This is a genomic window from Streptomyces sp. NPDC026500 (assembly GCF_055567635.1).
In genome coordinates, this window is the sequence record NZ_JBVHQB010000012.1 from 171839 (window position 1) to 228080 (window position 56242).

The following is a 56242-nucleotide window of genomic DNA, read 5'->3' on the forward strand; positions in this document are numbered from 1 at the left end:
AGCGCCCAGCTTCTCCAGGAGCGGATGGGCGGCGTCCGGGTGCGCGACCTTGAGGCCGAGGCGGGCGAGCGTGTCGGGGGCCACCAGGGACCCCTCTGCGGTGGGCAGCAGGATCTGGCGGGGCCCGATCGTCGTGCGGCCGTCGGCCAGCGGCACCGGCAGTCCGGACAGCCGGTCCGGGTCGACCCCGGCCAGGCTGTCGTACAGGCGGTGCCACCACGCCGGGTCCTTCTCCAGACCGGCCAGCCGGTCCACGGCCTCGGTGAGCGGAACCCGGGCGACGCCCAGCGTGCGCAGTTCCACCCGCCGTTCGAGCCCGGCGGGCAGCAGGCTGGGCAGCACCTCGGCGAGCACCCGGACGGTCTCGGCGCCCGCGCCCTCCACCACCTCGGCGTCGCGCGGCCGCAGGACGGTGGGGTTCTCCGCGGGGCTGCTCTCGGGCCAGTCGTCCGGGGTGTCGGCGGCCGGCATCCGGTCCGGCGGGGCCGCGGGCGGCAGGAACGCGGTGCGCGGCAGCCGGTCCAGGATCGCCTGGCGCAGCGCGCCGTCCAGCTCGCCCTTGCCGAGCGGGCCGGGCACCAGGTCGATGATCCCGGTGTCCACCGGCCGCCAGGAGGCGAGGAGTTCGGCGTAGGCGTCCGCCGCGCGCTGCACCAGGAAGTCGGTCAGCGGGCCGGGGGCGGCGTGGCGCCGGGTGGTGTCGAGCGGGAGGGAGGCGATGAGGAGCGCGGGTACGCCGAGCGCTTCGTCGCTCGGCGTCGGCGCGTGCACGACGGGGCTGGTCCGCGGGCGGGCCGGGGCTCCCTCGTCGTCGACCGGGACGGCCCAGGTGACGGACCAGTACGGGCGCAGCCGCTCCTCGACCGGGCGGTCGGCGAGCAGGGCGGGGTCGAGGGGGCCGTTGCGGTCGACGGTGCGGTAGCGGGTCGTGCCGTCGCGGGAGTCGTCGATGACGGCCCCGTGCTCGGCGGCGGCGCGGCGCAGGGTGCGGACCTCCGCGTCGCCGATCTCCACGACCACTTCCTCCAGGCCGGGCAGGGCGAGCAGGAGGGCGTCGTCGATGTTCCGCAGGAGACGCTCGGCGAGGTCCTCGGCGGCGGTGTCGCGCAGCGGCAGGATCACGGCGGTGTCGTACGGGTCCGGGGCGGTGCCCTCGGCCGCGAACGGCAGCCGCAGCAGCGGCACATGGCCGTCCCGGCGGCGGATCTCGTCACCGAGGCCGGGGCTGTTCCCGGCGGTGCCGGCGGCGAGATCGCGGGCCTCGGCGAGCGCCCAGCGGACACCGCCGTGCCGCCCGACGACGGCGGGCTCGTCGGTGACGGCGAGGACCGCGGCGAAGCCGACACCGAAACGGCCCACGGCCGTGTCGTGCGCGTCCCGCTTCGCGGAGGCGCGGAGGGTGGCGAGCGACTCGACGCCGGCCGCGTCGAGGGGGGCGCCGGTGTTGGCCGCCACCAGGACGCCGTCGCGGAGGGTGAGGCGCAGACGGCCCGGGGCGCCGGCGCGGGCCGACGCGTCGGCGGCGTTCTGGGCGAGCTCCACGACGAGCCGGTCGCGGTACCCGCCGAGGACGAGGTCCTCCTCGGCGTTGGCGTCCTCGCGGAACCGGGCCGGGCTGGTCGCCCAGGCGTCCAGCACACCGCGGCGCAGACGCGCCGTGCCGAACGGGTCCGCACCCTCGGCAGCCGGCCGCACGAACTTACTCACGGGTTCACTCTCCCTCTCGCCTGGCGCGACCGCGAATGCTGCGCCGGGTCGCGGCATGAAGGTACCGCGCGCTCTCCCTGGCTTCTGCCGCCGCGTGCCGCCCCTCGGCCGTGGGGGCAGGATTCAGCCCCTCCGACAAGATTCAGCCCCTCCGGCGTTCGAGGAGCGGGGTCCGGGGCGGAGCCCCAGGGACGGGTAGGGGCGGAGGGGGCGAAAGAAGCCCGTGGCTGTGCCGGGGCCAGGCGGGGTGCGGCCCCGGGAGGAAAAAAGCCGAGGGAGGGAAGGCCACCAGGCAGGGAGGGCCGCCGCCGCGGAGGCTACGAGTGGCCGAGTTCCTCTGTGGACTCGTCGGAGGTCGCGGGTACGGACCCCGAGTCGGGGGACGGACGCAGCGGGAACGGGTCCACCTGGGTCTCGTCGATCACCGGAAGCGGCGGCCGCGGAGGCTTCGGCATGACCGCGGCCTCGGAGTGCCCACCGCACCCGTAAGCGAGGGACACCACACGCCCGTCGGCCGGCGAGAACTCATTCGCACAGACACCGAACGCCTGTCCGAGCGAGCCCCCGATGCGATTCAGGAAGCCACAGCTGACGCACGACGCGGGCGCGGCCTGCGCCATCGCCGTCTTGGGTCCGTACGACTCCTCCCAGCGGTCGGCCGCGACATGCAGCCCGTACCGGGAGAGCACCCGGGCCCGGCGGAGCCCCAATTCCTCGGCCACGGACGCGATCGAGCCCCGGCGCGGGGCCATCGGCAGGTTCGCGGGCGTACCCGCGGTCACCTCCGCGTCCTCCGCCTCCACCAGCTCGGCCATGTCCTCGGAGACCGCGGAGTTCGGCGCGGGCTCGTCCTCGCCGGAGTAGCCCGGTTCCAGGCGGAGGTCCTCGGCGTCCGTGGGCAGCAGGTCCCCGGGGCCCATGTCGCCGGGGCGGAGCCGCTCGCTCCACGGCACCCACTCCGGGGCCAGCAGCGCGTCCGTGCCGGGCAGCAGCACCGTCTCGTCGAGGGTGACGTTCTTCGCCCGGGAGGCGCGGGCCACGGTCGACGCCCAGCGCCAGCCGCGGTACCCGGGTTCCTTGCACTCGAAGTAGTGCGTGACAACGCGGTCCCCCTCGGAGACCAGTCCGAGGTGCTCGCCGACGATGCCTGGGTGGGCGGCCTCCTCGGCTGCCGCGCGGGCGAGGTCGACCGCCTCGGCGCACAGACGGTCCGGGGTGCGGCTTCGCGTTGTCGCTGCGCTCACAGGTATCGCTTCTCTCCTACGCCGTCTCACGGGTGCGCCATTCCTCCGGCGGGGGTGCGGACGGAGCGGACCGGTGGGCCGCGTCGACGTCCGCGCCCGATCGCACTCGGGCGCACCTACGCCATCCATTCTGCGGGATGGCCGAGAGGCGCGCGGCCGAGAACAATCGCCGCAGGCGCGTTACGCACGCTACCTTCTCCTGGCCCCTGGGCCCACACCGGCGGGCGTCTTCGGCGCTCCGCGCCGGGATCTTTGCCGCTCCGCGGCATCCGGAGCCGGCCGCTCCGCAGCCCGTTCTCCGCCGCTCCGCGGCGATATCCCCGGCGCTCCGCGCCAAAAGTTTCCCACCCTCACCCCCCGCCTCGCTCCGCCGAAAAGTCATCCACCCCAGGCGCAGCCCGTCCCGCTCCGCCGAAAAGTCATCCACCCCGGGCTCAGCCCGTCTCTCCTCGCCGAAAAGTCATCCACCCCGGGCGCAGCCCGTCTCGCCTCGCCTCTCCTCGCCTCTCCTCGCCTCTCCTCGCCTCTCCTCGTCGAAAATGATCCACCTCGCGCAGCCCCCTTTCGATTCGGCGGAAAAGTGGCCCGCGAGAGTGGTCCGCCAGGGGCCGGTCCGGCTTGCTTCGTCGAAAAGGGGTCCGGCGGGGGACCCGATCGTCCCCACACGCCCCCCCACTCGGCCCCCATACGCGCGGTAACCGCACTACGCACCCCGAACTCGGGGCACTATGACGGAGTGGCATCCGCAAGGTCGCCCCAGGGAGCAACCGGTATCGGTGGCGCCAAGGGGAGTAACCGGAATGGCGGATCGGGCCGGGTGACCGGGTCCGTCCGCGCGGTGGGACGTGCCCTGCACTTCCCGGTGACGCGGACGGCGCGCGGCATCCGCAAGGCGACCCACGCGCACGGAGCGGGCGAGTCGGGCCTCGGAAAACTGATCGAACTGCACGCGGTGAACGGCGCGGGCGACGTCATGATCACGGTGGCGCTGGCGTCCACCGTGTTCTTCTCCGTGCCGACCGACGAGGCCCGCGGCAGGGTCGCCCTCTACCTCGGCATCACAATGGCGCCCTTCGCCCTCCTCGCCCCCGTGATCGGCCCGCTGCTGGACCGTCTGCCGCACGGCCGACGGGCCGCGATGGCGGGCTCGATGCTCGCGAGGGCGATGCTCGCGCTGATGCTGGCGGGGGCGGTCGTCAGCGGCACCTTCGAGCTGTATCCCGCCGCGCTCGGCGTACTCGTCGCCTCCAAGGCGTACGGCGTGGTCCGCAGTGCCGTCGTACCCCGGCTCCTGCCACCCACGTTCTCCCTGGTCAAAGCCAATTCCCGGGTCACTCTGGGCGGGCTCCTGGCCACCGGTGTGGCCGGGCCGATCGCCGCCGTGCTCCAGTCGCTGGGGGCCCGCTATCCGCTCTACGGCGCCTTCACGATCTTCATCGGGGGCACGTTCCTGTCGTTCTCGCTGCCTCCCAAGGTCGACTCCGCCAAGGGCGAGGACAAGGCGCTGCTCGCCGCCGACGCGGAGCATCTGCACGGCCCGCACCTGAAGAAACCCCCGCGCCCCGGACTGCGGACCGTGGGGACGGCCGTCACCCACGCGCTCGGCGCCAACTCCTCGCTGCGCTGTCTGTCCGGCTTCCTGATCTTCTTCCTCGCCTTCCTGCTGCGCGAGCACCCGCTCAGCGGCAAGAGCGCGGCGGTCTCGCTGGGCCTGGTGGTCGTCTCGGCGGGTGTGGGCAACGCGCTCGGAACGGCCGTCGGAGCCTGGCTGAAACAGCGCGCCCCGGAGATCATCATCGTGACGGTGGTGGCGTTCGTGCTGGCCGCCGCGATCTTGGCGGCGCTCTTCTTCGGCACCGTGATGGTGGCGTGCCTCGCCGCGATCGCCGGGTTCGGGCAGGCCCTCGCCAAGCTGTCCCTGGACGCCCTGATCCAGCGCGACGTCCCCGAACTTGTCCGGAGCTCGGCCTTCGCCCGCTCCGAGACACTGCTCCAGATGGCCTGGGTGCTCGGCGGAGCCATCGGCATCGCGATGCCGCTCAACGGCCCGCTCGGCCTCTCCGTGGCCGCCGGGATCGTCGCCGTCGGCTGGCTGACGACCGTACGGGGCCTGCTCTCCGTGGCCCGGCGCGGCGGATCGGCCCGGCAGCGGGTCTCCTGAGCCGCGCGGGGGCCACACACGGCACGCCGCACCCCACGTGGGGGCACGGGTGGGCGCGCCCGATAACCTTCGGCCATGACCTCCCTGCCCCGCGGCAGAGCCGCTAATGGACAACGCGCTGCGCGCCGTCGCCGCGCCGTCGCCACGGTCGGCGCCGTTTCCGCCGGACTCCTCGCCCTGTCCGCCTGTGACAAGCCGACACCCATGGCCACCGTCACGGTCGGCACGAACTCGGTGAGCTCCGAGGCCGACTGCTACAACGACGGCGATGCCGTGAAGACCGCGGACCTGACGAGCTGCCTGCGGTCCAAGGACATCAAGTCCATCGACGTCGACCCCGACGCGACCGTCCGGTTCGGCGTGGACCCGAAGATCGCCGACAACGGCTGGACGATCCTGATGAACGGGCAGCAGCTCCTGCCCGAAAGCACCAAGAAGACGTACCTGACCATTCCGGGCAGCGTGTTCTTCAACCAGCAGTACGGCGCCACGGGCAGCTCGACGCTCGTCTCCATCAAGGAGGGCGACAAGACCGTCACCGGCCTGTGGTCGTTCAAGTTCAAGAAGGACTCGGACAACTGATCGCCGCCGCCGGGCCGAAGGTGCTCGTGGCCACCGCCGTCTCCGCGGAGAGGGAAGCGGTGGCCGCGGCGTCGTCCGGCACGGCGCGCGAGATACGGCTTCCGGGGGCGACGCTCCACCGGCTCGGTGGGTGCGATCTGCTCGCCGCCGGTGTCGGCCCCGCACTGGCCGCCGCCTCCGTCTCCGCCGCACTGGCCGCCGCCGCCCTCGAAGGCGCGCCCTACGGCCTCGTCGTCTGCGCGGGCATCGCCGGCGGCTTCCAGCCCGGCGCGCCCGTGGGATCGCTCGTGGTCGCCGACGACATCGTCGCGGCGGACCTCGGCGCGGAGGCTCCGGAGGGGTTCCTGCCGGTCACCGAGCTCGGCTTCGGGACCGTCTGCCATCGGCCACCGGAATCACTCGTACGAGAGGTCGCGGCCGCCATCGGTGGACGCGTCGGAACGGTCCTCACGGTGTCGACCGTGACCGGCAGCGCGACCCGCGCCGCCGAACTGCGCGCCCGGCATCCACGGGCCCTCGCCGAGGCGATGGAAGGGTTCGGGGTCGCCGAGGCGGCCGGCGCACACGGGGTGCCGGTACTGGAGATCCGCGCGGTGTCCAATCCCGTCGGACCGCGTGACCGCGCCGCGTGGCGCGTCGGCGACGCCCTCGCGGCCCTCACCGAGGCCTTCGGGAAGCTGGGGCCCCTCCTGGAGAGTTGGAACCCGCATGAGCGCACCCACTGAATCCGCCGAAGCCCTGCGGATCGCCTACTCACCCTGCCCCAACGACACCTTCGTCTTCGACGCCTGGGCGCACGGCCGCGTCCCGGACGCACCCGCGCTGGACGTGACCTTCGCGGACATCGACATCACCAACGGCATGGCCGAGCGCGGCGAGTTCGACGTGCTGAAGGTGTCGTACGCCGTGCTGCCGTACGTCCTCGACAGCTACGCGCTGCTGCCGTGCGGCGGCGCGCTGGGCCGGGGCTGCGGTCCGCTCGTGCTGACGAGGGAGGCGGGGGACGGGGGCACCTCCCTGCTCGAGCGAAGCCGAGAGCTTGGGGGGCGCACCGTCGCCGTGCCGAGTGAGCGCTCGACGGCGTACCTGCTGTTCCGGCTGTGGGCTGCCGAGACGGTCCCCGGCGGGGTCGGCGAGATCGTGGTCATGCCGTTCCACGAGATCATGCCGGCCGTCCGGGACGGAAAGGTCGACGCGGGGCTCGTCATCCACGAGGCGCGTTTCACGTACCAGAACTACGGGCTGCACAAGCTCGCCGACCTGGGCGAGCACTGGGAGCAGACCACCGGGCTGCCGATCCCGCTGGGCGCGATCATCGCCAAACGGTCGCTGGGCGCGGAGCGGCTACGGACGCTCGCCGACGCCGCCCGCGCCTCGGTCCGTGCCGCCTGGGACGACCCCGAGGCCTCCCGCGGCTACGTACTGGAACACGCCCAGGAAATGGACCCGAGCGTCGCGGACCAGCACATCGGCCTGTACGTCAACGAGTTCACGGCCGATCTGGGCGACGACGGATACGCGGCGGTCCGCGGACTCCTCACGCGCGCTGCGGCCGAGGGGCTGGTGCCGCCCCTCGGCCCGAACGCGCTGGACTTCCCCTGATTTCCCTCCGGACCTTTCCGAGTTCTCCTCAGCCCCCGGCCGGGGGCCGCTGACGGACGGTCATACGTCGAGCTGGTCGGCGACCGCGCGCAGCAGGCCCGCGATCTTCTTGCCGGAGGCCTTGTCGGGGTAGCGGCCCTTCTCCAGGGAAGGCGTGATGTTCTCCAGGAGGGTCGTCAGGTCCTGGACGATGGAGGCCAGTTCGTCCGGCTTGCGGCGCTGGGCCGCCGCGACCGAGGGGGCCGGCTCCAGAAGGGTCACCGAGAGCGCCTGATCGCCGCGCTGACCGGCGACGACGCCGAACTCGACACGCTGGCCGGGCTTGAGGGCGTCTACTCCGGCGGGCAGGACCGAGGAATGGACGAAGACGTCGCCGCCGTCGTCACGGGAGAGAAAGCCGAAGCCCTTCTCAGTATTGAACCACTTGACTTTGCCGGTGGGCACGTCTGTCCTCGTCCTCGTACTCGTCGGAAACTTCTCTGGGAACGACACGGGTGGTTGCAGGGGCAACTTCCCGTAAAACGCCTCTGGATAGCACTACAGCGGGTCAGCCGACCCGCCGGTACCAAGGCTAATGGTCCGTCGGCTCGTGACAAGACGTCGCTGGATTGTTCCTTCGCGCAGGGAACTACCCTGGTCGGGTGCGTGACAAAACCCAAGCGAATTCCCCCGAAGCCGGTGACCGGCTGATCCGTGCCGGTGCCATCGTGTTCTTCATCGGAGCGTTGGCCACACTGGTCACCGTGGCACCGCTGTTGCTCGGTACGAAACCTTTTCCGTTCTACATGTTCGGCCTGAGCATGCTCATGGGCGTCGGCTTCCTGCTGGCCGCGGCGGGCGTGCTCCAGTCCGCCGCGCAGGGACGCCGCCGGGCGCGCGCCGCCCGTTCCTGACGGCGGCCGTTCCGGGCCCGTTCCCGACAACGGCCGTTCCAGCGGACCGGGGCCGGCTCCGCTGTGCCCTCAGCGCCCTCAGCGGTAGTTCTCCAGCCATGCCGGGAACTCCGTGAGATCGCCGAGGACGACATCCGCGCCCGCCGCGCGCAGTTCCTCGGCGTCGCACGGCCCGGTCGCCACGGCCACGGCGTACGCCCGCGCCGTGTGCGCGCCGCGTACGTCGCCGGTGTGGTCGCCGACGTACACGCTCGCGCCGTGCTCGCGCAGCGCCACCGCCTTCTGCTCGGCCCACAGGTTGCCGACGAGTTCGTCCGCGTCGATGTCCAGGTGGTCCAGGTGCAGCCTGGCGTTGGGCTCCCACTTCGCGGTGACGACGACCGTGCGCCCGCCCGCCGCCCGCACCGCCGCGACGGCTTCGCGCGCGCCGGGCATCGCGAGCGTGCCGGTGATCGCGTAGGTGGGGTACATCCCGCGGTAGAGGTCGGCCACCGCCCGGACCTCCTCGGCCGGGAACCAGTTGACGAGTTCCTCCTCCAGCGGCGGACCGAGCCGCGTGACCACGAGATCCGAGTCGATGTACGTCCCGGTCCGTGCGGATATCGCCTCGTAGCAGGCGTGGATCCCGGGACGGGAGTCGATCAGGGTCATGTCGAGGTCGAAGCCGACGGTCAGCGCGGGAGACGTCATATGGGCCATTCTGCCCAGGTCGCCGGGTGCCCGGTCCAGGCATTTTCGGCGCGCCGGTCCTGCCCCTTCTCCGGCCAGGCGGCGGCAGCGCCGGGCGTCAGCGGCCTCGCTGGGAGCGCCAGACCAGGTACAGGGCCGAGGTGACCGCCGCGCCGCGGACGATCCACGGCCAGGTCTGGGTCATCGCGTCGCTCATGTGGCCCTGGGCGACGGGGGTGCCCCAGCGGCCGTTCGTACGGCCCCAGAGCCAGACGATGCCGGCCGTGACGGACAGGCCCGGCAGGACGAGGACGGCCCACTTCGATTCCGCGGGGGTCAGCCGGCGCGAGCCGTAGGCGATCAGCCAGCCGAGGGCGAGCGCGAACCAGTTGCCGAGGACGGCCCCGGCGACGAGGAGGGCGGCGGCGAGCAGGAGCAGCGGGTTGGTGTAGCCGCTCAGGCGTGGGAGGCGGCGCGGGAAGCGGCGCGCGACGGTGGCCTCGGCCGCCGGCTCGTCCTCCGGGCCCGGTGCCGCTGTCTCCTTGGCCGGGTTCGCCTCTTCCTCGGCTTCGCGGTCCTTCTCCCCCGGGGGCGGCCTGAAAAGGTCGGGGATCTCCACGCCGCCGACGAACCCCGGAACGCTGTCGTCGAGCCCGAAGGGGCTGTTGTTCGCGCGCCACCAGTCGGGCCGGGTCGCGCTGTCGCCCAGTTCGTGGGCGCTCGCCAGGTGGGGCGGGGACGGTGTGTCGGCGCCGGCGCTCTCGGCGGGCCGCTCCTGCGCGGGACGGGGGCGGGGGACGACGCGGCGCAGTCCCTTGGGGCGCTCCTCCGGTTCGGTGGCGGCGCGCTGGGCGGGCACGGCGGCCCAGGTCCGCGTGCCGGCCGCGGTGCCGCCGGTGCCCTGTCCGGCCGCCGCGACGATCTCGTCGGGGGTGCCGAGGCGGTCGAGGATGCGGCGGACGGCGGCGGGACTGTCGACGGTGGTCTTCGCCCGGCGGCGGTCGATCTCGCCCCGCAGCTCCGTGACCAGGCGCATCCGGGTGGCCGACGGCAACTGCCGCTGCTGGGCCAGGTCGCCGACCCGGCTCAGATAGTCGAAGACCAGCTGGTCGCTCTCGATCCCCACGAAGTCCCCTCCGGGGCGGGTGCGTTGGATACCCCGTGGTGACGAAGGTACCGGTTTTTCCGTGTGCGGGAGCGCCCCGCCCGGGGCTCGGGCAGCCGTACGACCGTCGTCGGCCGCCCCGGCCGCGCGGCCCGGAGAACGTTCCACGGGCCGGGGGCCGGGCCCGGGGAGCCCGCCACCCGCTACCGTTGACAGGATGAGCCCCGAGACGACCGCCCCGCGGTCCCTGGCGGAAGCCCTCCGCGCGCGGGACGACGCCTCGCTGTCCGCCCTTCTGCGGTCCCGGCCGGACCTGATCACCCCCGTCCCCACGGATCTCACCCAACTGGCCACCCGGGCGGGCACGCGAGCGTCGGTCGTCCGCGCCCTGGAGCGTCTGGACCGTTTCACGCTGCAGACGGCGGAGGCGCTGGCGGTGGCGCGGGAACCGGCGACGTACGACGAACTGCTCGGGCTGCTGGCGGGCGACGACGGCGACCCCACGGTCACGGCGGCCTTCCCGCACGCGCTCGGGACGCTGCGCGAGCAGGCGCTCCTGTGGGGTGGCGACGACCGCCTGCGGCTCGTACGGACGGCACGTGAGCTGCTCGCGCCGTCGCCGCAGCACCCGTCCCCGACGGGTCTCGGGCCGACGGTCGGCGAGGCCACGGCGGGCATGTCGCCGGGGCGCATCCAGGAGATCGTGGCCGCGGCGGGACTGGCGTCCACCCATGACTCCGTGTCGGCGGTGGCCTCGCTGAGTGCCCTGTTCAGCGACCGGAACCGGATGTCGTCGCTGCTCGACGAGGCGCCCGCCGAGGCGGTGGAGGTGCTGTCCCGGCTGGTGTGGGGGCCGCCGTACGGGCAGGTGACGGCCGAACCCGCGGCACATCTGCGCTGGCTGATCGGGCGGGGGCTGCTGCTGCCGACCGGTCCTGGCACGGTCGTTCTGCCCAGGGAGGTCGCCCTGCATCTGCGGGCGGGCCGCGCGCACCGGGTCACCGAGCCGGTGGCGCCCGCGGTCGAGGCCGCGACACCCCACCGTCCACAGGTTGTGGACGCCGCCGCGGCCGGCCAGGCGTACACGACGCTGGCGACCGTCGAGGAGCTGCTGAAGGACTGGCACGAGGGCGGCCCCGCGGTGCTCCGCGCGGGCGGGCTGAGCGTGCGGGACCTGAAGCGGACGGCGGTGGCGCTCGACGTCTCCGAGCCGATCGCCGCGTTCTGGGTGGAACTCGCCTACGCGGCGGGCCTGCTGGCGTCGGACGGCGAGGCGGAGGAACGGTACGCGGCGACGCCGGCCTACGACGCGTGGCTGGAGCTGCCCGCCGCGGAGCGCTGGGCGCGGCTCGCCTCGGCGTGGCTCGAGGCGACCCGCACGGCGGGTCTGGTCGGCGGACGGGACGCGAAGGACCGTACGCTCTCGGCGCTCGGCCCCGGCCTCGACCGTTCCGCGGCGCCGGAGGTCCGCCACCGCGTCCTCGCCCTGCTCGCCGAGCTTCCCGAGGGCACCTCGCCCGCCACGGACTCCCTCCTCGCCCGGCTGTACTGGGAACGGCCCTCGCGCGGTGCCCGGCCCGCGCCGGACGACCTGCGCGCCCGGCTGGCCCGCTGGACGCTGTCCGAGTCGGAGCTGCTCGGGGTGACCGGCCGGGGCGCGCTGTCCGCGCAGGGGCGGGCCCTGCTGGGTCTGCCGGCGGCGGCGGGCGCGCAGGGGGCGGAGCCGTCCGGCCCGGGTGACAAGCTGCCCGCCCACAAGCGGCACCACCCCGTGACCGTCCCCGTGCCGCACTCCCCCGCCGAGCGGGCCGCGGCGACGGCCCGGGCCGCCGGACTCCTCGCCCCGCTGCTGCCCGAACCGCTCGACCACGTCCTGCTGCAGGCGGACCTGACCGCGGTCGCGCCCGGCCCCCTGGAGCGTCCGCTGGCCGACACGCTCGGGGTGCTCGCGGACGTCGAGTCCAAGGGCGGGGCGACGGTCTACCGCTTCACTCCGGGCTCGGTGCGCCGGGCGCTCGACGCGGGCCGTTCGGCGTCCGACCTGCACGCCTTCCTCGCCGCCCACTCCCGTACACCGGTCCCGCAGCCGCTCGCCTATCTGATCGACGACATGGCGCGGCGGCACGGCCATCTGCGGATCGGGGCGGCGTCGGCGTACGTCCGCTGCGACGACGAGGCGGTGCTCAACGAGATCCTCGCCGACAAGCGTTCGCAGGAGTTCGGGCTGCGGCGGATCGCGCCGACGGTGCTGGCCGCGCAGAGCGACCCGGCGGGCCTCCTCACCGGCCTCAGGTCGATGGGTTTCGCGCCGGCCGCCGAGTCGGCGGAGGGTGACGTCCTGATCAGTCGGGCGCACGCCCACCGCACCCCGCCGCGCACCGCCCCGGAGCCCGTCCCGGACGGCCCGCCGGTCCCCGACGCCACCCTCCTCGGCGCCGCGGTCCGCGCGATCCGGGCCGGGGACCTCGCCTCCACCGCCCCGCGCAAGGAGGACCCGGCCGTGGGCCGTCCCGTCGACGGCGGGCTGCCCCGCACCAGCTCCGCCGAGACCCTCGCGACCATGCAGGCCGCCGTCATGACGGGCGAGGCGGTGTGGATCGGCTACGTGAACGCCGAGGGCGCCGCCAGTCAGCGCGTCATCGCCCCCATCCGGGTCGAGGGCGGCTTCGTCACGGCGTACGACCACACGGCGGACGAGGTCCGCACCTATCCGCTGCACAGGGTCACGGGGGTGGCGGAGCTGGCCGACGACCAGCCGTGATCACCCGCCGGTAGGGCACACTGGACGTTTGGCCGAGCATCCGCGCCGGGTGCCGCCACGCAGAAAGGGACGGGTGTGAACGGACCCCTCATCGTCCAGTCCGACAAAACGCTTCTGCTCGAAGTCGATCATGAGCTGGCCGACGCCTGCCGTCGGGTCATCGCCCCCTTCGCCGAGCTGGAGCGGGCGCCCGAGCACATCCACACCTACCGGGTGACGCCGCTCGGCCTGTGGAACGCGCGGGCCGCCGGGCACGACGCCGAGCAGGTCGTGGACGCGCTGGTGGAGTTCAGCCGCTATCCGGTCCCGCACGCGCTGCTCGTGGACATCGCCGAGACGATGGACCGCTACGGACGCCTCACGCTGAGCAAGCATCCCGCCCACGGACTCGTCCTCACCACCACCGACCGGCCCGTCCTCGAAGAGGTGCTGCGCTCCAAGCGGGTCGCACCGCTCGTCGGCAACCGGATCGACCCCGACACCGTGGTCGTGCACCCCTCCGAGCGCGGTCAGATCAAGCAGACCCTGCTGAAGCTGGGCTGGCCGGCCGAGGACCTCGCCGGGTACGTCGACGGCGAGGCGCACGCCATCGAGCTCGACGAGAGCGGCTGGGCGCTGCGGCCCTACCAGCGACAGGCCGTGGAGAACTTCTGGCACGGCGGGTCCGGTGTGGTCGTGCTGCCCTGCGGCGCGGGCAAGACGCTCGTCGGGGCCGGTGCCATGGCGCAGGCCAAGGCGACCACCCTCATCCTCGTGACCAACACCGTCTCCGCCCGGCAGTGGAAGCACGAGCTGGTGAAGCGGACCTCGCTGACCGAGGAGGAGATCGGCGAGTACAGCGGCACGCGCAAGGAGATCCGCCCGGTCACCATCGCCACCTACCAGGTGCTGACGACCCGGCGGAAGGGCGTCTACCCGCACCTCGAACTCTTCGACTCCCGCGACTGGGGCCTCATCCTGTACGACGAGGTCCATCTGCTGCCCGCTCCCGTCTTCAAGTTCACCGCCGACCTCCAGGCCCGGCGCCGGCTGGGGCTGACCGCCACGCTCGTACGGGAGGACGGACGCGAGTCGGACGTCTTCTCGCTCATCGGGCCCAAGCGGTTCGACGCGCCCTGGAAGGAGATCGAGGCGCAGGGTTACATCGCGCCGGCCGACTGTGTCGAGGTGCGGGTGAACCTCACCGACACCGAGCGGATCGCGTACGCCACCGCCGAGACCGAGGAGAAGTACCGCTTCTGCGCCACGACGGCGACCAAGCGGAAGGTGACCGAGGCGCTGGTCCGCAGGTTCGCGGGTCAGCAGATCCTCGTGATCGGCCAGTACATCGACCAGCTCGACGAGCTGGGCGAGCATCTGAACGCGCCCGTCATCAAGGGCGAGACCAGCAATGCCCAGCGGGAGAAGCTGTTCGACGCCTTCCGGGAGGGCGAGATCAGCGTGCTCGTCGTGTCGAAGGTCGCCAACTTCTCCATCGACCTGCCGGAGGCCACGGTGGCCATCCAGGTCTCGGGCACCTTCGGCTCCCGCCAGGAGGAGGCCCAGCGCCTGGGCCGCGTCCTGCGTCCCAAGGCCGACGGCCACCAGGCCCACTTCTACTCCGTGGTCGCCCGCGACACGATCGACCAGGACTTCGCCGCCCACCGCCAGCGCTTCCTGGCGGAACAGGGCTACGCCTACCGGATCATGGACGCCGACGAACTCCTGACCGACACGGATTGACTTGCTCTCCCTGCCTGAGGAGGGACATTCTGGCCTGCTCGCTCGGTGCTGTGCCGCTACGCGGCACGGGCGTCGGGCGGGCTTCCGTGGCTTCCTGTTTCTTCACGCTGCGCCAGAAGGGACTCTGGTCTTACCGGCGCTCCGCAGGCTGTCACCGCCAGTCCGGCGGCCGTTTTGACGTTGATCGCGGCGTTGTGGTCCCGGTCGTGGACGGTGCCGCAGGCGCTGCAGGTCCATTCCCGGATGTGCAGGGGCTTGGGGCCGTCCTTGACACCGCAGGCCGAGCAGGTCTGCGAGGTCGGCCGGAACCTGCCGATCTTGACCAGGGTGCGCCCGTACCGGGCGGCCTTGTACTCCAGCATGTGCACGAACTGTGCCCAGCCCGCGTCATGCACGCTCTTGGCCAGCCGGGTACACGCGAGTCCTTTGACCGCCAGGTCCTCCACACCGATCGCTTGGTTCTCGCGGATCAGTTTCGTGGAGAGCCGGTGGAGGAATTCGTGGCGGGCGTCGGCCACTTTCGCGTGGGCGCGGGCGACCTTGAGGCGGGCCGCCTCGCGGTTCCTGGATCCCTTCTGTTTGCGGGACAGCTCCCGCTGGGCCTTCTTCAGTTTCTTCTCGGCTCGGCGCAGGAACCGCGGCGAGTCGATCTTCGTGCCGTCGGAGAGGACGGCGAAGTGGGTGAGGCCCAGGTCGATGCCGACCGTCCGGTCGGTGTCGGGCATGCGGGCGGCGTCGGCGGCCGGGTCGGTGTCGATGACGAAGGAGGCGAAGTACCGTCCGGCCGCGTCCTTGATCACGGTGACCGAGGAGGGCCGTGCGGGCAGGGTGCGGGACCATTTCACCTTCACCGCGCCGATCTTGGGGAGGTTCAGTTTCCCAGAAGTGGTGATCGACCAGCGGGCATTGGCCGTGAAGCGGATCGACTGACGGCTGTCCTTGCGGGACTTGAATCGGGGCGCACCGGTCATCGCGCCCTTCCGCTCACCTTTGAGGGAGGCGAAGAAGTTCCGGTACGCGGATTCCGCGTCGCGCAGGGACTGCTGGAGGACGACCGCGGAGACCTCGCCCAGCCAGGACCGCCCGGGTGTCCGCTTGGCCTGGGTGATCAGTTTCTGGGACAGTTCAGCGGCTTTCGGGAACGGCTCGCCCGCCGCACGGGCGTCCTCGCGGGCGCGCACGGCATCGTTGTACACGACGCGGGCACACCCGAACGCCCTGGCCAGCGCGAGGCGTTGGCCCGGTTGCGGGTGCAGCCTGAAGGCGTACCGAAGCTGCATGCGGTGATCGTACGAACGAGCGTTGCCCACCACCAGGGGGAACGTATGTACGGCCGGTACCCCCTGACCTGAACCGGGGAGTGGAACGGCCGGACGGGGTGAGGTGTTGCCCGGCTTCACCGGATCGGACCCCATGACACTCCGCGTCGGCCGTGGTGAGGCCTGCGCCCTCCTGCTCCGCAGGACAGCATCCGTGACGCTCCGCGCCACAACCATCAGATTCGCTTCACCACCGGCCTGAAGGCCGATGCACTGCGAATGAACCCCGGTAGCTCCCGTTATCTTTTTCGCGGTTCCGCAATGGGGCCGCTGGCCTCCGGGCCCGGCATGACTGTGTCCCCCTGTCGAAGGCATGACCTGGGGGGTGGTGTCACCGGGTCCGGAAGGTGCCGTCGGAGACGCTGATGAGAGGTCCGGCCACCGCCCGGTCCGGCGCAACGCCGGACGGTTCGCGGGCGGCAGGTCTGCATAACGTGGCTGCGCGCGTACGACACCATCACCTAGGCCGGCACGGTCAAATCCGCTGGAAGGGTGCGATGTTCGACACCGAAGACGTGGGCGTGTTCCTCGGCCTGGACGTCGGCAAGAGTGCTCATCACGGCCACGGGCTGACCCCGGCGGGCAAGAAGGTCTTCGACAAGCCCCTGCCCAACAGCGAGCCGAAGCTGCGGGCCGTCCTCGACAAGCTGGCCGCGAAGTTCGGCACCGTGCTGGTGATCGTGGACCAGCCCGCCTCCATCGGAGCCCTGCCCCTGACGGTCGCCCGGCACGCCGGCTGCAAGGTCGCCTACCTGCCCGGACTCGCGATGCGCCGGATCGCCGAACTGTATCCCTGCGAGGCCAAGACCGACGCGAAGGACGCCGCGGTGATCGCGGACGCCGCCCGCACCATGCCGCACACCCTGCGCTCGCTGGAGCTGACCGACGAGATCACCGCCGAACTGACCGTGCTGGTCGGCTTCGACCAGGACCTGGCGGCCGAGGCCACCCGCACCTCCAACCGGATACGCGGCCTGCTCACCCAGTTCCACCCCAGCCTGGAACGCGTCCTCGGGCCGCGGCTGGACCACCCCGCCGTGACCTGGCTGCTGGAACGCCATGGATCGCCGTCCGCCCTGCGCAAAACCGGGCGCCGCAGGCTGGTCGAAGTGATCCGGCCCAAGGCCCCGCGTATGGCCGCCCGGCTGATCGACGACGTCTTCGACGCACTCGACGAGCAGACCGTCGTCGTCCCCGGAACCGGCACCCTCGACACCGTCGTCCCCTCCCTGGCCCGCTCCCTCACGGCCGTCCACGAACAACGCCGGGCGCTGGAAGCCCAGATCAAAGCCCTGCTGGAGGACCGCCCTCTTTCCCCGGTCCTGACCTCGATGCCGGGAGTCGGAGTCAGGACCGGCGCCGTCCTGCTGGTCACCGTCGGCGACGGCACCGGCTTCCCCACCGCCGCCCACCTCGCCTCCTACGCCGGCCTCGCCCCACCACCAAGCAGTCAGGCACATCGATCCACGGCGAACACGCACCCAGAGGTGGTAACCGGCAGCTCAAACGCGCCATGTTCCTCTCCGCGTTCGCCGCCCTGCGCGACCCCGCCTCCCGCACCTACTACGACAAATGCCGGGCCGGGGAAAGACCCACACCCAGGCCCTCCTCCGCCTCGCCCGCCAACGCATCAGCGTCCTGTTCGCCATGCTCCGCGACGGCACCTTCTACGAACCCCGCGTCCCCCAGGCAACGGCTGCATGAACCAGCCCACAGGCAGGTCGATGCAGATCAACGCCTTGTGTCGTCTGCCCATGCCGAGATATCCGCGGCCCCCCGACGGACAGCTTCTTCCGGATCCCGGGCGAGCTTCCCGCAGGCCTCTGCGACGTCCGGCACACCGCCCAGTCCCACGAGCGCGTCATGCACCCCGGTCTGCAGCCAGTCGGCCTGGTTGTCGTCAGCCTCGGCAACCGCGAGAGCGATAAGTCTTATGGCGGCCACCGTCCCCACCCGGGCCAGAGCCTCTGCCGTCTGCCGGGTCACCGCCGTGTCCTCGACGTCCAGCAGCAGTCCCACCAGCGTTTCCGCAGCCTCAGGAACATCAGCGAAGGAAGCAAGGTCACGCCCGGCACGAACACGTTGCGTCCACGAAGGAGACGACGCCTCCTCCAAGCCACTCGTCATCTCTGGCACGACCTGACAGTCTCATGCCCCACAGAGAAGATCGAACCCCGGGCAGAAGCTGCCCACACGCTTGACGAAGAACATAGAGGCACCCCCCGGCGGGTGGCCGGTCCACAGGCCCCGCGCGGCACGCTGCGGCGGTGAGCCGGCGGCGCCGACCGCCTAGGTCCTCCCGGCGTACCGCCCGCCGCGGCGGCATACGGCGGGGGTGCGGCCCAGCGGCGGGACCATGCTGCCCCGAGGGCCCTGGAGGGTATCGGCGCCAGGCGTGGACAGCCGGCCGCGTATCCAGGCGTGCGGGACACCGCGGAAAAGGAGCGGGCGTACGTGTCAGCGGCGGCGGACGCCTGATTCTTCGCCGTATTCGCCGAGCAGGACGACCCCGAAGGCCGCGCGTGCGAACACCTTGACGGCGCGCACGGCGTCGCCGAGGAGGTGACGGTGGTTGACGGAGGTGACGGCCGTCGCGCCGCGCGCGACAGGCCCGGGATGGGCAGAACCTTGGGTGAAAGTGGCTGCACTCATACCTCCATGGTGCGCACCGTTGCTCCGAATGGCGTCGGTCTTCGGACCGAACCTCGCCCACCCCCTGGTACGGCTCCGGGCCACCCTGCCTACGCCTCACGACGGACACCGCCCCCTAGGGTCCCCGGGTCCCGACCCTGAGACGGCGGTCAGGCACCGGGAAAACCATTGGCCCCGGCATCCGTCCGTCGCCTAGAATCTTCGCTCTTGCCCGCCTCCCTTCACGGAGTGCCGCCGCCCGGCCGGAAACCGGACGGCACCTGGAATCACACCGGATTCCGTACGGATTCTGGACAGATTCCCAACGAAATCCGCAGAGATCCACGATCTGCATCACTCCCGCAGCAACCCCGCAGCAGGTTTCCCCGGAGGCAATTCCCCGTGTCCACCCTGTCCGACGGTCCGTCCGGCGCCCCGTCCGAGTCCGACGATCCCCTGTCCCGCGAGCGCGCCCACCTCTCCCACTCCCGTTCGGCGCTCCGCGCGATGCGCGAGGACGCGGAGAACCTCGACATCCGCGACGTCACCGCGAACTGGGTGAACGCCGAGGTGCTGCACCGGCAGATCGGCGAGCGCATCAAGGCCCTCGCCGACCTCAGCCACACCCCGCTCTTCTTCGGACGGCTCGACTATCTGCACCCGCCGGGCTCCGACCGGGCGGAGGGCGCGGAGGGCGAGCGGTTCTACATCGGGCGCCGGCATGTCCACGACGCCGGCGGCGATCCGATGGTCATCGACTGGCGCGCGCCGGTGTCCCAGCCGTTCTACCGGGCCTCGAAGAAGGACCCGATGGACGTCGGGCTGCGCCGCCGCTTCGGCTACACCGGCGGCGACCTCACGGCCTACGAGGACGAGCACCTCTCCGACCCGGCCGAGGCCGCGGCCACCAGCAAGCTGCTCCAGCAGGAGATCGAGCGCCCGCGCGTCGGTCCGATGCGCGACATCGTGGCGACCATCCAGCCGGAGCAGGACGAGATCGTACGGTCCGGGCTGTCCGGTTCGGTCTGTGTGCAGGGAGGTCCCGGCACCGGGAAGACCGCCGTCGGCCTGCACCGGGTCGCGTATCTGCTGTACGCGCACCGGGAGCGGCTCGCCCGCACCGGCACCCTGGTCATCGGGCCGAACAGGTCCTTCCTGCACTACATCGAGCAAGTCCTGCCCGCTCTGGGCGAGTTGGAGGTCAGGCAGGCGACCGTCGACGATCTGGTCGCGCATGTCGAGGTACGCGGCAGTGACGACTCGGCCGCGGCCGTGCTCAAGGGCGACGCGCGGATGGCCCAGGTGCTGCGCCGGGCCGTCCGCTCGCACGTGACCATCCCGACCGAGCCGGTGGTGGTGGTCAGGGGATCACGGCGCTGGCGCGTCCCGGCGTACGAACTGGAGGAGATCGTCAGGGAGTTGCTCGACCGCGACATCCGGTACGGCGCCGCCCACCAGGCCCTTCCACAGCGGATCGCGCATGCCGTGCTGGTCCAGATGGAGCGCTCGGGAGAGGCGCCGGACGACCGGGTGCAGGACGCCGTCGCCCGCAACGCCGCCGTGAAGGCCGCCGTCAAGGCGATCTGGCCGCAGGTCGACCCCCCGAAGCTCGTGCTCCGGCTGCTGACCGACGCGGAGTTCCTCGCCGCGCACGCGGAGGGGCTGCTCGACGAGGGCGAGCAGAAGGAGATCCTCTGGGCGAAGCCGGTGCGCGGCGTGAAGGCCGCGAAGTGGTCGGCCGCCGATGCCGTGCTGATCGACGAGGCCACGGACCTGGTCCAGCGCACGCACTCCCTCGGGCACGTGGTGCTCGACGAGGCGCAGGACCTGTCGCCGATGCAGTACCGGGCGGTGGGACGGCGCTGCACGACGGGGTCGGCGACGGTGCTCGGAGACCTGGCGCAGGGGACGACCCCGTGGGCGACCCGGAGCTGGGAGGAGGCCCTCGGCCACCTGGGCAAGGGGGACGCGGTGGTCGAGGAACTGACGGCGGGTTTCCGCGTCCCCACGGACGTCATCACCTACGCGTCCCGCCTGCTGCCGCACATCGCGCCCGGTCTCACACCGGTCGCGTCGGTGCGGGAGAACCCGGGCTTCTTCGAGGTGCGCGCGAGCACGGCGGATGCCGAAGTCCTGCGCGCGGTGGACGAGTTGCTCGACCACGAGGGGTCGGTCGGGCTGATCGCCGCCGACGCCCGGATCCCGGTGCTCGCGGAGGCACTGACGGCGGCCGGGCGGACGTATCTCGGCCCGGGCGAGGAGACGACGGCCGAGACCCGGCTGACCCTGGTGCCGGCCTCGCTCGCCAAGGGCCTGGAGTACGACTACGTGGTCCTGGACGAGCCGCAGGCCGTCGTCGACGGCGAGCCGGACGAGCGCACCGGCCTGCGCCGCCTGTACGTGGCGCTCACCAGGGCGGTCTCGGGGCTGATCGTGACCCACGCGGCCCCGCTCCCGCCCGAGCTGACCTGAGCAGCCCGAGCAGCCGAACGGGCCCGACCGACCGAGCCGACCTGACCGGCCGACGGACGGCGCCCAAGCATCGGGGGGACGACGGCACAAGGGGACGGCGGCACGAGGGGACGGCGGCACAAGGGGACGGCGGCACGAGGGGACGGCGGCACGAGGAGACGCTGCCCCACACTCCGAGAGGGGCAGCGCCCTACGCGTAAAGGAGAGCCGGCGTCCTACACGTCACGGGGAGCCGACGTCCCACGCGCCCAGGGGAGCCGACGTCTCATCCGTCCAGGGGAGCCGGCTTCCCACACGTCCAGGGGAGCCGGCGTCCTACGCGTAAAGGGGGGCCGGCTTCCCACGCATCACGCGAGCCGGCGTCCCAGCGTCGAGGGGGGCGGCGTCCTACACGTCACAGGGAGCCGACGCCGAACGCGTCAAGGAGAGCCCGCGTCCTACGCGTCGAGGGCGGTGCGCCATTCCCGTACCGCCTCCGCCGAGACCGGTCCCGTCCAGCCTCCCGGACGTGCGGCACCGCCGATGTGGAAGGCGTCGAGGCCCCCGGCGCGAAGCCCCGGCACATGATCGAGGCGCAGGCCGCCGCCGACCATGATCTGCGGCTCGTATCCCGGTTCGCCGCGACGGGCGGACTCGGTCGCGAGGACGGAGAGCCCGTCGTCGACGCCCGTCGGGGACCCGGCGGTCAGATAGGCGTCGAGGCCGGGCAGGTCCGCGAGCTGCTTGCGCAGGGCGTCGCGGTCGGCGGCGCGGTCGATCGCGCGGTGGAACGTCCAGCGGCAGCCGTCCAGTTCGGCGACGATCCGCTCCACGGCGGCCAGGTCGGGGCAGCCGTGCTCGTCCAGGAAACCGAGCACGAACTCGTCCGCGCCCGCGTCCCGCATGGCGCCCGCGACCCGTACGAGCGTGTCGACGCCCTGCGCGCCGCCCGCCGCGAAGCCGTCCGACAGGCGCAGCATCACGCGCAGTGCGATGTCCACGGAGGCACGGATCCCGGCGAAGGTCTCCACCGACGGGGTCAGCCCGTCGGCCGCCATGTCGGTGACCAGCTCCAGCCGGTCCGCACCGCCGGCCTGAGCGGCGACCGCGTCCTCCACGCCGAGGGCGATCACCTCCAGGACTGCGCTCTTCCGCTCGCTCATCGGATCTCTTCCCTCGGGCCGCTACAGGTCTAGTCCAATCCAAGAGTACGCGGGCGGGAGCGGGGGCGCGAGAAGATCACGGCGAGTGGAGGGGCCGTCGAGGGATTTCCCTCCGGCCCCTCCCTGTCCCACCGTTCACCCCGACGGATTCGGCTCTTCGGTCCATCCGGGCGGATTCAGCTCCGCCCGTTCCCCGGACCGATTCGGTTTCCTCCGTTCACCGGAACAGATTCAGCTCTTCCTCCCGCGCCCCCACCAGCTCGTACGCCGTCGTCTTCGCGACCGGCCGACCCGAGCAGAGCCGTACGAGGGTCGCGGCGCCACCGAGGTAACGGGCCGGGGGCCGGTCGCCGGGGATGCCACCCAGGCGCAGGGGGTCGTCGAGATCGTCGAGATCCGCGTGCAGTGGCACATGGTCGCGTTCGCGGCTGAAGCGGACCAGCAGCCTGAGGGCGTGCGGGAGTCCCGCTCCCTCGTAGGCGCCCGGTTCCCCGAACGCCTCGCGCACGTCCCCTGCATGGACCCACTCGCCGAGCGCGACCGCGTCGAGAACACCGCCGGCCCGGGCGATCACCGGCCCCGCCTCGGTCATCCCGCGTTCCAGCTCGTCGACGACCCGTGCCGTCGGCCAGTCGACGCGCTCGGCGATGTCGCGGTCGTTGGCCTCGGGCGAGAACACCCCGGGTTCGAAACGGCTCTCGACGACCCGCATCAGCGCGGCCGAGCAGTGCGCCAGCATGTCCCGCACCGTCCACGCCGGACACCCGGCCGTCGAACGCGCGAAGTCGCCGTCCGGCCTCGCCCGCAACAGCGGGATCAGCGCGTCGCGCTCGGTGCGCAGGAGCAGACCGGGCAGTTCCGGGTCCCGTACGTCGTGTGCGTCTCCAGGAATCATGACTCCACGCTAGGGGCTGTCGTCCCCAGGGGCTGTTGCTCGGATCGGACCGCGGAGCGTGCGAAGTGCGCGAAGCGTGAGAGGTGTGCCCATTAGCCGCGCAGTTCGAAGGAGATGTGCGGGGACAGCGCGCGGAGGAATTCGGGGGCGTCGAAGATCTCGCCGGCGGAGGCGACACCGACCGTCCTGGTGCGTCCCGTGAGGATGCGGTCGACCGCTTCCACCACGAGCGGCGCGGTGACGGCGTAGATGTCCCGGCCCCTCGCCACGGCCCGGCGTTCGGCGCCCTGGGAGCGCACGACGACATCGACGACGAAGGTCTGCTCCGACCGCCCGTGCCCGTCGACGGCACGCGGCGCCGGGGTGTCCGGGGCCGACAGTTCCCCGGCCGCCTCGACGGTCATGTAGGTGCGCACCTCGGGGACGGCGAGGTGGCTGGGCAGGGTGACCACGTCGGCCATCGAGAACTCCCCGATGACGGCCCGCGGCCCCATGGGGTCGGGGAACGGCCACTCCAGGGTGGGCGGGGCGTCCTGGCGGTACTCCAACTGCCCGCCCGTGTAACGGACGCGTCGGCCGCCGCGCCGCTCCCGGGAGACCGCGCCCGCGGCGCGCGTCCCGGCGGTGGGGTGCCAGCCGCTCAGCCCGTACGCGATGTGCGCCTCGTCGGCCGCCGTCCAGTCGTCCATCGCGGCGGTGGCCAGCAGGTCGCCGAAGCCGCCGTAGAAGGCCATCGCGGGGACGATCACCGCTCCCGCGGCGCGGGCCCGCTCCGAGAAGTGCTTGAACGTGTCGAGGTTGGCCTCGATCTCGGCCGCCACGTCCACGTACGGGATCCCGGCGCGCAGGGCCGCCTCGATCACGGGGGCGGCCGTCGTGGCGAAGGGCCCGGCGCAGTTGATCACAGCCGCCGCACCGGCCAGCGCCTGGTCGAGGGAATCCGGATCGTCGACCGAGGCCGGGCGGACGTCGAGTCCGGGCCGCGAGGCCGCCAGTTCCTTCAGCTTCTCGGCGTCCCGGCCGGAGAGGACCGGGACGAATCCGCGCTCCAGCAGTTCCGCCACCACAAAACGTCCGGTGTGCCCGTACGCGCCGAACACCGTCACTGCCTGCCCCGACTCCATGGGTTCTCCCCCGTGCTCGAAGTGAACTGCCTTGATCCGTCACGGACATCCTGACGAGGGCGGGCGTCCCGCACGAGTGTCCGGAACGCCATGCCCCGTACAATTCCGGACATGACCTCTGTCGCGCTGGCCGTCACCGACGGAATGCTCCACTTCGAACTGGCCCTGGCCTGCGAGGTCTTCGGCTCCGCCCCGGCCGCCGTGACGGGCCCCTGGTACGACCTCGCGGTCTGCGGGCCGAAGGCCGTGCGGGTCGGCCGGTTCCGGCTGGAGCCCGACCACGGCCTCGACCGGCTCCCGCAGGCCGACACCGTGATCGTCCCGGGCTGGGCCGACATCGACCGGGACCCGCCCGCCGACCTGGTCGACGCGGTGCGAGCGGCCCACGAGGCGGGCGCCCGCGTCGCCTCCCTCTGCACCGGCGCGTTCGTCCTGGCCGCCGCCGGCCTGCTGGACGGCAGGCGCGCGACGACGCACTGGGCGCACACCCGGGCCCTGGCCGCCCGCCATCCCCGGGTCATGGTGGACCCGGACGTCCTCTACGTGGACAACGGCAGCGTGCTCACCTCCGCCGGCAAGGCCGCCGCCATGGACCTGTGCCTGCACCTCGTCCGCCTCGACCACGGCTCGTCGGTCGCCAACACCGTCGCCCGCCACCTGGTCGTGTCCCCGCACCGGGACGGCGGCCAGGCCCAGTTCGTCACCACCCCGGTGCCCGCCCCGGACCACCACCCGCTCGCCGAGCTGTTCCCCTGGGTCATCGAGCGGCTGGACCGTCCGCTCACCGTCGAGGACCTGGCCCGCCAGGCGCGGATGAGCTCGCGCAACCTGGGCCGCCACTTCAGGTCGGTGACCGGCACCACCCCGCTGCAATGGCTGCTGACCCAACGGATACGGCACGCCCAGGAGTTGCTGGAGACCACCGACGCCGGAGTCGACACGATCGCGGCCGCCACGGGCATGGGCACCGCCACGACGCTGCGCCGGCACTTCAACCGCACGGTCGGCGTGCCTCCGGACGCCTACCGCCGCACGTTCCGCTCACGGACCCGCCCCGGCCCGGACGACAGCGGGCAACACCACCGCGGGCGCCCCTGAGCCGGTATCGGCAGCCCGTCCCCTTCCGCCCCCGGCGACCCGAGCAGCCCCAACAGCCCGCGGACGGTCGCGTACGGTCGCGGCGCCGGGGCGCGGGGTCCGCCCCTCGGCGGGGACAATGGCGTCATGGCAGCAGAGAGCAACCGCCACCCGGCCCACGCGGAGCTGACGAAGCGCTGGGCGGACACCGTGCTGGCCGCGCGTGACGGCGAGGGCGGGTCCGGCCCCGCGCCGGGGCCCTACGCGGCGAACCTCCTGGACCGCTGGGCCGAACCACAGCGCCGGTACCACACCACCGACCATCTCCTCGCGGTCCTCGACCACATCGACGTACTGGAGGCGCACGGGGAGCGCGCCGAGGATCCGGCCGCCGTGCGGCTGGCGGCCTGGTTCCACGACGCCGTGTACCTTCCGGACCGCTCGGAGAACGAGGAGCGCTCCGCCCGGCTCGCCGAGCGCGCGCTGGCCGAGCTGGGCGTCGGCGCGGACCGCACGGCCGAGGTCGCCCGGCTCGTCCGGCTCACCGTCTCCCACGACCCGGCCGACGACGACACCGACGGCGCCGTCCTGTGCGACGCGGATCTCGCGATCCTGGCGTCGCCCCCGGACGCGTACGCCGCCTACACCGCCGCCGTCCGCGAGGAGTACGCCTTCGTCCCCGACGACGCCTTCCGCGTGGGCCGGGCGGCCGTACTGCGCCAACTCCTCGACCTGCCCCGGCTGTTCAGGACGCCGTACGGGGAACGCGTGTGGGCGCAGCCGGCCCGCCGGAACATGGGCGACGAACTGGCGGCGCTGACGGAGGCATGACGGGTCGGCCGGGTCCCCGTCCGTCCGGATACCGAGCTCCATGCCACGACCGCCCGCCCGGGGGATGGACACCCGCCGGCCCCCGGACGTTCCGGGTGCCGGTCCGGGCCGCCCGGACGCCACCCCCGGCCACCCCGGCCGCCCGGTACCCATCCCCGCACGCCCCAGGCCCCAACCGACCCGCCGTGGGCGCCCGTCGATGCCCGGACGGACGGAAACCCGGCCACGGCCGCCCCCGGCCACCCCGGTACCGAGCCCCCACACCCCGGGCCTCAACCGACCCGCCGTGGGCGCCCGTCGATGTCCGGGCGGACGGGAAACCGGTTCGACGGCAGGCGCCGGAACACGTACGAAGGAGACATGCCCCCGAGCCCCGGACCCCTGAAGCCGGACATACCCGCCGCCGCTCCCGGCGCCACCCCGGCCGGCGACCGCCCCCGCATGCCCCTGTCGGTCTACATCCTCGCCCTGTCCGTCTTCGCCCTCGGCACCAGCGAGTTCATGCTGTCCGGGCTGCTGCCGCCCATCGCGGACGACATGGGCGTGACGATCCCGCGGGCGGGTCTGCTGATCTCGGCGTTCGCGATCGGCATGGTCGTCGGCGCGCCGCTGCTGGCCGTGGCCACGCTCCGCCTGCCGAGGCGGACCACCCTCGTCGCCCTGCTTGCGGTCTTCGGGCTCGGCCAGGTGGCCGGAGCCCTCGCACCGGGCTACGCCGTGCTCTTCGTGTCACGTGTCGTCAGCGCCCTGGCCTGCGCGGGCTTCTGGGCGGTCGGCGCGGCCGTGGCCATCGCGATGGTGCCGGTGACCTCGCGGGCGCGGGCGCTGGCCGTGATGATCGGCGGTCTGTCGATCGCTAACGTGCTGGGCGTGCCCGCGGGCGCCTTCCTCGGCGAGGGGCTCGGCTGGCGGGCCGCCTTCTGGGCCGTCGGGGCGGCGTCCGCCGTAGCGCTCGTCGGCATCGTGACCCTCGTCCCGCCCCTCCCGCCCCCGGACGAGCGGCCGCGGCTCCGCAGGGAAGTACTCGTCTTCCGTGACCGGCGGGTCTGGCTGTCCATCGGCACGATCGCACTCACCGCGGCCGGCGTCTTCTGCGCGTTCAGCTATCTCGCCCCGCTGCTCACCGATGTCGCCCACCTCGACGAGGGCTGGGTCCCGACCGTGCTGGCGCTGTTCGGCGTGGGCGCGCTCATCGGGACGACGATCGGCGGCCGGTTCGCCGACGCTCACCTGTTCGGAGTGCTGATCGGCGGCATGGCGGCGGACACCGTCGTCCTCGTCGCGTTCGCCTTCCTCGGGCGGTACGCCGTCGCGGCCGTCCTGCTCTCCTTCCTGCTCGGGGTCGCCTGCTTCAGCACCGCCCCGGCACTGAACGCCCAGATGTTCCAGGTCGCCGCTGCCGCCCCGACCCTGGCCGCGGCCACCACCACCTCGGCCTTCAACCTGGGCAACACCGCCGGTCCCTGGCTCGGCGGCGCCGTCATCGACGCGGGGCTCGGGTATGCGGCCACCGCCTGGGCGGGCGCGGTGCTGACCGTGGCCGCCATCGGCCTGGCGGTCGTGTCGCTGCGAGCGCACCGCCGTACGTCCGGTTCACGGGTCGTGCGCAAGAGGGGGTCGGCGAAGAATCCCGTACGTTCCCAGGCGTGATCCGTCCTATTCTCGGCCGTATGGCAGACATGGGTGGGGACCGGGTGGAGGAAGCCGTCGCGAGCTGTGCCGCGCTGCTGCGGCAGGCGGCAGGGCGGGACTGGGACGGCGTACGGGCGGGACGGCTGGAGTGGAGTTGCCGGCGGACCGCTGAGCACATCGCCAGTGATCTCATCGCGTACGCCGGGCAGTTGGCCGGGCGGGCCACGACGGCGTACGTGCCGTTCGACATCGCGCTGGACGACGGAACCGGCAACGCGGGGGTCGTCGACGTGATCGAGGCGACCGGCGGGCTGCTCGCCGCCGCCGTCCGCACGACACCGCGCGAGGTGCGCGCCTTCCATCCGTACCCGTTCCGCAGCGCGAACCGCGAGGGCTTCGCCGCGATGGGGGTCGCCGAGGTGCTGCTGCACACGCACGACATCGCCGAGGGACTCGGCCTGCCGTACAGCCCGCCGGACGAGCTGTGCACCTGGGTCCTGACGCGGATCTTCCCGCAGGTGCGGCCCGAACCCGGCGCCCCGTGGAGCACCCTCCGGTGGGCCACCGGGCGCGGTGACCTGCCCGGCCGGGAACCGATCACGGACTGGCGCTGGAGCAACAACCTGGTGATCGACGCCGAGCGGCTCACCCTCCAGGGGGTCACCCCGGCCGCCGCCGCCGATCTGCACGAAGGCGGCACGGGCGGCTTCGAGTGGGTCGAGAGCGGCCCGTTCGAGGGCACGCGGGACGCCGCGGGGATGATCGTCAGCGCGTACGAGGAGGGCGTGCACCGGCCGGAATGGGGGATGTTCGTCCTCGTACGGCGTGAGGACGGACGGGCGGTAGGCGGGATCGGCTTCCACGGCGCGCCCGACGAGGAGGGCCGCGCCGAGGTCGGCTACGACCTCGCGGAGACCGCCCGCGGCCGGGGCTACGCGACCGAGGCCCTGCGCGCCCTCTCCGAGCAGGCCCTGGCCCGCGACGACGTGAAGCTCCTGTTCGCCGCCATCGACCGGGAGAACGCCCCCTCCCAGCGGGTGATCGCCCGCGCCGGATTCACCCGCGTGAGCGAGGACCTGGAGAAGACGGCCCGCGAACTCCACGGCATGGAGGCGTCGTTGCGGCTGTACGCCCGCGAGAGCTGAGCACCCCACGAGAAAGGTCCCACCTGCTCACCCCACCTGCTCACCCCGCCCGTTCACCCCGCGCGCTTGCGGCGCCGCAGTCCCGAGCCGTGCAGCAGCTGTACGACCTCGCGGCTGCTGACCTCCACCGCTCCCGCGGCGACCGCGTCCGCGTAGCGGTGCGAGGGGATGTCGTAGTGGTCGCGCTCGAAGGCGCGCGGGGGTGCGCCCAACTCCTCGGCGAACGCGTGGAGTTCGTCGTAGGAGACATCGCTGATCAGGTGGGACCACACCCGGCCGTGGCCCGGCCAGGTGGGTGGATCGATGTAGACGGTCACGAGGGTGGGTTTCCGCCGGTCGCCGAGGCGAGGGAGCCCACCGGGGACACCTTCACGCCCGCCTGGTGGCACACCCAGTGCGGGTCGGGACCCAACTCGGGCTCGACGTCGAGGGCGTGCGGGTCGCCGGTGGCGCACACCGGGCAGAGCGGCCACCGCCCGTACCGCTCCAGGAGCGCGTCCTGCACGTCCTGGGCGACGAGCCCGGCGACGAATCCGGCACCCTCCGGCCACTGCTCGACCCACCAGCGGCGCTGCACCACCGAGTCCTCGACCAGGGAGACGACGTCCGCCTCGGCGACCTGGCCCGCGATCAGGTCGGCGAGCACACGTGCGCGCGCCGCGTGCAACGCCTGCTCCAGGGGGCTGAGGGGGTTGTCGGTGGGGTCCATCCCTCAATCTTCGCAGGAATCCTGACCTGCGGGCAGGACAGGACCATGATCCTCGGCCCGGGGGCACGAAGCGCCGGAGCTCCCTGCGTCTTCGAGTGAAGGCCAGGTCAGCGTCGCGATTGAGCGATGTCACTGGTGCTGGGTCATGTGGGCGAGGGTCCGTGCGGCGCCGTCGGGGGAGAAGGCGCTGTTGATGCCTTCCGCGGCTCCCTCGGCCGCTTGGATGGAGCGGGGCCGCATGACGGCTTCGTAGGCGCGGATGGCGTCGTCGACGGTGGGGCTTTCGATGAGGGCGCGGGCGAGGTCGGCGCCGTCGAGCATGGCGAGGTTGGCGCCCATGCCGGAGAAGGGGGACATGAGGTGGGCGGCGTCGCCGAGGAGGGTGACGCCGGGAGTGTGGGTCCAGGTATGGGGGACGGGCAGCGCGAACAGGGGCCGGTTGGTGTAGCCGCTGTCGGTGGCGGTGATGAAGCCGAGCAGGTCGGGGCTCCAGCCGGTGAACCTCTTCAGGAGGGCCTCGCGGACGGCGGCGGTGTCGGCCAGGTCGAGGCCGGCCTGCTGATGCCAGTCCTGTGCGGTGCGCATGCCGAGGTAGACGCGGATGTGTCCGCCGCTGTTGCGCTGGGCGACGAAGCCCTGGTTGTCGTCGAGGGCCATCATGGTGCCGTTGCCGGTGAGTGCGGCGAGGCGGGGGTGGCGGGTGTCGGCGTCGTCGAGCCCGGTCTCGACGAAGGTGACGCCTGTGTAGAGGGGCGTCGCACCGGACAGGAGGCGGCGGACCTGGGACCAGGCGCCGTCGGCTCCGATGACGAGGTCGGCGTCGGTGCTGGTGCCGTCCGCGAAGCGCAGGCGGTGGGTGCCGTCGCCGAGGGTTTCGGTTCGGGTGAGTTTGTGTCCCCAGCGCACGGTGTCGGGTTTGAGGGAGCCGAGGAGGATGTCGCGGAGCTGTCCGCGGTCGATCTCGGGGTTGCCCTCGGCGCTGTCGGCCTCGGGCGGGATCACGTCGAACAGGATGCGGCCGTCGCGGCCGACCAGGCGCATCTGCTGGCCTTCGGGGCGGGCTTGGGCAAGGAAGTCGTCCCAGAGGCCGGCCGCGCGCAGGGCCTGCTGTCCGGAGTCGGGGTGCATGTCGAGGGTGCCGCCCTGGTTGCGGGCGGTGGGGGACCTGTCCAGGTCGTAGAGGGCTGCGGTGATGCCGTGTTGCTGCAGGATGCGGGCGCAGGTCAGGCCGCCGGGGCCGGCGCCGATGATCGCGATGCGCTGAGTGGGCATGGCTGGTCACGCCTTTCGGGCAGAGGGGAGCGTGCGGAACGGGCCGGGCTGTGCCACACGGCCTCGCCACTCCAGAAGAGCACACCGACCCAATAAGTGCAACGACACAACTTTTGAAGTTGGACAATCAAGTGTGTAGGGTCGTGGCATGACCGACGCGACCACCGGCACCCCGGCGACAGCACCGGTGGGGCGCCGCGAACGCAAGAAGGCCGCCACCCGCCAAGCCCTGGCCGACGCCGCTCTGCGCCTCTTCGTCGAGCGGGGATACGAGCAGGTCGGCATCCGCGAGATCGCGGACGCCGCCGACGTGTCCACCACCACGCTGTTCAAGCACTTCCCGGTCAAGGAAGCCCTCGTCTTCGACGAGGACGCCGACCAGGAAGCCCGTCTGCTCGCCGCCGTACACGAGCGGCCCCAAGGCCGGTCCATCCCCGCGGCCCTGCGCGAGCACGCCCTGCGCCACCGCGCCGCAGCCGTGGACGACGACGCCGGTTTCACCGCGTTCATCGAACTGGTGGACAACACCCCGGCGTTGCGGGACTACGCCCAGCGCATGTGGTTGCGCCACGAAACCGCCCTCGCTCGCGCCATTGCCGAGGAGAGCGGACTTCCGGCCGACGACCCGGCCTGTGCCGCCCTCGCCCACTTCGCCCTCGAAGCACCCCGGATCGCCCACGGCAGCCAGGACCCCCGCCAGGCCGTCACGCGCGCCTTCGACCTCCTGGAGAAGGGCTGGGGCGCGGCCGTCTCCGGAGGGTGAGCGCCTGACGCCCGGCCCGCCCCCGGGAGCCCGGCATGAACGACACCTCGGGGAACGACAAGAGGTCTCTGAACTACTAGAGGTCTCCGCGGCCGCTCACAGGTGAATTCGTCGGGGCTTCGACAGGAGCGGGCGAATCCGTCCCGGCAGCGCCGTGACCGCCGGCCCACCGGCTATCCCTCGTAGACCGTCCCGGCCTCGACGAAGCACAGCGAGTTGCCCCATGGGTCATCGACGTAGAAGGACCGCTCACCCCACGGCCGCACGGCGATCTCGCCTCCGGACACACCGTGCACTTGCTCGTCCGACAAGCACCCCAGTTCCCGGGCGCGACCGAACACCTCGCCAAGGCTTCGGACGGTGAAGTACAGCGATTTCGGCAACGGCTTGACGGTGTCATGGCCAGAGACGTCCAGGACCTGGAGCGTGACCCCACCGCAGGTGAAGTAGCACCGCGCGCCGGCCTGCCTGCGGCCGGTCACGCCGAACAGAGTCGAATAGAACGTGAACGCCCGGTCGAGGTCCGCCACCTCGATATTGAGGCGGAACAGGATCGGTTCGTCGGTGTCATGGGTCTCGGAAGGCCAATCGAGGATCGGATCGTCGCTGGTCATGGCGTTGAGGCGCCGAGCCGCTCCGCTGGAGACGTCGATCCGGCGGCGCACAGGCATTGTCCGAGCAGCCCCGTTCTTCAGGACGGGGAGCAGGGACGGGGAGGAGTCGCTGTGTGCACCCTTGACCGATATCCCGACGGAAAATATCTTTCATAATGTGACCCATGACGTGAAGGAAATTTTCGCGGGTGAGGCACCGCCCGCCCCCGCCGCCCTCGCGGCCAAGGTGCGCACCCTCGCCCCCTCGATGACGCGTTCCATGCAGCGGGTCGCCGAGGCCGTCGCCGGTAACCCGGCCGGCTGCGCGGCCCTCACGGTCACCGGACTCGCCGAGCTCACGGGAACCAGCGAGGCCACGGTCGTGCGCACGGCCCGCCTCCTCGGCTATCCCGGATACCGGGACCTGCGTCTCGCGCTCGCCGGGCTCGCCGCCCAGCAGCAGTCGGGCCGGGCCCCCGCCGTCACCGCCGACATCGCGGTCGACGACCCCATCGCCGACGTCGTGGCGAAGCTCGCGTACGACGAGCAGCAGACCCTCGCGGACACGGCCGCCGCGCTCGACACGGTCCAGCTCGGCCATGCCGTCGCCGCCATAGCCACCGCCCGCCGCATCGACATCTACGGAGTCGGCGCGTCCGGGCTCGTCGCCCAGGATCTCCTGCAGAAGCTCATGCGGATCGGACTCATAGTCCACGCGCACAGCGACCCGCACCTCGCGGTGACCAACGCGGTGCAGCTGCGCGCCAAGGACGTGGCGATAGCCATCACGCACTCCGGCTCGACCGGCGACGTCATCGAACCGCTCCGGGTCGCCTTCGAGCACGGGGCGACGACGGTGGCGATCACCGGCCGCCCCGGCGGACCGGTCGCGCAGTACGCCGACCACATCCTCACCACCTCGACCGCCCGCGAGAGCGAGCTGCGCCCGGCGGCCATGTCGTCGCGCACCAGTCAGCTCCTGGTGGTGGACTGTCTGTTCGTGGGGGTCGCCCAGCGCACCTACGAGACGGCGGCGCCCGCGCTGTCCGCCTCGTACGAGGCCCTGGCGCACCGCCACTCCCCGCGCAGCGGCCGCTAGCCGCGCCGCGCGAACAGACCGGCCTCGCGAACGGACCGGGGGACTTGATTCAGCGGGGAGACTGCGGTCCGCGGGGTGGCTGGTCGCGCCCGCGCGGCGGTTCCGCACGTCGTCCCGGCCCGCACCCCGCCTCCGGGGCGCGGTACGACACCTCACCGGAAAGAGCCGCTCCAACCATGACCTCCATGTCCAACTACGGCGATCTTCGAGCAGAGTTGGAGACGCTGACCACCGAGGCGTTCCGCCCGGAACTGTCCGAGATCGACCGGTTGCCCACCCTGGAGATCGCGCAGCTCATGAACGGGGAGGACACGACGGTGCCGACGGCCGTCGCCGCTCAGCTCCCCCTCATCGCCGCCGCGATCGACGACATCGCGGAGCGCATGGCCGGCGGCGGGCGCCTCATCTACGCGGGCGCCGGCACCGCGGGCCGCCTCGGCGTCCTGGACGCCTCCGAGTGCCCGCCCACCTTCAACACCGATCCCTCCCGGGTCGTCGGCGTGATCGCGGGCGGCCCGACCGCCATGGTCACCTCGATCGAGGGCGCCGAGGACTCCCGGGAGCTGGCGGCGGCCGACCTGGACGCGCTGGCCGTGACGGCCGACGACACGGTGGTCGGCGTCTCCGCGTCGGGCCGCACCCCGTACGCCGTGGGCGCGGTCGAGCACGCCCGGAAGCAGGGCGCGCTCACGATCGGCCTGTCCTGCAACGCGCACAGCGCGCTCGCGGCCGCCGCCGACCACGGCATCGAGGTCGTGGTGGGCCCCGAGCTGCTCACCGGCTCCACCCGCCTGAAGTCCGGCACCGCGCAGAAGCTCGTCCTCAACATGCTCTCGACGATCACGATGATCCGGCTCGGCAAGACGTACGGGAACCTGATGGTCGACGTACGCGCCTCGAACGAGAAGCTGCGGGCCCGCTCCCGCCGGATCGTCGCGCTCGCCACCGGCGCCTCCGACGAGGAGATCGAACGCGCGCTCGCCGCCACGGACGGCGAGGTGAAGAACGCCATCCTGATCATCCTGGGCGATGTGGACGGGCCCACCGCCGCCCGCCTTCTGGAGGAGTCCGAGGGCCATCTGCGCGCCGCGCTGGCGAAGGCGTCCCGCTGACCAGCACGCTCGGGGAGTGCGCACACCGGACTCCACCACAGCAGCGGCGATCCTCCCCCTCGTGGGCGGCCCCGCGAACGTCCTGACCGTCGCCCACTGCATGACCCGGCTCCGGCTCGGCCTGCGGGACCGGAGACTGGTGGACGAGGAGGGCCTGCGGGCCCTGCCCGCCGTCCTCGGCCTGGTCGCGGACGGCGGCACCTGCCAGATCGTGCTGGGTCCCGGCACGGTCGCCCGGGTGACGCCGGAGTTCGAGGCGCTGCTGACGACCACGGCCGACCGGCTGGCCCTGCGCGGCGCCGAACTGAAGGCCGCCCGGACCCGCCGCAACGCCACCCCCCTCAAGCTGCTCCTGCGGCGGATCGCGGACATCTTCGTGCCGCTGATCCCCGGCCTGATCGGCTGCGGGGTGATCGCGGGCCTCAACGGCCTGCTGGTCAACCTCGGCGTGCTGAGGGGCCTCACCCCCGCCCTGACCGCGATCGCCGCCGGGTTCATGGCGCTGATCGCGGTCTTCGTCGGCTACAACACGGCCAAGGAGTTCGGCGGCACCCCGATCCTGGGCGGCGCGGTGGCCTCGGTCGTCGTGTACGCGGGGGTCGCCAAGGTGACGGTCCTCGGCGTGACGCTCGCCCCCGGCCAGGGCGGCGTCCTGGGCGCCCTGGCCGCGGCCCTGCTCGGGACGTACGTGGAGAAGTGCTGCCGCCGCTGGGTCCCGCCGACCCTGGACGTCCTGGTCACCCCGACCCTCACGGTGCTGCTGACCGGCCTGGTGACGCTGTACGCGCTGATGTACGCGGCCGGTGAGCTCTCCTCCGCCATCGGCACGGCCGCCTCCTGGCTGCTCTCCACCACGGGCGCCTTCGCCGGGCTCGTCCTCGGGGCCCTGTTCCTCCCCCTGGTGATGTTGGGCCTGCACCAGGCCCTCATCCCCATCCACACCACGCTCATCGAGCAGCAGGGGTACACCGTTCTGCTGCCCGTCCTGGCCATGGCGGGCGCGGGCCAGGTCGGCGCCGCCCTCGCGGTGTACGTCCGGCTGCGCCACGACACCTCACTGCGTACGACGATCAGATCGGCGCTCCCGGCCGGTCTCCTCGGCGTCGGCGAACCCCTGATCTACGGCGTCTCGCTCCCCCTCGGCCGCCCCTTCGTCACCGCCTGCGCGGGCGGCGCGGCGGGCGGCGCCTTCATCGGCTTCTTCTCGATGCTGGGCGACCAGGTCGGCTCGACGGCCATCGGCCCCTCGGGTCTCGCCCTGTTCCCGCTGCTGTCCGGCAACCGGAGCCTCGCCCTCACCGCGGCGATCTACGCGGGCGGCCTGATCACCGGGTACGTCGTCGGATTCGCGGCCACCTATTTCTTCGGCCTCGGCGGCGTGACACCGGCCCGCCGGGCGGAACAGGCCGCGGAACAGGCCGCCGTTTAGCCGCACTGTCGGTGGCACGTGCGAGGCTGGGACCATGAACCACGCACAGCTGACCGCCCTCGGCCGCGCCCTGCGGCTGCTCGGGGAGCACGGTGACGCCCTGAACACCGACACCCCCGACGCCAAGCTGCACGAGGTCAAGGCGGACCTGAAGCGGGCGCTGGACCTGCTCGACGAGACGGTGACGACGGCGGCGCCCACCACCCGCTGCTCCGAGCATCCGAACGGCCCGGTGGACGAGAGCGCCCCGGACCGCTGCCTGCTCTGCGAGACCCGCCGCCGCACCGCCCGCCGCACCGAGGTGAACGACGCGTACGGGCACGGCCGGACGCCCGCCCCGGACGAGCTGCCCGACCGCACGATGACCCGCTACGGGGTCCGCGGCGACCGCCCCCAGCCCCAGCAGCGCTGGCTCCCGGAGGTCTGGAGCGGCCAGGAGTGGCACCTGTGCGGCACCCCCCGGCGCGACCGCCAGGAAGCCGAGCGCTACCTCGCCGCCGAGCGCCGGACCCCCCGCCCCGGCATGGCCTACCGCCTCGTCCACGAGTTCACCGACTACGAGGTGCTCCGCATCTGGGGCACGCCCGTCAAGGTCGACATCGAACCGATCGGGAATCTGTAGACGAGCGGTCCGGGAGGGCCGGGAAGCCCGTCGGCAGGTCCGCGGGCGAACCCGGGGACCCGGAACCGGCCTGTCCCGGACGTGCGGTCACGGCAGCCGTCCCTCCTCGTTGAGCCGTCGCACCCGCGCCCGCAGCACCTCCCCCGGCGGCACCTCCCCGAGGGCCTCCTCGGGGCAGTCCCACTCGCATCCGCCGCCGGGCGGCCGCAGTTGTACGAGGCCGCCCTCGCGGCCCATCACCTGGCCGAGCCGACCGTCCCGCACATCGACGGCGTACTCGTCGCTCACGCCTCGCCACCGCCGTCACGTACGCCGCGATCGCGCAGCACGGCGGTCAGCTTCTGGGCGGTGCCCACGTTGCAGCGGCCGAGCGCGACCAGGGCGAACAGCTCGTCGCTCGCACCGGTCACCGGATCGACCCGCAGCGACGGCAGCACCACACCGACCCCGGTCAGTGCCGCCCGCAGCTCCTCGACGATCTCCTCCGTCGGCCGCACGCGATTGCTCGACGTCATCTCCATCGCACCGCACCTTCCACGCTGAGTGTTCGCATTCACCACACAGCGTGGCCATCACGCCTCTAACCTGGGAAGAGACGGCGCTCCAACAACCCCTCCTGTGTGACAGGAAGTTGCCATGCCCGGACCCAAAGACCTCGACCCGTCCTCCTCACCGCGCGCCATGATCGGCGCGGAGTTGCGGCACGCCCGTGAGAACGCCGGCCTCAGCCAGGCCGAGCTGGGCGAACCGCTCTTCGTCAGCGGTTCGTTCATCGGCCAACTGGAGTCGAGGACACGGCGGTTGCAGCTTGAGTACGCCGTCCAGATAGACGAGATCCTGGGAACGAACGGGTTCTTCACACGCAACTGCGCCGCCCTCGCCAAGTCGAGGTACCCGGACCACTTCGCCGAGGCGGCGGAGGCGGAGGCGATCGCTACGGCGATCAGGCAGTACGCGGCGCTGCTGATCCCGGGCCTGTTGCAGACGCCGGAGTACGCGCGAGCCGTCTTCCGCGCGTACCGGCCGACGGCGACGAAGGACGTGATCGACGAGTTGGTGGCTGCCCGGCTGGAGCGTGCGCATCTGCTCGACGATCCAACAACGCCGCTGTTGTGGGCGGTTCTGGACGAGGCGGTGCTGCGCCGGGAGGTGGGCGGAACCGGGGTGATGGCGGAGGCCCTGTGTCACCTGACCGCGCTGATCCGACGGCACCGGATCCTCGTACAGGTGCTGCCGTTCGGCTCTGGGGCGCACGCTGCGATGGAAGGCTCGGTAAAGCTCATGGAGTTCGAGGACGCCCCATCCTTGACCTTCGTGGAGGGACCCGACATGGGAAAGCTGCTGGACGACCCGGGTACGGTCGCCCGACACACCCTGATGTTCAACCTCCTTCAGGCGGAGGCGCTTTCGCCTCAGGACTCCCTGGCCCTGATCGAATCCGTGGCGCAGGATTACGAGCATGGAGAACAACGCCCGTGAGAACGACCTGACCACCACCGCCTGGTACAAGTCCAGTTACAGCGGCGGCAGCGGCGGCGACTGCCTCGAAGTCGCTCGCTGGCGCAAGTCGACGTACAGCGCCGGTGACGGCGGCGACTGCCTCGAAGTCGCCGACGGTCACCCCACCCTCGTCCCCGTCCGGGACTCCAAGAATCCGCTCGGGCCGGTGATCACCTTCGGCGCCGCCGCCTGGGGCACCTTCGTCGGTCACCTCGGCACGACCGGCTGACCGGCTGACCAAAAAGGGACGGCGCCCGCGTCGCGGCGGGCACCGTCCCTCCGGGACAGCAGGTCAGCGGGGCAGCTCAGGTCAGCTGAGCGAACCCAGCGCCGCCGCGTCGTACGGGGCCAGGTCGTCGAAGCGGCCGGCCAGGACCTTCGCCGCCCACTCGGGGTCCTGCAGCAGGGCGCGGCCGACGGCGACGAGGTCGAACTCGTCGCGCTCCATGCGGTCGAGGAGGTCGTCGATGCCCTTGACCGGGGAGCCCTCGCCCGCGAAGGCCTTGATGAAGTCGCCGTCCAGGCCGACCGAGCCGACGGTGATGGCGGGCTTGCCCGTCAGCTTCTTCGTCCAGCCGGCGAGGTTGAGGTCGGAACCGTCGAACTCGGGGACCCAGTAGCGGCGCGTGGAGGCGTGGAAGGCGTCCACTCCGGCGGCGGCGAGCGGGGCGAGGATCGACTCAAGCTCCTCCGGGGTCTCGGCGATCCGGGCGTCGTAGGCCTGCTGCTTCCACTGCGAGTAGCGGAAGAGGACGGGGAACTCGGGCGAGACCGCGGCGCGCACCGCGGCGACGATCTCCGCCGCGAACTTCGTACGGGCCACCGGGTCGCCGCCGTACGCGTCCTCGCGCCGGTTGGTGCCGGACCACAGGAACTGGTCGAGCAGGTAGCCGTGGGCGCCGTGCAGTTCGACACCGTCGAAGCCGATGCGCTCGGCGTCCGCGGCGGCCTTGGCGAACGCCTCGATGACGTCGTCGAGGTCCTGCTGGGTCATGCTCTTGCCGGTGACCTCGGCACCCTCCTTGTAGAGGCCGGAGGGGCCGACGGGCGGGGCGTCCGCGAAGGGCGGCTCGCCCGCCTTGCGGACCATGCCTATGTGCCAGAGCTGCGGGACGATCGTGCCGCCCGCCGCGTGCACGGCGTCGGCGACCTTCGCCCAGCCGGCCAGCTGGTCCTCGCCATGGAAACGCGGCACGTCGTTGCTCTGTCCGGCCGAGTCGTGGCCGACGTACGTTCCCTCGGTCACGATGAGGCCTACGCCCGCGGCGGCGCGGCGGGAGTAGTAGCCGACGACGTCCTCCCCCGGTACACCGCCCGGCGAGAACATCCGGGTCATCGGGGCCATGGCGATCCGGTTCGGGACGGTCAGGCCGTTGATCGAGACGGGACGGGAAAGGATCTCGGCTGCGCGGGACGCGGCGTCAGCGGTCACGTGGGGGCTCCTCGAACAGGTGGTCGGTATGACGTCGAGTGGTCGGCGAGACAGGAGATTCCGTGCGGTATGTGCACGTGCATCGACTGCTCTTCAGCGTCAACCGCCGCATCGGGCACGGCATTCCGCCGCGCCCACACCTGCCGCTGTGATCCGGGCCACGCTCAGGGGGAGGGGACGGGCCACAAGGGAGGCGGAAAACGCCCGAGGGCGGCACCCCCCTTACGGGAAGGTGCCGCCCTCGGAACGTCAGGACGATGATCGACCGGGGTCGATCAGAAGTCCATGTCACCGCCCGGCATGCCGCCCGGAGCGGCCGCGGAGGCCTTCTCCGGCTTGTCGGCGATGACGGCCTCGGTGGTCAGGAACAGCGCGGCGATGGAGGCGGCGTTCTGCAGAGCAGAGCGGGTCACCTTCGCCGGGTCGATGATGCCTTCGGCGATCATGTCGACGTACTCACCGGTCGCGGCGTTCAGGCCGTGGCCGACGGGCAGGTTGCGCACCTTCTCGACGATGACGCCACCCTCGAGACCACCGTTGACGGCGATCTGCTTGAGCGGGGCCTCCAGGGCGAGACGCACGGCGTTGGCGCCGGTCGCCTCGTCACCCGTGAGCTCGAGCTTCTCGAAGACCGAGGAAGCCTGGAGCAGGGCCACGCCACCACCGGCGACGATGCCCTCCTCGACGGCCGCCTTCGCGTTGCGAACGGCGTCCTCGATGCGGTGCTTGCGCTCCTTGAGCTCGACCTCGGTGGCGGCACCGGCCTTGATGACGGCCACGCCGCCGGCCAGCTTCGCCAGACGCTCCTGGAGCTTCTCGCGGTCGTAGTCCGAGTCCGAGTTCTCGATCTCGGCACGGATCTGGTTCACACGGCCGGCGACCTGGTCGGCAGAGCCGGAGCCGTCGACGATCGTGGTCTCGTCCTTGGTGATGACGACCTTGCGGGCACGGCCCAGCAGGTCCAGACCCGCGTTCTCCAGCTTGAGGCCGACCTCCTCGGAGATGACCTCGCCGCCCGTGAGGATGGCGATGTCGCCGAGCATGGCCTTGCGGCGGTCACCGAAGCCCGGAGCCTTGACGGCGACGGACTTGAAGGTGCCACGGATCTTGTTGACGACCAGGGTCGACAGGGCCTCGCCCTCGACGTCCTCGGCGATGATCAGCAGCGGCTTGCCGCCCTGCATGACCTTCTCGAGGAGCGGGAGCAGGTCCTTGACGTTCGCGATCTTGGAGTTCGCGATCAGGATGTACGGGTCGTCGAGGACGGCCTCCATACGCTCCATGTCGGTGGCGAAGTACGCCGAGATGTAGCCCTTGTCGAAGCGCATACCCTCGGTGAGCTCCAGCTCCAGACCGAAGGTCTGGGACTCCTCGACGGTGATGACGCCTTCCTTGCCGACCTTGTCCATCGCCTCGGCGATGAGCTCGCCGATCTGGGTGTCGGCGGCGGAGATGGAGGCCGTGGAAGCGATCTGCTCCTTGGTCTCGACATCCTTGGCCTGCTCAAGGAGGGCACCGGAGACGGCCTCGACGGCCTTCTCGATACCGCGCTTGAGAGCCATCGGGTTGGCGCCGGCGGCTACGTTGCGCAGACCCTCGCGCACGAGCGCCTGGGCCAGAACGGTCGCCGTGGTCGTACCGTCGCCGGCGACGTCGTCCGTCTTCTTGGCGACTTCCTTGACCAGCTCGGCGCCGATCTTCTCGTACGGGTCCTCGAGCTCGATCTCCTTGGCGATGGAAACACCATCGTTGGTGATCGTGGGCGCGCCCCACTTCTTCTCGAGGACGACGTTGCGGCCCTTGGGGCCAAGGGTGACCTTGACGGCGTCGGCGAGCTGGTTCATCCCGCGCTCGAGACCGCGCCGTGCCTCCTCGTCGAACGCGATGATCTTGGCCATGTGAAGTGGTCCTCCCGGACGGGGTGGATTTCTCCGGATCGTGCCCGCGCCCGCGACGGACGGCCTGCAAGCCTTGTGGTTCCTTGCCCCACAGGCCTGCGGGCCTCACTGGCCCGATCCAAGTTCTGTCACTCTCACTGGGAGAGTGCTAACGCCAATGATTAGCACTCGACCCCGTCGAGTGCAAGGTGTGCTCGCGAAGCGAGCTCGTTGAGGGGTGGTGCTCGGGTGACGGGCGGACGCAAGCGCCTCTCGGGAAAACAGGCCCCACGAGCGGCCTCCTGGCGCAGGTCCGCGCGCGGCTCCGCGCAGTGGGCGCTCGCGGGCGCGCGGGCGCGCACGAGAGCAGGGGAAGGCCGCCGGGGACGCACGAGGGGCCCGCATCCCTGGTGGGATGCGGGCCCCTCGGCGTGAGTGCGTCGGTGGCCGTTCGCGCCCGGATCAGACGGCGAGTTTGACCATGTCCGCCTGCGGACCCTTCTGGCCCTGCGAGATTTCGAACTCCACTCGCTGACCCTCTTCAAGGGTGCGGTAGCCGTCCATCTGAATCGCGCTGTAGTGCACGAAGACGTCCGCACCACCGTCGACCGCGATGAAGCCGTACCCCTTCTCCGCGTTGAACCACTTGACGGTGCCCTGAGCCATGCCTAACTCCCCTATTACTGGCCCTTGCACAGATCCACACTTCGCGGATCCGGGTCAGACCTCACCCCCCAACGGTTGGGGGTGTGCGCCGGAACGCGTCGACCGCGGCTGAATGTATCTGTCCAACTGCCCTCTGCAACAGGTCAATCGGACGAGAATTCTGGGCATGGCTGATCGATGATATGCGGAGAATCCGCAAGGATTCAGGGCAAGTCGGGCCCCGTAAACGCCATAAACAACCCATAAAGGGGAGGCAGTTTGGCTACTTCTTGTCGGCCGCCGAACGGGTACTCATATGCGTCCGGCATGAAACCAACATCGAAAGCGAAGTCGCTTCCCCAACTGTAGCGCGCTCAACCATGCAGAATTGCCCCCTCCGTTTCTCTCACGGAGGGGGCAATTCGATGAACTCTGCGTGTTCGGCATTACCGAGGGTAACGATCAGCCTCCGGCGACGGCCGGAATGATCGAGACGCCCACACCGTCCGGGGTCGCCGTCTCCAGACCCTGCTCGAACCTCACGTCGTCGTCGTTGACGTACACGTTGACGAAGCGGCGCAGCTTGCCCTGGTCGTCCAGAACGCGCGCGGCGATGCCCGTGTGGTTCTTCTCCAGGTCGGTGATGACCTCGGCGAGGGTCGCGCCCTCGGCCGTCACCTCGGCGGCACCACCGGTGTAGGTGCGCAGGATGGTGGGGATGCGGACGTTGACGCTCATGATGCGAGGCCAGCCTCTCGGAAGGAGTCGAGGTTCGGGCGGATGGTCGCGGTCAGTCCGGTGTCCGAGGCCACCGCGTCCAGAGTCTTGAGGCCGTCGCCGGTGTTCAGCACGACCGTGGTCAGGGTCGGGTCGAGGAGACCGTTCTCGATCAGCTTGCGGGTGACGCCGACGGTCACACCGCCGGCCGTCTCGGCGAAGATGCCCTCGGTGCGCGCGAGCAGCTTGATCGCGTCGACGATCTGCTCGTCGTTCACGTCCTCCACCGCACCGCCGGTGCGCCGCGCGATGTCGAGCACGTACGGCCCGTCCGCGGGGTTGCCGATGGCGAGCGACTTGGCGATGGTGTCCGGCTTCTGCGGCCGTACGACGTCATGGCCGGCCTTGTAGGCGACGGACACCGGGGAGCAGCCCTCGGCCTGGGCGCCGAAGATCTTGTACGGCTTGTCCTCGACGAGCCCGAGCTTGATCAGCTCCTGCAGACCCTTGTCGATCTTCGTGAGCTGGGAGCCGGAGGCGATCGGCACGACCAGCTGGTCGGGGAGCTTCCACCCGAGCTGCTCGCAGATCTCGTACGCCAGCGTCTTGGAGCCCTCGGCGTAGTACGGCCGCAGGTTGACGTTGACGAAGCCCCAGCCCTCGCCGGCCGGGTCGCCGATCAGCTCGGAGCAGAAGCGGTTCACGTCGTCGTAGTTGCCCTGGATGCCGACCAGCTCGCCGCCGTAGACCGCGGCCATGACGACCTTGCCCTGCTCCAGGTCGTGCGGGATGAACACGCAGGAGCGGAAGCCGGCGCGGGCCGCCGCGGCACCCACGGCACCGGCGAGGTTGCCGGTGGAGGAGCAGGAGAGAGTGGTGAAGCCGAAGGCGCGGGCCGCTTCGATGGCCTGGGCGACGACGCGGTCCTTGAAGGAGTGCGTCGGGTTGCCGGAGTCGTCCTTGACGAAGAGCTTTCCGGCGTCGACCCCGAGCTCGCGGGCCAGGTTGTCGGCCTGGACGAGCTTGGTCCAGCCGGGGTTGATGTTCGGCTTGTCCGCCACGTCCGCGGGGACGGGCAGGAGCGGCGCGTAGCGCCAGATGTTCGCGGGTCCCGCTTCGATGCGCTTACGGAGCTCTTCGGTCTCGTAGGCCGAGAAGTCGTAGGCGATCTCCAGCGGGCCGAAACACTCCTCGCAGGCGAAGACCGGGCCGAGCGGGACGCGGTGTCCGCACTCGCGGCAGGAAAGCGCCGCGGCCGGGCCGAGGTCCACCGCATCGGCGGAGTTCGTGGTGCTTGCAACTGTCTGCGCAGCCATGGAGGCGAGGCCCTTTCTCCTCATCTTCCTCACGACGCACTTCGCCGTGAGACGGATTTGGCACCTTCCCTAGCCGGGAGCCTCGCGACGCGATCGACATCGATCGGTACGAGACCGGCTGGAGGGTTGCCGGGGCTTCATCGGGCCGTATCCCTCTGCCCCTCTGGATGAGCGGTATTTGATTGTTGAACTGTTGAACGCGCTACGCGCCGATGATCCAGGACATGCGATGGTCATCCGCGTTGTTCAAGACTGTAACCGAAGGCCAGGACAGTTGAGATAGTCGTCCGAACCGCGAGACGACGGCAATCGATCTGCCGCTGGCCGCAGCGGGCACGCCGATGAGAGCGTGTGATCAGACAGTGAGGAGCCGCAGACCGTGCTGAAGGAAGTCGAAAGCTGGCTGAGCACACGCTCCTGGTCCGTGACCGACCGCCCGCTCCACAGGCTCATTGCCGCGAAACGCATCACCGGGTCGACGGTCAGTGTCGTACTGCCCGCGCTGAACGAGGAGGAGACGGTCGGCGAGATCGTCGCGATCATCCGCCACGACCTGATGCAGCAGGTGCCCCTCGTCGACGAGATCGTCGTCATCGACTCGGGCTCGACGGACCGCACCTCCGCGGTCGCCGCCGCCGCCGGCGCGCGTGTCGTGCACCGCGACGACATCCTCCCGCGGATTCCGGCCGTGCCCGGCAAGGGCGAGGTGCTGTGGCGGTCACTGCTCGTGACGAGCGGGGACATCGTCTGTTTCATCGACGCGGACCTCAAGGAGTTCTCGTCCGACTTCGTCTCCGGAATCGTGGGCCCGCTGCTCACCGATCCGGGCGTCGATCTGGTCAAGGCCATGTACGACCGTCCGCTGGGCGGCGCCACCGGCCAGGGCGGCCGGGTCACCGAGCTGATGGCCCGCCCCCTGCTGAACATGCACTGGCCGCAGCTCGCGGGCTTCGTCCAGCCGCTCGGCGGCGAGTACGCGGCCCGCCGCTCCCTGCTCGAACAGCTCCCGTTCCCCGTCGGCTACGGCGTCGAACTGGGCATGCTCGTCGACGCCCTGCACCTGGTGGGCCTGGACGCCCTCGCCCAGGTCGACGTCGGCATCCGCAAACACCGCCACCAGGACGGCCAGGCGCTGGGCCGGATGGCCGCCGCGATCTACCGCACCGCGCAGCTCCGGCTGGCGCGCGGCCACCTGATCCGCCCCGCCCTCACCCAGTTCGAGCGCGGCCGGGACGGTTTCCAGCCGCGCACGTACTCGGTGGACACGGAGGAAAGGCCACCGATGACCGAAATCTCCGAGTACCAGCGGCGCAGAGCCGCGTAGACCAGCCCGACCGGCCACGCGATCGCATACGGCCGAAGGGAACGTTTGAGCGTTTCGACACGGGGCTAGGTTTCGAGGCATGGCTTCAACGCACGGTGCCCACCGGATTCTGGTCGCCTCCAACCGCGGCCCGATCACCTACGAGGTACGGGAGGACGACTCGCTGCACGCCCGGCGCGGCGGTGGCGGCCTCGTCTCGGGACTCTCGGCGATCGGGCCGGACGCGGGCGCCCTATGGGTGTGCTCGGCCCTCGGCGACGGCGACCGGGAGGCCGTACGGCGCGGAGTCGGCGAGGACGGCGTACGGATGCTGGCCATCGACGCCGAGGTGCACGCCGACGCGTACAACGGCATCGCCAACTCCGTCCTGTGGTTCGTCCACCACATGCTCTACCAGACCCCGCTGGAGCCGGTCTTCGACGCGGAGTTCCGGCGCCAGTGGGCGTCGTACCGGACCTACAACCGTGCCTTCGCCGAGGCGCTGGCCGAGGAGGCCGCCGAGGGCGCCTCCGTGCTGGTCCAGGACTACCACCTGTGCCTGGTGCCCGGGATGCTCCGCGCGCTGCGCCCCGACCTGCGCATCGGCCACTTCTCCCACACACCGTGGGCGCCCGAGGACTACTTCCGGATGCTCCCCGACGACATCCGCGCGGAGCTGCTGGACGGCATGCTCGGCGCCGACCGGCTGGCGTTCCTGACCTGGCGGTGGGCGACGGCCTTCATGCGCTGCGCGGGAGAGATCGACCCCGAGCGCTACCGCGTGACCTCGCCCTCGGACGCGCAGCGGGCGGTCGAGCACCTGGACGGCGGGCCGCCCCGCCGGACCCGCATCGGTGTGCACGGCCTCGGCGCGGACGCCGAGTTCCTGCGCGAGCGCTCGCACCGGGCGGACGTCGAGGAGCGGATGGCCGCGCTGCGCGAGGAGATCGGCGAGGGCCGCAGGGCCGTCGTGCGCGTCGACCGGACCGAACTGTCCAAGAACATCGTGCGCGGAATGCTGGCGTACCGGCAGCTGCTCGACGACCACCCGGAGTGGCGCGAGCGGGTCGTCCACGTGGCGTTCGCCTATCCCTCGCGGCAGGACCTCGCGGTGTACCGGGACTACACGGCCGAGGTGCAGCGTGTCGCCGACGAGATCAACTCCCAGTACGGAACGCCGGGTTGGACCCCGGTGGTGCTGCACGTCAAGGACGACTTCGCGCGCTCGCTCGCCGCGTACAGGCTGGCCGACGTCGCCCTCGTCAACCCCATCAGGGACGGCATGAACCTCGTCGCCAAGGAGGTCCCGGTCGTCTCCGACGACGGCTGCGTGCTGGTGCTCTCCCGGGAGGCCGGGGCGTACGAGGAACTGGGCGAGGACGCGATCTCCGTGAACCCGTACGACGTGATCGGTACGGCGCGGGCGCTGCACGAGGCGCTCGTCATGCAGCCGGGCGAACGGGCCGAGCGCACCAAGCGGCTGGCCGCCGCGGCCACCGCCCTGCCCCCGGCCCAGTGGTTCCTGGACCAGCTGCGCGAACTTGAGGCCTGAGCGGAAAATCCAGCCCCGGCCGGGGACATTTCAGCCCCTCCGGCGTTTGAGGAACGGGGTCCGGGGCGGAGCCCCAGGGTGGGACGGGTAGGGGCGGAGGGGGCGAAAAAGCTTCAGGCGAGTGCAGCCGCCAGCGCCGCGAGGAGGCGGACGACTCCGGCAGGCCCGTCGACCACCAGGTCGGCGCGTTCGGCGAGTTCGCCGACCTCGGAACTGCCGCTGCACACCAGGAGTCCGGGGACGCCGTCGGAGCGGAGCTTGTCGACGGCGGCGAAAGCGGGCAGGTCGCCCAGGTCGTCGCCCGCGTAGAGGACTGCCTCGGCGCCGACCTCCCGGACGTACTCCATGAGGGCGACGCCCTTGTCCATGCCCGGCGGCCGCAGCTCCAGGACCATGCGGCCCGGCTCGACGATCAGGCCGTGCCGGGCGGCCAGTTCGGCCAACGGCTCCCGGAGCGCCTCGAAGGCGGCCTGGGGGTCCTCGGCGCGGCGCGTGTGCACGGCGACCGCACGACCCTTCTCCTCGATCCAGGTGCCCTGCCAGGCGCCGATCCGGTCGAGGAACCCCGGCAGTTCGGCGCGGACGGCGGCCACACCGGGGTGCGGTGCCGGGGCGGTGACGGTGCCGCTCACCGCGTCCCAGCGCTCGGCGCCGTAGTGGCCGAGGACGACGAGGTGCTCCAGTCCGGGAACCCCCGCGAAGCCGCCGTGGCGCACGGCCACACCGGCCGGGCGGCCGGTGACCACGGCGACGGAGGCGACCTTGGGGGCGAGTGCCGCCAGGGCGGGGACCGCGTCGGGGTGCGCGCGGGCCCGGTCGGGGTCGGGGACGATGGGGGCGAGGGTTCCGTCGAAGTCGAGTGCGACGACCGTCCGGGTGGGGCGCGTGAGGATCGCTTCCAGTGCGTCGCGCCCGGCGGGGGTCACCGGGGTCGGCAAGAAGTCCTTGGATTCGGGGTGGCTGCCCATGGGGCGACCCTATCCGGGTGACGGCGGGCGCACCGCTGACTCGTGGCCGAGCGGGGGACCCGTAGGCCGGAATGCCTCGATCTCACCGCTCGTCCTCACCCTCTGGTCCTCACCCCTGGCTCTCGCCCCTCGCCCTCATCCCTGGCCCTCACCGCTCGTCCCGGCGGGCCTCCCGCACCCGGCGCAGTCTGTTCACCGTCACCGGGTCGTGCGCCAGGGCCCTCGGGTCGTTCAGCAGCGCGTTGAGCAGCTGGTAGTAGCGGACCGGGGCGAGGCCCAGCTGTTCGCGTATGGCGCGCTCCTTGGCACCGGGGCCGGGAAAGCCGCGGCGCTCCAGGGCGAGAATGCTCCGTTCGCGCGCGGGCAGCTCTTCCATGAACAGCACGGTAGCCCCCGGCACCGACAGGCGCCGGGGACGGGGCACCGGAACAGGGACCGGGCCTGTGCTTGCCGCATCCGTCTCGGAATGCGGACATAAGGTCCACACCACGTGAGTGGACTAGACCTCTCTGGGGGTAAAGGGCGACACTGTCCCCCGTGAGACATGTCATCGCCCTCGATGTGGGCGGCACCGGGATGAAGGCCGCCCTCGTCGGGGTGGACGCCGAGCCTTCCCCCGACCGCCCCGACGCGCCGCCGCCGCGGACCCCCGGGCACCCCGCGCTGCTGTACCAGGCCCGCCGGGCGACCGGCCGTGAGCGCGGGCCCGACGCCGTCGTCGAGGAGATCCTCGACTTCGCCGCCGAACTGCGCGCCTACGGCGAGGAGCACTTCGGCGAGAGCGCCCTCGCGGCCGGCGTCGCCGTCCCCGGCATCGTCGACGCCGGGAACGGCATCGCCGTCTACGCCGCCAACCTCGGCTGGCGCGATGTCCCGCTGCGCCGACTGCTCGGCGAGCGACTCGGCGTGCCCGTCGCGCTCGGGCACGACGTACGCACCGGCGGGCTCGCGGAGGGCCGGATCGGCGCCGGACAGGGAGCGGACCGCTTCCTCTTCGTCCCGCTGGGCACCGGCATAGCGGGCGCCATCGGCATCAACGGCAAGGTCGAGGAAGGCGCGCACGGCTTCGCGGGCGAGATCGGCCACATCGTCGTACGGCCCGGTGGGTCCCCGTGTCCCTGCGGGCAGCGCGGCTGTCTCGAACGGTTCGCCTCCGCGGCGGCAGTCAGCCAGGCCTGGGCCGAGGCGTCCGGCGACCCGGAGGCGGACGCGGCGGACTGCGCCAAGGCCGTCGAGTCGGGCGATCCGAGGGCGCTGGCCGTCTGGCAGGGGGCCGTCGACGCGCTCGCCGACGGCCTGGTCACCGCGCTCACCCTCCTGGACCCGCGCACCCTGATCATCGGTGGCGGGCTCGCCGAGGCGGGGGAAACCTTGTTCACACCCCTGCGGGCCGCGGTCGAACGACGCGTCACCTTCCAGAAGCTGCCGTCCATCGTCCCCGCGGCCCTCGGGGACACCGCCGGTTGTCTCGGTGCCGGGCTCCTCGCCCGGGACCTCCTGAACACCACTTCCACGACTCCCCGGAGGTAACCACCCGATGGCCCCTAGCAAGGTTCTCGCCGGCGCCCGGGTGGTACTGCCCACCGGGATCGTGCACGACGGCCGCGTGATCATCGACGGTCCGCGGATCGCCGACGCGGGTGACCCCTCGGCACAACCTGCCGGAGTCCTTGGGGCAGTCCCCGCGGACACGCCCGTGACCGACCTGTCCGGCCACTGGGTGGTCCCCGGCTTCGTCGACATCCACAACCATGGCGGTGGTGGCGCCTCCTTCACCTCGGGAACGGTCGAGGACGTCCTGCGGGGCATCCACACCCACCGTCTGCACGGCACCACGACCGTCGTCGCCTCGACCGTCACCGGTGACATGCACGGCCTCGCCGAGCGCGCCGGGATGCTCTCCGAGCTGGCCGAGCAGGGCGACCTCGCCGGCATCCACTTCGAGGGCCCGTTCATCTCGCCCTGCCGCAAGGGCGCGCACTCCGAGGAACTGCTGCGCGACCCGGACCCGGCGGAGGTCCGCAAGCTGATCGACGCGGCGCGCGGCCGGGCCGCCATGGTCACGCTCGCCCCCGAACTGCCGGGCGGCCTCGACTCCGTACGCCTGCTCGCCGAACACGGGGTGATCGCCGCGATCGGGCACACCGACGCGACGTACGAGCAGACGCAGGCGGCCATCGACGCGGGCGCGACCGTGGCGACACACCTGTTCAACGCGATGCCGGCGCTCGGACACCGCGCACCGGGCCCCATCGCCGCGCTCCTGGAGGACGAGCGGATCACCGTCGAGCTGATCAACGACGGTACGCATCTGCACCCCGCGTCGCTGGAGCTGGCGTTCCATCACGCGGGTCCTGGCCGGGTCGCGCTCATCACGGACGCGATGGACGCGGCGGGCTTCGGCGACGGCCGCTACATGCTCGGCCCGCTGGAGGTCGAGGTCGCGGACGGCGTCGCCCGCCTGGTGGAGGGCGGTTCGATCGCGGGCTCCACGCTCACCCTCGACCGCGCCTTCCAGCGCGCGGTGACGGTCGACAGACTGCCGGTCGAGGACGTCGTGGCGGCCCTCTCCGCCAACCCCGCCCGCCTGCTGGGCCGGTACGACCGGGTGGGTTCCCTGGAACCGGGCAAGGACGCGGACCTGGTGGTTCTCGACGCCGAGTTCAACCTCAAGGGCGTGATGCGCGGCGGCGAATGGGTGGTCGCTCCCCAACTGGGATGATTCACACCTTTGTTGTTTACGGCGGTTGGCCCGGGGGGACTGGGCCGACCGCCGTTGTGTTTGGCATGATCGAGCCTCCGGAACCACCGGCGGGCGCCCGACCGGCGCCCACGTCACACAACTCTTCGGGGGAGGTCGGCCCAGGTGATCCTTACGGTCACGCTGAACACCGCTCTCGACATCACCTATCGGGTGCGGGCACTGCGGCCGCACAGCTCGCACCAGGTGACCGAGGTGACCGAACGTCCGGGCGGCAAGGGGCTGAACGTGGGGCGGGTGCTCGCCGCGCTCGGCCACGAGGTGACGGTCACCGGTTTCACGGGCGGCGCGACCGGACGCACGGTGCGGGACCGACTGGCCGAGACCGCCGGGGTGGTGGACGCGCTCGTCCCGGTGGACGGATCGACCCGCCGCACGATAGCCGTGGTCGACACGACGACCGGTGACACGACCCAGCTCAACGAACCGGGACCGGCGATAACCCCCGCCGAGTGGTCGGCCTTCCAGGAGACGTACGAGCACCTGCTGCGCTCCGCCTCGGCAGTGGCCCTCTGCGGCAGCCTGCCCCCGGGGGTACCGGTGGGCGCGTACGCGGGGCTGATCCGCGCGGCCCGCGCGGCGGCCGTCCCGGTGCTCCTGGACACCAGCGGCGAACCCCTGCGCCGGGGCGTCGCCGCCCGTCCCGACATCGTCAAGCCGAACGCCGACGAGCTGGCCGAACTCACCGGCTCCCACGAGCCATTGCAGGCGACCCGGGACGCCCGCAGGCGCGGCGCGCACACGGTCGTGACCTCCCTGGGCCCCCAGGGCCTCCTCATGGTCAACGCGGACGGCTGCTGGCGTGCCGCGCCGCCACGCCGTGTGCCCGGCAACCCCACGGGTGCGGGCGACTCGACGGTGGCGGCCCTGATGTCCGGTCTGGTGGAACACCTTCCGTGGCCGGCCCGCCTCGCCCGCGCCGTCGCCCTGTCCACGGCGACCGTGCTGTCACCCGCGGCAGGCGAGTTCGACCACGCGACCTACGAGAACCTGCTGGCCGAGATCTCGGTGACGGGGGACGCGACGGCGGCGTGACCCGGGACCTGGACGCCTGCCCGGGACGGATCGCCCGGCTTGAAGGACCGAGGGGCGTCACGACAGCCTCGCTGTCCTGACGCCCCACAGCCGACTGCTGCCGGCCCGCCTACTTCCGCCCGCTTACTTCCAGCCCGCTTCCAACCAGAGCTGGTCGAAGTTCGCGTCGCACTGGTTGCCCTGCCCGCAGGAGATCTGAATGGTGTTGGTGCCCTTGTTGAGGGTGATGTCCCCCCAGGTGTTGGTCCACCCCTTCGCGTAATCGCCCTCTGCGGCGTGGGCGAAGTTCTTCATGTTGAGCGGGCGGTCCTGCGCCTTGCCGTTCACGGTGAGCGTGGCGTTGGCGTCCTTGCCGGGCACGCCGTAGTTGACATTCAGCGAGTACTTGCCTGCCTTGCTGATACCGCTCACGTTCCAGGTGATGGACGCGCCGACGTTGTTGAACCCCGTGACGTAGACCCCGCCGTCCGCCTTGGCGCCCTCGACGTCGGACGCCGTCGTCACGCCCGCGCCCAGGTTCAGCGCCTTCGCATCGACCTTGGGGAGCTCCGCGGGCGTGTCGGACCCGTTCGTCGCCGTCTCGCTCGGGGACGCGCTCTGGGAGGCCTGGGGGGTCGAGCCCGCCTGGTCGCCTCCCTTCTTGTCGTCCCCGCCGCCGGTCATGGCGACGGCGATGCCGATCACGACGGCGGCCACCACGGCGATCGCGCCGATGAGGAGGCCCTTGGTGTTGGGGCCACGGCCGCGCCCGCCGCCGTCACCGTGACCGGGCATCGGCGTCCGCGCCGTCTGCGCACCGCCGGGAACGGTCTCGGGGGCTCCGTAGTGCGAGTTCGGCTGGCCGTAGCCGGCCTGCTGCGGCACCTGGCCGTACGGGGCGGTGGGGGCCTGCTGGCCGTAGGTGCCCTGAGCGGTCTGCTGGCCGTACTTGCGCTCGCCGACCGCCCGCACCCGGTTGACCGAGCCCGGGTAGCCGTAGCCGCCGCCTCCAGAGGGCGGCGTGGCTCCGTTGGCCTGACCGTCGGCGTAGAGATAGCCGAACGGGTCGTCGTCCTCGGGCGTGCTCGCGCCGTTGTTGCCGGGCGTCATCCCTTGGTCTCCTCAGCGGGTGCGGTTCTGATGCGGTACATGAATGAATGGCGAGCCTACCCGGTTTCGCTGGGCCGAACGGGGGGCCTTCACCGCATCAACCTACTGACCTGTGGCTTATCCCGCACGCCTGTGCTGTTTGGGACGAGAACGTTTCTCGACATACATCCGTTCGTCAGCGGATTTCAACACCTCGTCCGCCGTCATGCCGCAGTGGGCCCAGCCGATGCCGAAACTCGCGCCCACCCGGACGGCCCGCCCATCGACCCTGATGGGAGGGATGATCGCGTTCCGCAGGCGTACCGCGAGGTCCTGGGCGTCCGCCCGGCCGAGACCGTCGGCGAGCACCACGAACTCGTCGCCGCCGAGCCGGGCCACCGTGTCACCGTCCCGGACCCCGTGGGTGAGGCGGCGGGCGACCTCGATGAGAACCTCGTCACCCGCGTTGTGCCCGAACCGGTCGTTGATCGACTTGAAGCCGTCGAGGTCGCAGAAGAGCACCGCGAGCCCCTTGGCGCCGTCGTCCGTCTCACCCTCCGGGGCGATGGTGTGCACGTGATGATCGAAGGCTTCGAACGCCTCGGCGCCGGCCCGGAAGTCGAAGCCGTGCCCGTTCCCGTCGTACGCGGGGTGGCCGTTGTCGTCGTACTCGCCGGTCGTCAGCTCCGCGAAGTCCGCGTGCCCGTACGCCGCATCCAGCGAGGCGACCGCGCCGGGCGGCAGGGACTGCGGGCGCTGACAGAGGCGGGCGCCGAGCCGGGAGCGCAGTTCGGCGGAGTTGGGCAGGCCGGTGAGAGCGTCGTGCGAGGCGCGGTGCGCGAGCTGGAGCTCACGGCGCTTGCGCTCCTCTATGTCCTCGACGTGGGTGAGCAGGAAGCGGGGGCCGTCGGCGGCGTCCGCGACGACGGAGTTGCGCAGGTGGACCCAGACGTAGGTGCCGTCGCGGCGCCCGAGCCGCAGCTCGGCCCGGCCGCCCTCGGCGGAGGTCCGCAGCAGGGTGCCGATGTCCTCGGGGTGCACGAGGTCGGAGAAGGAGTAGCGGCGCATCGCGGAGGCGGGGCGGCCGAGAAGCCGGCACAGGGCGTCGTTGGTGCGCAGGATGCGGCCGTGCTGGTCGCCGCCCATCTCGGCGATGGCCATGCCGGAGGGGGCGTACTCGAAGGCCTGCCGGAAGGACTCCTCGCTGGCGCGCAGGGCCTGCTGCTCGCGCTCCAGGCGGACCAGGGCGCGCTGCATATTCGCGCGTAGACGTGCATTGCTAATCGCGATGGCGGCCTGGAAGGCGTACATCTGGAGGGCCTCTCGGCCCCAGGCGCCGGGCTTGCGGCCGTTGCGCGGCCGGTCCACGGACAGCACGCCGATCAGCTCGCCGTGGCCGCTGCCGCTGCCGCCACCGCCACCGGAGGCGCTCGGGGTGTACATCGGCGCGAAGAGGCGGTCGGAGGGGTGCCACTCGTCCTCGAAGCGGGGCGCGGGACCGTCGGTGTACCACTGCGGTACGTCGTCCTCGTCGAGGACCCAGCCCTCGGTGTGCGGTATGAACCGGAGGTCGCCCCAGGCCTCGCCCATGGTCAGCCGGCGGTCCCAGGAGGTGCGGGAGCCGACGCGGCCGGTGATGAGGGCTTCGGCGGCGGAATTACCGGCGAGAGCGGCGACGACGAGGTCGCCGTCGGGGCGTACGAGGTTGACACAGGCCAGCTCGTAGCCGAGCCCGGTGACCACGCCGTCGGCGACGGTCTGCAGCGTGTCGGCCAGGCTGCGGGCGGTGTTCATGTCCGCCATCACCTGGTGCAGCTGCCGCAGGGTCGCAAGACGGACGTAGGGCTCCGACTCGGTCTCCATTCGCCCTCCCCTCGAGACCTCGCAGCAACTCCAGGGTTCTCTCGGCGTACTAGGTGCTCTTCGGTTCCGTACTGACTGCTCGGCGCTTCCCGTGAACCGCATCACGCCGTACTGCTTGGTAGCTTCCTGCGTAACGCCCCCGCCACTGAATCACAGCGCGCTCCGCACTCGGTACACAGGGTCAACAAAATATGGCTCCTGTGACTCAAGTCACAACGGAACATGAGCAATTGAGTGGAGTTTCTGCATTTCAGTGTGCGTTTACGGAATGCATTATTGGACGTCTGTGCAGAACCTGTGCACTCTTACGCCCACTGAATGAGTACGGATGAGAGTACGGCCGTCCTCGTCTCCGCTTCCGTCCACCCCGCCCCGGCTCCGATCCCGGCCCCGCTCCCGGCTCCGATCCGGCTCCGCCCCAGCATCCCTCCGTCCCCGGACCTAGGTCCGGGTTCGGGCCGAGGTCCGATGCGCGGCCCCGGGAGCGGAGACTAGCGTTTCGGCGTGCTCACGACTTCCCCCGCCCTTCCCGTCACCCCGTCCGTGCATGCTGAGGGGGTGAGCAACGACGAGTTCCGCGCCGCCATGACCCGGCTGGCCGCGGGTGTGGTCCTGTTGACCGCACACGAGCCCCCGCTGGCCCCGGACGGACCGGGTGGCGAGGACGTCGGCATGACCGCGACCGCGTTCATGTCCGTCTCTCTGGACCCGCCGCTCGTCCTGGTCAGCCTGCGCGAGGGCTCCCGGATGGACGACCTGCTCGACGAACAGCCCCTGTGGGGCGTCTCCGTGCTCTCGGAGAGCCAGCGCCACATCGCGGGCCGTTTCTCCATGAAGGGCCGCATCAGCGACCGGCTCCTCTTCGAGGACATCCCGTACGTCCGCGGCGAGACGTCCGGGGCGCTTCTGGTGGGCGGCGCCCTGGCGACCCTGGAGTGCCGCACCGAGCAGCGGATTCCCGCGGGCGACCACACCCTCGTCATCGGCCGCGTCCTGACGGCCCACGTGCCGAGCGCGGACGGCGGCCCCCTGACGTACTTCAAGGGCCGCTATCGGCAACTGGGCTGAGGGCGGACGAAGCGGCCGCCTGCACCCCCCGGCCGGGGGGCCGAACGGCTCGGCGGTCCGGTCCGGTCCGGTGACGACGGCGGCCGGTTCAGTCCAGGACCGTGACGTCGAGGACCGCCAGTCGCTCCGGGTCGTTGACGATGTCGATCACGGCGATCCTGCCGTGTACGACTGTGAAGGCGAGAACACCGGCCGGACGTCCGTCGACGACCACCACGACACCCGCGACGCCGTTCACGAGGGCGGGCCGCGCGATCTGGGCCAGGTGCGCGAAGCTGCTCGCGTTGGACGCCACGGCGATGGCGCCGGCCGTCACGCCCCGCTCCGAGCGGGCCACGACATCCGGGTCCAGGACGGCGACGAGCGCCTCGAAGTCGCCGTCGCGGGCCGCCGCGAGAAACGCTTCGACGACCTCCCGCTGCTGGGCCGGATCGGCGTCCGACACCGGCGCGCCGCCCTGCACCCGGCGGCGGGCCCGGCTGGCCAGCTGACGGGAGGCCGCGGGCGTACGGCCCAGGACGGTCGCGATCTCGTCGAACGGCACGGCGAACAGGTCGTGCAGAACGAAGGAGAGCCGCTCGGCGGGCGTCAGCGTCTCCAGGACGACGAGGAGCGCGAGGCCGACCGAATCGGCGAGCAGTGCCTCCTGTTCCGGGTCCACCCCGCTGAGGGGACTGAGCACCGGATCGGGCATCCGCACCCCCTGCCACTCCGCCGCCGGCTCCAGCGGCTCCTCCCTCCGGGCCCTGCGCGATCGCAACATGTCCAGGCAGACCCGGCCCACCCCGGTCGTCAGCCAGCCCCCGAGATTGCCGACCCCGCTC

General features: G+C 71.7%; 52 protein-coding genes, 1 pseudogene and 1 riboswitch (2 of these 54 cut by a window edge). Of the genes and pseudogenes, 26 read left to right on the plus strand and 27 right to left on the minus strand.

Annotated elements, in window-relative coordinates; genetic code table 11:
- Positions 1-1707, minus strand: the 5' portion of a protein-coding gene (locus ACZ4N5_RS22775) for a sacsin N-terminal ATP-binding-like domain-containing protein (RefSeq protein WP_467758884.1). It extends 1455 nt beyond the left edge of the window; the window shows 1707 of its 3162 coding nt (coding positions 1-1707); the start codon lies at positions 1705-1707; its stop codon lies beyond the left edge, outside the window.
- Between the two features lie 317 nt (positions 1708-2024).
- Positions 2025-2951: a DUF3027 domain-containing protein gene (locus ACZ4N5_RS22780; RefSeq protein ID WP_467758885.1), complete on the minus strand. Its 927-nt coding sequence runs from the start codon at positions 2949-2951 to the stop codon at positions 2025-2027.
- Between the two features lie 736 nt (positions 2952-3687).
- On the opposite strand from ACZ4N5_RS22780, the gene ACZ4N5_RS22785 reads away from it, so the two are divergent.
- The 4 genes from ACZ4N5_RS22785 (at position 3688) to ACZ4N5_RS22800 (ending at position 7296) form a co-directional block, all read left to right on the plus strand.
- Entirely contained in the window at positions 3688-5112 is a 1425-nt protein-coding gene (locus ACZ4N5_RS22785; protein WP_467758886.1) for an MFS transporter, read from the plus strand.
- Between the two features lie 75 nt (positions 5113-5187).
- A complete protein-coding gene (locus ACZ4N5_RS22790; RefSeq protein WP_467758887.1) occupies positions 5188-5694 on the plus strand; it encodes a DUF2771 domain-containing protein in 507 nt (168 codons plus the stop codon).
- Positions 5658-6419: a futalosine hydrolase gene (locus tag ACZ4N5_RS22795; RefSeq protein WP_467758888.1), complete on the plus strand. Its 762-nt coding sequence runs from the start codon at positions 5658-5660 to the stop codon at positions 6417-6419. The genes ACZ4N5_RS22790 and ACZ4N5_RS22795 overlap by 37 nt, the downstream gene beginning before the upstream one ends.
- The gene (locus ACZ4N5_RS22800; protein WP_467758889.1) at positions 6403-7296 is read left to right on the plus strand and encodes a 1,4-dihydroxy-6-naphthoate synthase; all 894 of its coding nucleotides are present in this window, start codon (positions 6403-6405) and stop codon (positions 7294-7296) included. Before ACZ4N5_RS22795 ends, ACZ4N5_RS22800 begins: the two co-directional genes overlap by 17 nt.
- A 60-nt stretch (positions 7297-7356) precedes the next feature.
- On the opposite strand, the gene ACZ4N5_RS22805 is transcribed toward ACZ4N5_RS22800, so the two are convergent.
- On the minus strand, positions 7357-7740 hold the full coding sequence (locus ACZ4N5_RS22805) for a cold-shock protein (RefSeq protein WP_467758890.1): 384 nt from the start codon (positions 7738-7740) through the stop codon (positions 7357-7359).
- Positions 7741-7937: 197 nt separating this feature from the next.
- On the opposite strand from ACZ4N5_RS22805, the gene ACZ4N5_RS22810 reads away from it, so the two are divergent.
- Positions 7938-8189 carry a hypothetical protein gene (locus ACZ4N5_RS22810; protein WP_037624209.1) on the plus strand — a complete coding sequence of 84 codons (252 nt, stop codon included), beginning with the start codon at positions 7938-7940 and terminating at the stop codon, positions 8187-8189.
- 78 nt (positions 8190-8267) lie between these two features.
- Here the strand turns inward: ACZ4N5_RS22810 and ACZ4N5_RS22815 are convergent, their stop codons facing one another.
- Complete coding sequence (locus ACZ4N5_RS22815; RefSeq protein ID WP_467758891.1) at positions 8268-8888, minus strand: HAD family hydrolase; 621 nt, start codon at positions 8886-8888, stop codon at positions 8268-8270.
- Positions 8889-8976: 88 nt separating this feature from the next.
- Entirely contained in the window at positions 8977-9984 is a 1008-nt protein-coding gene (locus ACZ4N5_RS22820; protein ID WP_467758892.1) for a hypothetical protein, read from the minus strand.
- A 196-nt stretch (positions 9985-10180) separates the two neighbouring features.
- Here ACZ4N5_RS22820 and ACZ4N5_RS22825 point away from each other — a divergent pair, with 196 nt between their 5' ends.
- Together ACZ4N5_RS22825 and ACZ4N5_RS22830 are read left to right on the plus strand one after the other, a co-directional pair.
- Entirely contained in the window at positions 10181-12724 is a 2544-nt protein-coding gene (locus ACZ4N5_RS22825; protein ID WP_467758893.1) for a helicase-associated domain-containing protein, read from the plus strand.
- A 75-nt stretch (positions 12725-12799) separates the two neighbouring features.
- Positions 12800-14446, plus strand: coding sequence for a DNA repair helicase XPB (locus tag ACZ4N5_RS22830; protein WP_467758894.1), 1647 nt, complete (start codon positions 12800-12802; stop codon positions 14444-14446).
- 56 nt (positions 14447-14502) lie between these two features.
- On the opposite strand, the gene ACZ4N5_RS22835 is transcribed toward ACZ4N5_RS22830, so the two are convergent.
- Complete coding sequence (locus ACZ4N5_RS22835; RefSeq protein WP_467758895.1) at positions 14503-15726, minus strand: RNA-guided endonuclease InsQ/TnpB family protein; 1224 nt, start codon at positions 15724-15726, stop codon at positions 14503-14505.
- 536 nt (positions 15727-16262) lie between these two features.
- On the opposite strand from ACZ4N5_RS22835, the pseudogene ACZ4N5_RS22840 reads away from it, so the two are divergent.
- Positions 16263-17469 (plus strand): annotated as a pseudogene (locus tag ACZ4N5_RS22840) (IS110 family RNA-guided transposase).
- 27 nt (positions 17470-17496) lie between these two features.
- Here the strand turns inward: ACZ4N5_RS22840 and ACZ4N5_RS22845 are convergent.
- Positions 17497-17892, minus strand: coding sequence for a HEAT repeat domain-containing protein (locus ACZ4N5_RS22845; protein ID WP_467758988.1), 396 nt, complete (start codon positions 17890-17892; stop codon positions 17497-17499).
- A gap of 330 nt (positions 17893-18222) precedes the next feature.
- Complete coding sequence (locus tag ACZ4N5_RS22850; protein ID WP_467758896.1) at positions 18223-18417, minus strand: hypothetical protein; 195 nt, start codon at positions 18415-18417, stop codon at positions 18223-18225.
- Between the two features lie 486 nt (positions 18418-18903).
- Between ACZ4N5_RS22850 and ACZ4N5_RS22855 the strand changes: the two genes are divergently transcribed.
- Positions 18904-20868, plus strand: coding sequence for a HelD family protein (locus ACZ4N5_RS22855; RefSeq protein WP_467758989.1), 1965 nt, complete (start codon positions 18904-18906; stop codon positions 20866-20868).
- A 437-nt stretch (positions 20869-21305) separates the two neighbouring features.
- On the opposite strand, the gene ACZ4N5_RS22860 is transcribed toward ACZ4N5_RS22855, so the two are convergent.
- The 3 genes from ACZ4N5_RS22860 to ACZ4N5_RS22870 all read right to left on the minus strand — a co-directional run bounded on the left by ACZ4N5_RS22860 (position 21306) and on the right by ACZ4N5_RS22870 (position 24029).
- Positions 21306-22010: a copper homeostasis protein CutC gene (locus tag ACZ4N5_RS22860; protein ID WP_467758897.1), complete on the minus strand. Its 705-nt coding sequence runs from the start codon at positions 22008-22010 to the stop codon at positions 21306-21308.
- 217 nt (positions 22011-22227) lie between these two features.
- Positions 22228-22905 (minus strand): maleylpyruvate isomerase family mycothiol-dependent enzyme, encoded by a 678-nt coding sequence (locus ACZ4N5_RS22865; RefSeq protein ID WP_467758898.1) that lies wholly within the window; start codon positions 22903-22905, stop codon positions 22228-22230.
- Positions 22906-22997: 92 nt separating this feature from the next.
- On the minus strand, positions 22998-24029 hold the full coding sequence (locus ACZ4N5_RS22870; RefSeq protein WP_467758899.1) for a saccharopine dehydrogenase family protein: 1032 nt from the start codon (positions 24027-24029) through the stop codon (positions 22998-23000).
- Positions 24030-24140: 111 nt separating this feature from the next.
- On the opposite strand from ACZ4N5_RS22870, the gene ACZ4N5_RS22875 reads away from it, so the two are divergent.
- The 4 genes from ACZ4N5_RS22875 to ACZ4N5_RS22890 all read left to right on the plus strand — a co-directional run bounded on the left by ACZ4N5_RS22875 (position 24141) and on the right by ACZ4N5_RS22890 (position 28714).
- Positions 24141-25127 carry a helix-turn-helix domain-containing protein gene (locus ACZ4N5_RS22875; RefSeq protein WP_467758900.1) on the plus strand — a complete coding sequence of 329 codons (987 nt, stop codon included), beginning with the start codon at positions 24141-24143 and terminating at the stop codon, positions 25125-25127.
- Between the two features lie 126 nt (positions 25128-25253).
- Complete coding sequence (locus ACZ4N5_RS22880; RefSeq protein WP_467758901.1) at positions 25254-25937, plus strand: HD domain-containing protein; 684 nt, start codon at positions 25254-25256, stop codon at positions 25935-25937.
- Between the two features lie 441 nt (positions 25938-26378).
- Complete coding sequence (locus ACZ4N5_RS22885) at positions 26379-27587, plus strand: Cmx/CmrA family chloramphenicol efflux MFS transporter (RefSeq protein WP_467758990.1); 1209 nt, start codon at positions 26379-26381, stop codon at positions 27585-27587.
- Between the two features lie 20 nt (positions 27588-27607).
- Positions 27608-28714, plus strand: coding sequence for a GNAT family N-acetyltransferase (locus ACZ4N5_RS22890; RefSeq protein ID WP_467758902.1), 1107 nt, complete (start codon positions 27608-27610; stop codon positions 28712-28714).
- Between the two features lie 53 nt (positions 28715-28767).
- Here the strand turns inward: ACZ4N5_RS22890 and ACZ4N5_RS22895 are convergent, their stop codons facing one another.
- The 3 genes from ACZ4N5_RS22895 to ACZ4N5_RS22905 form a co-directional block, all read right to left on the minus strand.
- Positions 28768-29031 carry a DUF4031 domain-containing protein gene (locus ACZ4N5_RS22895; protein WP_467758903.1) on the minus strand — a complete coding sequence of 88 codons (264 nt, stop codon included), beginning with the start codon at positions 29029-29031 and terminating at the stop codon, positions 28768-28770.
- Positions 29028-29423 carry a hypothetical protein gene (locus ACZ4N5_RS22900; RefSeq protein ID WP_467758904.1) on the minus strand — a complete coding sequence of 132 codons (396 nt, stop codon included), beginning with the start codon at positions 29421-29423 and terminating at the stop codon, positions 29028-29030. Before ACZ4N5_RS22900 ends, ACZ4N5_RS22895 begins: the two co-directional genes overlap by 4 nt.
- Before the next feature lie 129 nt (positions 29424-29552).
- Positions 29553-30695: an FAD-dependent oxidoreductase gene (locus ACZ4N5_RS22905; protein WP_467758905.1), complete on the minus strand. Its 1143-nt coding sequence runs from the start codon at positions 30693-30695 to the stop codon at positions 29553-29555.
- A gap of 148 nt (positions 30696-30843) precedes the next feature.
- Here ACZ4N5_RS22905 and ACZ4N5_RS22910 point away from each other — a divergent pair, with 148 nt between their 5' ends.
- The gene (locus ACZ4N5_RS22910) at positions 30844-31458 is read left to right on the plus strand and encodes a TetR/AcrR family transcriptional regulator (RefSeq protein WP_467758906.1); all 615 of its coding nucleotides are present in this window, start codon (positions 30844-30846) and stop codon (positions 31456-31458) included.
- A gap of 173 nt (positions 31459-31631) precedes the next feature.
- Here the strand turns inward: ACZ4N5_RS22910 and ACZ4N5_RS22915 are convergent, their stop codons facing one another.
- Positions 31632-32072, minus strand: coding sequence for a VOC family protein (locus ACZ4N5_RS22915; protein WP_467758907.1), 441 nt, complete (start codon positions 32070-32072; stop codon positions 31632-31634).
- Positions 32073-32229: 157 nt separating this feature from the next.
- Here ACZ4N5_RS22915 and ACZ4N5_RS22920 point away from each other — a divergent pair, with 157 nt between their 5' ends.
- The 4 genes from ACZ4N5_RS22920 (at position 32230) to ACZ4N5_RS22935 (ending at position 36313) form a co-directional block, all read left to right on the plus strand.
- Complete coding sequence (locus ACZ4N5_RS22920) at positions 32230-33150, plus strand: MurR/RpiR family transcriptional regulator (protein WP_467758908.1); 921 nt, start codon at positions 32230-32232, stop codon at positions 33148-33150.
- Positions 33151-33326: 176 nt separating this feature from the next.
- Complete coding sequence (gene murQ, locus ACZ4N5_RS22925) at positions 33327-34262, plus strand: N-acetylmuramic acid 6-phosphate etherase (RefSeq protein WP_467758909.1); 936 nt, start codon at positions 33327-33329, stop codon at positions 34260-34262.
- Positions 34263-34278: 16 nt separating this feature from the next.
- Positions 34279-35691 carry a PTS transporter subunit EIIC gene (locus ACZ4N5_RS22930; protein WP_467758910.1) on the plus strand — a complete coding sequence of 471 codons (1413 nt, stop codon included), beginning with the start codon at positions 34279-34281 and terminating at the stop codon, positions 35689-35691.
- Positions 35692-35725: 34 nt separating this feature from the next.
- Positions 35726-36313, plus strand: a complete 588-nt coding sequence (locus ACZ4N5_RS22935; protein ID WP_467758911.1) for a hypothetical protein — start codon at positions 35726-35728, stop codon at positions 36311-36313.
- Positions 36314-36400: 87 nt separating this feature from the next.
- Here the strand turns inward: ACZ4N5_RS22935 and ACZ4N5_RS22940 are convergent, their stop codons facing one another.
- Both ACZ4N5_RS22940 and ACZ4N5_RS22945 read right to left on the minus strand, forming a co-directional pair.
- A complete protein-coding gene (locus ACZ4N5_RS22940) occupies positions 36401-36601 on the minus strand; it encodes a hypothetical protein (RefSeq protein ID WP_467758993.1) in 201 nt (66 codons plus the stop codon).
- Positions 36598-36834, minus strand: a complete 237-nt coding sequence (locus tag ACZ4N5_RS22945) for a hypothetical protein (RefSeq protein WP_467758912.1) — start codon at positions 36832-36834, stop codon at positions 36598-36600. The genes ACZ4N5_RS22940 and ACZ4N5_RS22945 overlap by 4 nt, the downstream gene beginning before the upstream one ends.
- A 115-nt stretch (positions 36835-36949) precedes the next feature.
- On the opposite strand from ACZ4N5_RS22945, the gene ACZ4N5_RS22950 reads away from it, so the two are divergent.
- Together ACZ4N5_RS22950 and ACZ4N5_RS22955 are read left to right on the plus strand one after the other, a co-directional pair.
- Positions 36950-37792: a helix-turn-helix domain-containing protein gene (locus ACZ4N5_RS22950; RefSeq protein WP_467758913.1), complete on the plus strand. Its 843-nt coding sequence runs from the start codon at positions 36950-36952 to the stop codon at positions 37790-37792.
- Entirely contained in the window at positions 37773-38042 is a 270-nt protein-coding gene (locus tag ACZ4N5_RS22955; RefSeq protein WP_467758914.1) for a DUF397 domain-containing protein, read from the plus strand. Before ACZ4N5_RS22950 ends, ACZ4N5_RS22955 begins: the two co-directional genes overlap by 20 nt.
- An 81-nt stretch (positions 38043-38123) precedes the next feature.
- Here ACZ4N5_RS22955 and ACZ4N5_RS22960 read toward each other — a convergent pair whose 3' ends face one another.
- The 5 genes from ACZ4N5_RS22960 to thrC all read right to left on the minus strand — a co-directional run bounded on the left by ACZ4N5_RS22960 (position 38124) and on the right by thrC (position 43800).
- Complete coding sequence (locus ACZ4N5_RS22960; protein ID WP_467758915.1) at positions 38124-39245, minus strand: NADH:flavin oxidoreductase; 1122 nt, start codon at positions 39243-39245, stop codon at positions 38124-38126.
- A gap of 275 nt (positions 39246-39520) precedes the next feature.
- On the minus strand, positions 39521-41143 hold the full coding sequence (gene groL, locus ACZ4N5_RS22965) for a chaperonin GroEL (RefSeq protein ID WP_355766807.1): 1623 nt from the start codon (positions 41141-41143) through the stop codon (positions 39521-39523).
- Between the two features lie 441 nt (positions 41144-41584).
- On the minus strand, positions 41585-41788 hold the full coding sequence (locus ACZ4N5_RS22970; protein WP_005315736.1) for a cold-shock protein: 204 nt from the start codon (positions 41786-41788) through the stop codon (positions 41585-41587).
- Between the two features lie 441 nt (positions 41789-42229).
- Complete coding sequence (locus ACZ4N5_RS22975) at positions 42230-42505, minus strand: MoaD/ThiS family protein (RefSeq protein ID WP_467758916.1); 276 nt, start codon at positions 42503-42505, stop codon at positions 42230-42232.
- Positions 42502-43800, minus strand: a complete 1299-nt coding sequence (thrC, locus tag ACZ4N5_RS22980) for a threonine synthase (RefSeq protein ID WP_467758917.1) — start codon at positions 43798-43800, stop codon at positions 42502-42504. The genes ACZ4N5_RS22975 and thrC overlap by 4 nt, the downstream gene beginning before the upstream one ends.
- Before the next feature lie 17 nt (positions 43801-43817).
- Positions 43818-43974, minus strand: a riboswitch (SAM riboswitch).
- 205 nt (positions 43975-44179) lie between these two features.
- Between thrC and ACZ4N5_RS22985 the strand changes: the two genes are divergently transcribed.
- Together ACZ4N5_RS22985 and ACZ4N5_RS22990 are read left to right on the plus strand one after the other, a co-directional pair.
- A complete protein-coding gene (locus ACZ4N5_RS22985; protein ID WP_467758918.1) occupies positions 44180-45124 on the plus strand; it encodes a glucosyl-3-phosphoglycerate synthase in 945 nt (314 codons plus the stop codon).
- A gap of 79 nt (positions 45125-45203) precedes the next feature.
- Positions 45204-46655 carry an alpha,alpha-trehalose-phosphate synthase (UDP-forming) gene (locus ACZ4N5_RS22990; RefSeq protein ID WP_467758919.1) on the plus strand — a complete coding sequence of 484 codons (1452 nt, stop codon included), beginning with the start codon at positions 45204-45206 and terminating at the stop codon, positions 46653-46655.
- A 113-nt stretch (positions 46656-46768) separates the two neighbouring features.
- Here ACZ4N5_RS22990 and otsB read toward each other — a convergent pair whose 3' ends face one another.
- Together otsB and ACZ4N5_RS23000 are read right to left on the minus strand one after the other, a co-directional pair.
- The gene (gene otsB, locus ACZ4N5_RS22995) at positions 46769-47623 is read right to left on the minus strand and encodes a trehalose-phosphatase (protein WP_467758920.1); all 855 of its coding nucleotides are present in this window, start codon (positions 47621-47623) and stop codon (positions 46769-46771) included.
- A gap of 148 nt (positions 47624-47771) precedes the next feature.
- Positions 47772-47999, minus strand: coding sequence for a DUF3263 domain-containing protein (locus tag ACZ4N5_RS23000; protein WP_328669776.1), 228 nt, complete (start codon positions 47997-47999; stop codon positions 47772-47774).
- A 161-nt stretch (positions 48000-48160) separates the two neighbouring features.
- Between ACZ4N5_RS23000 and ACZ4N5_RS23005 the strand changes: the two genes are divergently transcribed.
- The 3 genes from ACZ4N5_RS23005 to ACZ4N5_RS23015 all read left to right on the plus strand — a co-directional run bounded on the left by ACZ4N5_RS23005 (position 48161) and on the right by ACZ4N5_RS23015 (position 51419).
- A complete protein-coding gene (locus tag ACZ4N5_RS23005) occupies positions 48161-49153 on the plus strand; it encodes an ROK family protein (protein ID WP_467758921.1) in 993 nt (330 codons plus the stop codon).
- A 7-nt stretch (positions 49154-49160) separates the two neighbouring features.
- On the plus strand, positions 49161-50345 hold the full coding sequence (gene nagA / locus ACZ4N5_RS23010) for an N-acetylglucosamine-6-phosphate deacetylase (RefSeq protein ID WP_467758922.1): 1185 nt from the start codon (positions 49161-49163) through the stop codon (positions 50343-50345).
- Positions 50346-50489: 144 nt separating this feature from the next.
- Positions 50490-51419, plus strand: coding sequence for a 1-phosphofructokinase family hexose kinase (locus ACZ4N5_RS23015; RefSeq protein WP_467758923.1), 930 nt, complete (start codon positions 50490-50492; stop codon positions 51417-51419).
- 123 nt (positions 51420-51542) lie between these two features.
- On the opposite strand, the gene ACZ4N5_RS23020 is transcribed toward ACZ4N5_RS23015, so the two are convergent.
- Together ACZ4N5_RS23020 and cdgB are read right to left on the minus strand one after the other, a co-directional pair.
- Complete coding sequence (locus ACZ4N5_RS23020) at positions 51543-52508, minus strand: CBM35 domain-containing protein (RefSeq protein ID WP_467758924.1); 966 nt, start codon at positions 52506-52508, stop codon at positions 51543-51545.
- Positions 52509-52625: 117 nt separating this feature from the next.
- Positions 52626-54350, minus strand: a complete 1725-nt coding sequence (cdgB, locus tag ACZ4N5_RS23025) for a diguanylate cyclase CdgB (RefSeq protein ID WP_467758925.1) — start codon at positions 54348-54350, stop codon at positions 52626-52628.
- A 504-nt stretch (positions 54351-54854) separates the two neighbouring features.
- On the opposite strand from cdgB, the gene ACZ4N5_RS23030 reads away from it, so the two are divergent.
- The gene (locus ACZ4N5_RS23030; protein WP_467758926.1) at positions 54855-55418 is read left to right on the plus strand and encodes a flavin reductase family protein; all 564 of its coding nucleotides are present in this window, start codon (positions 54855-54857) and stop codon (positions 55416-55418) included.
- Between the two features lie 88 nt (positions 55419-55506).
- Here ACZ4N5_RS23030 and ACZ4N5_RS23035 read toward each other — a convergent pair whose 3' ends face one another.
- Positions 55507-56242: the 3' portion of a sigma-70 family RNA polymerase sigma factor gene (locus tag ACZ4N5_RS23035; protein WP_467758927.1), read on the minus strand. 212 nt of this gene lie beyond the right edge of the window; only the last 736 of its 948 coding nucleotides appear in the window; the start codon falls outside the window, past its right edge — the gene reads right to left on this strand; it ends in the stop codon at positions 55507-55509.

Coding starts and splice junctions, on each gene's coding strand:
- ACZ4N5_RS22850 (WP_467758896.1), bottom strand. CDS start 18,417: ATGAGTGCAGCCACTTTCACCCAAGGTTCTGCCCATCCCGGGCCTGTC.
- ACZ4N5_RS22900 (WP_467758904.1), bottom strand. CDS start 29,423: ATGGACCCCACCGACAACCCCCTCAGCCCCCTGGAGCAGGCGTTGCAC.
- ACZ4N5_RS22970 (WP_005315736.1), bottom strand. CDS start 41,788: ATGGCTCAGGGCACCGTCAAGTGGTTCAACGCGGAGAAGGGGTACGGC.
- murQ (WP_467758909.1), top strand. CDS start 33,327: ATGACCTCCATGTCCAACTACGGCGATCTTCGAGCAGAGTTGGAGACG.
- ACZ4N5_RS22910 (WP_467758906.1), top strand. CDS start 30,844: ATGACCGACGCGACCACCGGCACCCCGGCGACAGCACCGGTGGGGCGC.
- otsB (WP_467758920.1), bottom strand. CDS start 47,623: ATGGGCAGCCACCCCGAATCCAAGGACTTCTTGCCGACCCCGGTGACC.
- ACZ4N5_RS22990 (WP_467758919.1), top strand. CDS start 45,204: ATGGCTTCAACGCACGGTGCCCACCGGATTCTGGTCGCCTCCAACCGC.
- thrC (WP_467758917.1), bottom strand. CDS start 43,800: ATGGCTGCGCAGACAGTTGCAAGCACCACGAACTCCGCCGATGCGGTG.
- ACZ4N5_RS22800 (WP_467758889.1), top strand. CDS start 6,403: ATGAGCGCACCCACTGAATCCGCCGAAGCCCTGCGGATCGCCTACTCA.
- nagA (WP_467758922.1), top strand. CDS start 49,161: ATGGCCCCTAGCAAGGTTCTCGCCGGCGCCCGGGTGGTACTGCCCACC.
- ACZ4N5_RS22955 (WP_467758914.1), top strand. CDS start 37,773: ATGGAGAACAACGCCCGTGAGAACGACCTGACCACCACCGCCTGGTAC.
- ACZ4N5_RS22975 (WP_467758916.1), bottom strand. CDS start 42,505: ATGAGCGTCAACGTCCGCATCCCCACCATCCTGCGCACCTACACCGGT.
- ACZ4N5_RS22950 (WP_467758913.1), top strand. CDS start 36,950: ATGCCCGGACCCAAAGACCTCGACCCGTCCTCCTCACCGCGCGCCATG.
- ACZ4N5_RS22880 (WP_467758901.1), top strand. CDS start 25,254: ATGGCAGCAGAGAGCAACCGCCACCCGGCCCACGCGGAGCTGACGAAG.
- ACZ4N5_RS22815 (WP_467758891.1), bottom strand. CDS start 8,888: ATGGCCCATATGACGTCTCCCGCGCTGACCGTCGGCTTCGACCTCGAC.
- ACZ4N5_RS23020 (WP_467758924.1), bottom strand. CDS start 52,508: ATGACGCCCGGCAACAACGGCGCGAGCACGCCCGAGGACGACGACCCG.
- ACZ4N5_RS23000 (WP_328669776.1), bottom strand. CDS start 47,999: ATGGAAGAGCTGCCCGCGCGCGAACGGAGCATTCTCGCCCTGGAGCGC.
- ACZ4N5_RS22885 (WP_467758990.1), top strand. CDS start 26,379: ATGCCCCTGTCGGTCTACATCCTCGCCCTGTCCGTCTTCGCCCTCGGC.
- ACZ4N5_RS22870 (WP_467758899.1), bottom strand. CDS start 24,029: ATGGAGTCGGGGCAGGCAGTGACGGTGTTCGGCGCGTACGGGCACACC.
- ACZ4N5_RS22890 (WP_467758902.1), top strand. CDS start 27,608: ATGGCAGACATGGGTGGGGACCGGGTGGAGGAAGCCGTCGCGAGCTGT.
- ACZ4N5_RS22825 (WP_467758893.1), top strand. CDS start 10,181: ATGAGCCCCGAGACGACCGCCCCGCGGTCCCTGGCGGAAGCCCTCCGC.
- ACZ4N5_RS22790 (WP_467758887.1), top strand. CDS start 5,188: ATGACCTCCCTGCCCCGCGGCAGAGCCGCTAATGGACAACGCGCTGCG.
- ACZ4N5_RS22905 (WP_467758905.1), bottom strand. CDS start 30,695: ATGCCCACTCAGCGCATCGCGATCATCGGCGCCGGCCCCGGCGGCCTG.
- groL (WP_355766807.1), bottom strand. CDS start 41,143: ATGGCCAAGATCATCGCGTTCGACGAGGAGGCACGGCGCGGTCTCGAG.
- ACZ4N5_RS22875 (WP_467758900.1), top strand. CDS start 24,141: ATGACCTCTGTCGCGCTGGCCGTCACCGACGGAATGCTCCACTTCGAA.
- ACZ4N5_RS22915 (WP_467758907.1), bottom strand. CDS start 32,072: ATGACCAGCGACGATCCGATCCTCGATTGGCCTTCCGAGACCCATGAC.
- ACZ4N5_RS22945 (WP_467758912.1), bottom strand. CDS start 36,834: ATGGAGATGACGTCGAGCAATCGCGTGCGGCCGACGGAGGAGATCGTC.
- ACZ4N5_RS22845 (WP_467758988.1), bottom strand. CDS start 17,892: ATGACGAGTGGCTTGGAGGAGGCGTCGTCTCCTTCGTGGACGCAACGT.
- ACZ4N5_RS22855 (WP_467758989.1), top strand. CDS start 18,904: ATGCGCGAGGACGCGGAGAACCTCGACATCCGCGACGTCACCGCGAAC.
- cdgB (WP_467758925.1), bottom strand. CDS start 54,350: ATGGAGACCGAGTCGGAGCCCTACGTCCGTCTTGCGACCCTGCGGCAG.
- ACZ4N5_RS22835 (WP_467758895.1), bottom strand. CDS start 15,726: ATGCAGCTTCGGTACGCCTTCAGGCTGCACCCGCAACCGGGCCAACGC.
- ACZ4N5_RS22935 (WP_467758911.1), top strand. CDS start 35,726: ATGAACCACGCACAGCTGACCGCCCTCGGCCGCGCCCTGCGGCTGCTC.
- ACZ4N5_RS22865 (WP_467758898.1), bottom strand. CDS start 22,905: ATGATTCCTGGAGACGCACACGACGTACGGGACCCGGAACTGCCCGGT.
- ACZ4N5_RS22860 (WP_467758897.1), bottom strand. CDS start 22,010: ATGAGCGAGCGGAAGAGCGCAGTCCTGGAGGTGATCGCCCTCGGCGTG.